The sequence below is a fragment of the Micromonospora sp. NPDC050200 genome (assembly GCF_040656135.1).
Lineage (GTDB): Bacteria > Actinomycetota > Actinomycetes > Mycobacteriales > Micromonosporaceae > Micromonospora.
In genome coordinates, this window is sequence record NZ_JBFALG010000001.1 from 214,580 (window position 1) to 272,250 (window position 57,671).

Genomic DNA, 57,671 nt, shown 5'->3' on the forward strand with positions numbered 1-57,671 from the left:
CCCTGGTCATCCCGGCGGACGCAGCGCGACGGCGACCGCCTCCTCCGGCGTGTCGGCGTGCCGTAGGCCGGGCACCGCGTTGCCGGCCGGGTCGAGGCTTTGCCAGCCTGTCACCTGCGGAGGTTGCGCGAGCGCGGTCGTACCATCCTGCCGGCGGGGTGGTGCCCGGGTTCCCGGCAGCCTGCCGTAACGTCGTTTCGTCGCCTCCACGAGGAAACGGAGCTTGCCGCGTGCGCAGCCTCATTACCCACCTGGCGGGTATGGCGCCTGAGAAGTTGGGTGACCTGATCGCCAGACGGCCGGAGGTGTTGCTGCCGCCGGAGCCCGCGACGATGACCGAGTTGGCCGATCGACTGAGCGCTGCGCCGCTCATCGGCGTCGCGCTGCTCGGACTGAGCCGACCGGAGTTGCAGATCGCCGAGGCGTTGGCGGCACTGGGCGATGGATGCGACCGCGCAGAGCTGGCAGCGGCCCTCGGCGTGGCCACCGACGACGCCGACCTGGACGCCACGCTCGTCCGGCTGGGGGAGGTCGCCATCGCCTGGCCGGACGGTGACCGACTGCGTACCGTACCGCTGGGGCATGTCTGGCCGTGCCCACTGGGTCTCGGGGCGCCGCTGTCCGCGCTGCTCGCCGAGCAGCGCGCCGATGACCTGCGCCGGATCGCCCGGACGCTCGGCGTGCCCGCGGGCACGCAGAAAGCCGTCATGGTACGGAACCTGTCCGCCTGGCTGGCCGATGGTGCGAACGTCCGGAAGATCAGCGCCACAGCCCCCGCGGACACTCAGGAGCTGCTCCACCAACTCGCCTGGGAGGGCCCATACCTCGACGAGCCGACCTACCGCTACGGCCGACGGACGGGGCCGGCGCAGTGGGCGGTGGAGCACGCACTGATCCACGTGGGCACCCACTGGGGCGCGCCCCTGCAGATGCCCTGCGAGGTCGCGCTGGCGTTGCGTGGTCCCGACTACCGGCTCCCGTTCGACCCGGCGCCGCCGTCCGCACCGACCAGGCTGGTTGACGGGGAGTCCGTCGAGCGGGAATCCGCCTCGGCGGCGGCGACCGCGCTCGCCCGGATGGTGAACCTGCTGGAGGAGTGCGGCCGGACACCCGTGGCACCCCTCAAGACCGGCGGGGTCGGCGTACGCGAGCTGCGCCGGCTCGCCAAGGCCATCGGCGACAGCGCGGACCACGTCCGGCTGTGGCTGGAGCTCGCGATGAGCACCGGACTGCTGGCACCCACCGAGGCGGGCCTGCTGCCGACGGAGCAGTACGACGCCTGGTGCGACCAGCAACCCGCGGAGCAGCTGACCGGACTGCTGGTGGGCTGGCTGTCCAGCGAGGGCGCGCCCCTTCACCAACCGGCCGGCGCGGGACAGCCGGCGCCCGCCCTGGTCCAACCGGCGGACAGCGCGGCGATCCCCCTGGTGCGAGCCACAGTGCTCAATGTGAGCGCGGAGCTACCGCCCGGTGTCGCGGCTGCCGACGTGCAGGCCGTCATCACGCTCACCCGGTGGCGCAACCCGCTGCTGCTGGACCATCTCGACGACACCACCGGTCTGGTCGACGGCGTGTGGCGGGAGGCCCAACTGCTGGGAGCGGTTGCCCACGGAGCAGTCACCGATCTCGGCCGGGCGCTCGCTGCGGACCAGCCTGAGCAATTGGCGACCGTGCTGGGTCGGCTGCTACCGCCGGCGGAAGAGACCGTCCTGCTGCAGGCCGACCTGACCGCCGTGGTCGTGGGAACCCCGTCGCGGACGCTCACGGCGCTGCTGGACGCGGCAGCCGACCGGGAAACCCGCGGTGGCGCGTCGACGTGGCGCTTCACCCCCGCCTCGGTACGCCGAGCACTGGACGCGGGCAGCAGCGAGACCGAGCTGCTCACCGCCCTACGGGACCGGGCCGCCGGCGCCCGGGTGCCGCAACCACTCGCATACCTCATCAGCGACACGGCACGGCGGCACGGCGCGATCCGGGTCCGGCCGGTCGCCTGCTGCCTGCGCAGCGACGATCCGGTGCTACTGAAGGAGATCCTGCACGCCCGCTCACTGAGCACACTGGGCCTGACGCTGCTCGCACCGACCGTGCTGGCCAGCACTGCCCCCATCGCGGAAACCCTGGCCGCGCTCCGCAACGCCGGCTACGCACCCGTCGGAGAACGCCCCGACGGCACCGTGGCGGTGGAACGCCCCACCCGGCAACGAGCCGTACCGCTACCAGGGGCCCCCGATGTGGTCACGACGCTCCTGTCGCGCCCTGGATCACCGCATCCAGGTGCGCTGGACGAGCTGTTCGCGGACCTGTTCGACAACGTCGACGAAACCGACCCACTCGGCATGGACCTGATCCCCGCACAGCCGGGCCCGCTGACCACCAGCGAGCCTGCGGACCTCGCCCGTCGCCTGCTGAGCAACGTCGTTGCCCGCGACGCTCTTCGAGGCGGTGAATTCATCGCGAACTGACCCTGGCAGGAGGCCAGTGCGGCGGGCTGGCTGCGCGCCGGAACCTCGATCATCTCCGGGCAGTCGTCCGCAAACGCCGCAAGCGCCTCCATGTTGCCGCCAGCCCACGCCCGTATCTGCGGGGTCTTGTTCGCCGACAGGTTGTCCAGGATCACGTAGATCGGGGCGCCGTCCGGGCGGGCGGCGCGGATCGACCTGAGCGCGGCCAGGCTGTGGGCACCGCGTTTGCGGCGGCGCATCACGCCCCGGAGTGCCCGGCGACACGGAAAGTGTTTGGTTACTTACCCGGGACTTTCCGCTGTGGCCGGGCGGCGGCAAGATGAGATCGTGATCAATCGACAGCAACATTTTGCCGCCCTCGTCGTCAGTGCCGCGCGCAGTGCGGTTGCCCAGTACGCCCCGGAGGAACTCGAGGTGTTCGACGGGGTGGCCGCCGGCTGGCAGGAGCGGACGGCGAAGGCCGTCCGGCAACCGGCGGGCCCGGGCAGCGCGGTCGGTTTCGGCATCGACTCCACGCTTGTCAGCGAGTTGTTCCTGCAGGCGGTCGCCGCCGCCGCCAGCGAGGTGCTCGTTCTCGGCGTGACCGGGATTGGTGCCGAGATCCGCGCCGGCTGGCGGCGGCGCCGCGCCCCGGATCGGGCGCCGACCGGGTCGACCGAGTCGGCGGGTGTCATGGCATCACCAGATGCCGTGGAGGTGGCCGACGCGCTGAGGCCGGCAATCGGGGCGGGTGACCGGCCTTCGACTGTGAGCCGGCTCGGGTTGACCGAGCCGCAGGCGGCGAAGCTCCACCAAGCGTGTCGCCGGCACGCTCTCGCGCTGGGCCTCCCTTCGGAGGCGGCGGAGTTGCTGGCCGATGCCACGGTCGGTGCGATGGTCGTCCCAGGCGAACGGTGACCCGCCCGGCAGGCGCGACGGAGGCGTACCGCGACGGGTCGCCGTACCGGCTGGCCTGGTTGTATCTGCTGGTGGTCGCGGCGCTGGTCGGGGTCGGGATCAGCGCGGGAGATCTCTTCTTCCTGGCCGACCGGTCGTTGAGCATGCCCTGGGCGCTCGCTCTCAACGCCTGCGACCGGGCATTCGCGGTGACCACCGCGAATCCGGCCCCACCCGGGTTCACCGACTGCATGGCCGACCCGGCCCGACACCGTGGGTTTGTCATGCTCGGTGCGGTGTGCGTCGTGCTGGCTGGCGCGGCCGCGTTGCTGCTGTTGGTGCCGTCGGTCGACCTGTGGCGACTGCGCCGGCACCGGGGCAGGTTCACCGTCCCGGGAGCGGCGGCCCGATTCGCCACGTTCTGCGACGACAACGAGTTGTTCGGCCGGAACCGGCCGCGCCTGCTCATCGCCGGTCCGCCGGTCCGGCAGGCGTTCACCATCGGTGTCATCGGCCGGCGGCCCATCGTCGTACTCCCGGCGGCGGTCGCCGTGGCATACCGCGACCCGGTCCGGTTCGACCCGGTCGTCCAGCACGAACTCGCCCACGTGCGGGCCCGCGACGTGACCTGGGTGGCGGCGGTACGTGGACTGGTCTGGCTGCCCGTGCCCGCCGTCGCCGTCGGTGTTCTGCTGGAGGTCGGCTCCATCGGACCGAACGCGATCATCGGCGGTGCGCTGCTGCGGGCCCTCCTGCTGGCTGGTCTGGTCGCGGTGCTCGCGGCCGCACTGCTGCGGGTACGCGAGCGCGAGGCGGACCTGCACGCGGCGCGGACCGGCCAGGCTGAGGCCCTGACCGCGCTGCTGCGCGACGCGAGCGTTCGACAGGCACCGGCCGGCAACCGGGGGACGGCCGCGCTGCGCCGCCTGTTCGCCCGCCATCCGTCGCCGCCGGAACGGGTCAGGTCGTTACGACATCCGGACGGCCAGCGCAACGGTGATCTGGCGCAGGGGATCGCTCTCGGCGCGGTGACCGTGGCGACGATGGTCGCCGTCCACGACCTCACCCGTGAGCTGCATTTCTCCGCACAGGGCTGGCTGCCCGCGCTGGTCGATGTCTGGGTCGGTGCCGGGCTGCTCGCCGGTGGACTCATGCCGTCGCTGATCCGGCGGGCGGAATCGGCCCGTCGAACCGGGGTTCCGGTCAGATGGTGGCGACCGATCACCGGTACGGCGATCGGCCTCTTCGCGGTCGCGTTCGGCACGGCGTGGTTCCAACTGCCTGGTGGGCTGGGGTTCTACCTGCACCCGGGGACGGCCGGGAGTCTGCTGCGGGGCGTCGCGACCGCCGCGCTGGGGGTGGGCGCGGTCGGTCTCTGCGTGATCCTCGCGATGGCGCTGGTCGACGTGGAGCCGTCGGCGGGCCCCATGGATATCCGATGGCGGTACGCCGGTTACGCGACGGCGATCAGCGCCACAGCCGCCGTGCTGTGGCCGCTGCCGGTGCTCGCCTCGGTATTGACCGATCCGGTCGCTCTCCGGGCCTGGCTGGTCTACGTGCTGCCCCGTACCGCCTGGCTACTGCCCGCGCTCGCGCTGCCGGTGCTGATCGCGCTGCGGTCCCGTCCGGCCGGACCCGGCACCCTGCGGCGGGTGGCCCGGTCGGTAGAGGCGAGAGTGGTCGCGCTCGTCGTGCTCGTCTGTGGTGGTGGCGCGGTCCTGCACACCCAGCTCAATCCGCCAGCCACGCTGGATGAGGCGGTGCGCGCGGCACAGGCCCGCTGGCTGCTCTGCGCCCTCGCCGGGATGGTCGTCCTGCTCGTGACCGCGACCAAGCCGGGTCCGCGGAGCCTCGCCCGGTCGGTGCTCGCCGCCGGTGCGGCGACCGGCTTGACCGCCGGTCTCCAGTACACGCACGCGGCCGCGGCCGGGCTTTCCGCCGATGCGCTGGCGTTCCGACTGTCCGTTGGGACACCGCTGGTCTGGCTGCTGTACCTGGCCGCACTCAGTTCGCCCGTCCTCCTGCTCCGTCCGGTGCACGACGTACGGCCAACCCGAATGGCGCTGCCGGCGATGGTGCCGACGGCGGCGGTGTTGACCGTGGTGGTGCTGGGGCCGGGAGTGCCCGGCAGCTACGCGCCCCTGCCGGGAACGGCCGGAAGCGCCGCCGTTCCGTCGGCTCCGACCCGACTCGGCGCGGACCGGCCGGCCCCCGGCGGACAAGCGGTGACCGCCGGCCCGGCGACCACGAGCCCGCCGGCCGTCGGTGCCATCCCCGCCGGCGGTCGCCGGCTTACCACCGCCGAGGCTCGCGGTGCCGCGCAGGCAGCCCGGCCGGCGCTGCCGAAGTCCTGGGTGCCCCGGGAGATCGTTGCCGGTGGCGAGGCCCGGATCGAGCCGGCCACCTGCCGGCCGCTGGCCCGGGACGCCTACCTCGATGTGCTCAAACCCGGAATTCGGGCCAGGGCCGAAGCCGGGTACGGCACGCCGCGCAGCCAGGTCGGCATCGTGTCGACCACCATGGACGTGACCGTCACCTCGTACGCCGAACCGGTGCCCGACGCGATGTTCGCGGCCGCGGACGCGGCGCGCGGCGCCTGCCGGCAGTTCACCGGCGGCAGCGGGCCGGTCGTGCGGTTCACGGTCGGCGCCAAGCCGGCACCGCTGCTCGGTGAGCAGTCCTGGCGCGTCGACTACGCACTCTCGTCAGGCAGCGGCCGGAACAGGATCACCGGTACGACGGCTTTCGTCCTCGTCCGGGTGGGCCACAACCTTGTCACGGTCGCCGTGACCGCGGTGATGGAGCCGCTGGACGAACGGACCGTCACCGGCGCGCTGACCGCCGTCGTACGCGCCCTCGATCAGCCCTGAGCTGCCCGAACGGGCGACCTGACCGCGTACACCGACGAGCAGTTGGCCGAGCTGGACCGGCGGGTTTCCGAGGAGGTCATCCGCCGTCTGGGCAGGCCGAGGAATCCAACCAGATGTGCGCGTTCTGGGCCGGGAGGCGCCCCGACACGACACGCCGGATCGCGACCGGTTTTCGTACTGGCGTGGCCGTGGCACCATACCGGTGTCGTCCGTCGCATTGGCGCGGCTCGTCAAAGATTCGGTGAGGTCACAATGGCCGGGCTGACAGGGGGCAGCGATGCCAGGTACCACGCCGCTGAGATCGCATGACCCACGCACGGCGGGGCACTACGAGCTGATCGGGCGGACGCGGCCCCACAGCAGGGCAACGAGGCAGCCACCGCGCCGATGCCGTCGCACCCGGCGCCCGGTCCCCCTCCCCTGGGGTATGCGGCCAGGCCAACCCTGCCCGGCATCCCCGAGCACGCGGTGGTCACGCGCGTGGCCGGCCGCCCGACGCGGCTCACGAACAGCGAGCCCGCAGTCCCGGTCCGGCGGGACCGCTGGTCGCATCGGCTCCGCCGGGAGTACGGGGACCCCCGGGGCGCCTCGATCGCAGCCTTTCTCGGTGCCGTCGGCATGGCGTCCGGCTACATCGCGTCGACCGCGGTCGGCGCCGCGGCACTCACTGGCGTGGTGACCTTCGTCGTGGCGTACGTCGTCCGCCTGCTGGTCGCCACCGCGCTGGCCCCAAGCGCCGAGACGAACCCCGGGGAGACATCGACGGCCGGCCAGGCCACGACCGCGCTCCGGTCCGGTTCCTGATCACGAACACGATCCGGTCGGTCCGCACCGCGGTCGGCCGGGCATGGCTGATGTCGACACCGTCAGCCGACACCCTGGAGGACCAATGGTTTCAGGTCGACCGACTGCCCGGCCGTGGTTGCCGTACGCCGCAGCCATCGTGGCCGGAGTCGCGGTCGTCGCGGCGTCCTACCTGATCGTCCGGCCGGCGGCGGACGTCGGGTGCACGCCGCTGGAGGTCAGCTCGTCGATTGAGAAGGACGTACTGCTCGGCGAGCTGGCCGAGCGATACAACAAGGGCAATCGGCGGTTTGGTGGCCGCTGCGCCGCCGTGACCGTGCATGGCCTCGCCTCCGGTGCGGCGACGGACGCGCTGGCCGGCGATTGGGCCGTCAAGCAGCCCAACCTCCCACGACCGCAGGTGTGGATGCCGACGTCGACTCTGTGGACCGGGCAGTTGAAGTTGCTGGACAAGGCCGCCGGGCGCCCAGCGCAGACCTCCGGCCCGTACCCGTCGGTCGCGAACAGCCCGCTGGTCATCGCCATGCCGCGGCCGAAGGGAGAGCTGCTCCAACGGCAGGGTCAGCTCGGCTGGGGCGAGATCCTGGGCTCGTCCGGGCGGGCGGGCTGGGCCACCTTCGGTCGCCCCGAGTGGGGACGGTTCGCGTTCGGCAAGGTCAACCCGAACCTGTCCACCTCCGGGCTGGCGGCCATCATCGCGACGTACTACGCGGCCATCAACCGGGCCAGCGACCTCACCGAGAGCGACCTGGCGAATCCGAGGGTGACCCAGTTCGTCCGCCGCATCGAAGCCAACGTGTCCCACTACAGCGACGACGTGGTGGACCTGCTGAAGAACCTCGCCGAGGCGGACCTGTCCGGCGCCGGCACGCGGGCCCCGACCGACATGAGCGCGATCGTGACGCAGGAGGAGTTGGTCTACCAGTACAACGAGGGGGAGCTGAGTCCGACCCGGGGCGAGAAGCCCAAGGTCCCGCTGGTCGCGGTGTATCCGAAGGAGGGAACGTTCAACCTCGACCACCCGTACGTGGTCCTCCCCTCGGCCAGCCCGGAGCAGCGTGACGCCGCTGCCGACTTTCTGGCGTTCCTCCAGGAGCCGCCACAACAGCGGAGCTTCAGCCTGCTCGGGTTCCGCGACCACGAGCGGAACGCGTCCGGCCCGCTGGTCGCCTCCGTCGGCGGGCGCGGGGCAGCCCCGGACCTCACCTACTTCGACCCGCCAGACCCGACCGTGGTCAAGGCGATCCTCACCGGCTGGGGCACGCTGCGCAAGAAGGCGAACATCCTCGTCGCCGTTGACACGTCCGGTTCCATGAAACGCCAAGTCGGTGACCGGAGCAGGTTCCAGGTAGCGACCACGGCCGCCGCCAAAGGCTTCGGCCTGTTGAACTCCGAGGACCAGGTCGCGCTCTGGTCGTTCTCCTCCGAGACCCCACAGCGGCCGAATTCGCCCTACAGCGAAGAGGTCCGACTGGCGGCGTTCGACCAGAAGGCCCTCACCAATAAGATCAACAATCTCCATGTCGAAGGCGGCACCGCTTTGTACGCCACCGTACGGGCGGCACACCGTCACATGCTCGACCACTATGACCAGTCCCGGATCAACGCGGTGGTCGTACTGACAGACGGCAAGAACGAGTACAACAAGGACAACAAGCTCGCCCGGCTACTTCAGGATGTCGCGCTGGATCCGGAGCGGCCGGTCAAGATTTTCTGCATCGCCTTCGACGAGCAGTCCGATTTTATGACCCTGGACCGGATCGCCAAAGCGTCCGCGGGCAAAGCGTTCGACGCCCGCGACCCGGCGAAGATCGACGACGCGTTCGTCAAGCTGGTCAGTAGTTTTTAGTGCCTCGTCATGCAGCCTTGAACGGGTAATCCGGGTGCCGGATCTTAACCCGTGGATGCGGCCGCGGATGTCGCGACCGAGGGTTGCGGACGCCTTTGGCGGGATCCTGGGCGCCGTCGAGGAAGTGCCGGCGGTGGATGAAGCGGTCCCAGTGCAGACGGGTGTCTCCCGTGGTCTTGGACATGGCAACGCCAGGGGTGGCGGCAGCGGGACGGTGACGGTCGCTTCGACGGCGGGTATCGGCCTCACCCTGCCATCGCGAGCATGTCGAGAGCTGCGAAGAACGCCATCGACCGGCCGGGGCGGATGACCTGTTCGAGGAGCACGACGCCGATCCGGTCAGCGACGTCGCACTCTGCTTCGATCGTCGTGCGGACGGGGCCGTACCGGCGGGAGGAGGAGCGCGCTGAGGCGAGGACCACCTGGTCTCGGCGGAGCTTGGCCTGACGTGAGCTTGTGTGGACGACCTCGTACGTGCGTCCCTGAAGCGTCCATGTGGTGCCGGCATTGCGTCGGCGGCAGGGCGCTTTCCTGCCGTTCACGAACTCGAACCGTTCACCGCTGGTCAGCGTGACCGTGACGGTGTCGGCCTGGAAGGCCAGAACCCGTGATCGGGGCGGCCACGCCGCTTTCTCTGCGCCACGGCGAGGTTCCACGATCGCGAGCCCAGCACCCCGCTCATCGAGCAACCGCGGCCGGCGCGCGTCCTCCGCGTCGAACGAGTATCCAAAGCTCAGGGGTCCCACCACACGCGAATCAGTCACGCACTCATTCAAGCAAACGGGTGGCAGGGCGCCATGGGCAGCGGCCTCCATCGGCTGCACCCATCGGTTCACTACACAGCCGAGACAGTCACGAGGATGACCTGGAAGGTGTCGCCGGGTCGCAGACGCAGCTCGTAGTTGACGCGCAGACCGGTGGAGGTGCCGTCGATGTTGAACCCTGCATCGCCCGTTTCCACGTTCGTGTGCGCTGCTTCGCGACGTACGCCGACTGCACGGGCACTCATCCGCCGCAGCGGAGATCGAAGCGCTGCTGACCCATCTCGGCCGGCTGAGCGAGGCAACGAGCTGACGCGGTACGCGTGGTGCCCCGTGATGGCCAGGTAGGAGCGTACTCCGTTCGGCTCGGCATCACGCAGCGTGGAGGAGGCGGCGATGATGAGTGATGGTTCGCAGGTCGTCGACCTGACGCTGTGGGCAGTCGGGCCGGACCTGTGCTACAGCGCAGTCGGCTTGTCCCACCAACGGTGAGACAAGCCGACCTGCCTACCTGGATATCGGTCAGAAGTTGAGCGTGTAGAGCAGGCGGTTGGGGGAACCGCTGCCCGGCGAGGACACCACACCAGTGGTGGCGTTGCTGTTGATGGCCGCCGCCACCGTCGCCGGCGACGCCGACGGGTTGTTGGCCAGATAGAGCGCGGCCGCGCCCGCCACATGCGGCGTCGCCATCGACGTGCCGCTGATTGTGTTGTTACTGGTGTCGTTGGAGTTCCAGGCCGACGTGATGCTCACGCCCGGAGCGAACAGGTCAACGCAGGTACCGTAGTTCCCCCACGACGCCTTTTTGTCGGTGTTATCGGTCGCCGAGACCGTGATCGCCTCGAGCACCCGCGCCGGCGACGACTTGCACGCGTCCTGCGCCAGGCCAATGATGTTGCCGTTGCCCGCTGCGATCGCGTAGGTCACGCCCGCCGCGATCGACCTTTTTACCGCATTGTCCAGCGTGGTGTCCGCACCACCGCCGAGTGACATGTTCGCCACCATCGGCTGGCTCGGGTTGCTGTTCTTCTGGGCGGTCACCCAGTCGACGCCGGCCACGACGCCGGAGGTGGTGCCGCTGCCACTGCAGGTGAGCACCTTGACGGCGATGAGCTGCACGTTCTTGGCCACACCATAGGATGCGCCACCGATGGTGCCAGCCACATGCGTGCCGTGCCCGTTGCAGTCGGTGTTGTTACCGTCTCCGGCCGTGTTCGTACCCCAGGCCGCCCGGCCACCGAAGTCGCTGTGCGTGACCTGGATGCCGGTGTCGATGATGTACGCCTTGACGTTGCCCGCCGCTGTGTTGTAGGTGTAGGAGTTGCTCAGCGGCCGGTTCCGTTGGTCGATACGGTCCAGACCCCACGACGGCGGATTGGTCTGGGTCGCGGTGATGGTGAACATGCCGTCCTGCTGCACGTATGCCACTCGCGGGTCCGCGGCGAGCCTGCGTGCCTGCTGCTCCGACATGCGGCTGGCAAAGCCCTTCAGCGCGCTGCGGTACTGGTGGGTCACCGACGCGCCGTGCTCCCGGGCCACGGCGGCCACCTGGTCGCCCGCCCCTTCCTTGAGCACGACGATGTAGCTGCCGGCTACCGATGCCCCGGTAGCGGCCCTGACCGTTCCCTCGGCTGGAGCGGCGTTCGCCGCCGCGCCAACGCCGACCGCGGCGGCCGAAACCACCGCGACGAACCCGACTGCCAGGAACCTCCTGGCACGTACGGAAGTAGACATGCACTTCCTCCTCCCCGCGCCCTTGTGGGGCACCGGTTTCCGATCGCCCGTTCGGCTGAGCGTTGGGAGCAAGTTAGCTGATGGACGTGTGGAGCGAAAGACCAACTTCACTGGGCTTTCGTCTACCGTCGCACGTGGATTCACGATGTGAAGAGTCGGCCCTGGCCCGGTGATGTCCGTTGTGGAGTCGGCGCGAGTTCGATGCTGTCGAGGATAATAATCTTTGCGATCAGCCCAGGAGTGCTGCCCCGGAGCTGATGCTCAAGTCTGATTTGACCCGTAACGCCCACCCCGGCCGAACTCGCCGCGCGGGCGCATCACACCCACGCCGGGACCGCCGGGCGGGCCGTCCACCGCCCGGCGGTCTCAGCCGGCGACGTGGTGCTGGTACGCCCAGATGACCAGGTGGACCCGGTCCCGCAGGCCCAGCTTCCCGAGGATCCGGGCGACGTGCACCTTGACCGTCCCGGGCGAGAGGAACAGCTCGTCGGCGGCCTCGGCGTTGGTCAGACCCCGGACGACGGCGCGCAGCACGTCGCGCTCGCGCGCGGTCAGCGGGCCGAGCGGGTCGCCGCCGCCGTCGACGGGCAGCCCGGCGGCCACGTGGTCCAGCAGCCGCCGGGTGGTGGTCGGCGCGATGACGGCGTCGCCCCGGTACACGGTGCGGATCGCGGCGAGCAGCTCGTCCGCCGGGGCGTCCTTCAGCAGGAACCCGCTGGCGCCGGCCCGCAGCGCGGCGAACGCGTACTCGTCGAGGTCGAACGTGGTCAACACCAGCACCCGGGGCACCGGCGCGGGCCGCTCGAGCAGGGCGCGGGTGGCGGCGACGCCGTCGAGCCGGGGCATCCGCACGTCCATCAGCACCACGTCGGCCGGCGTACGGGCGAGCGCGTCCAGGGCCTGCGCGCCGTCGTCGGCCTCGCCCACCACGGTGAGGTCGGGCTGGGCGTCGATGAGCATCACGCAGCCCTGCCGGACGAGCCGCTGGTCGTCGACGACGAACACTCGGATGGTCACGCGGTGGCCGCCTGGTCCGGGTACGGCAGTTCGGCCTCGACCGCGAACCCGCCCGCGGGCCGGGCGCCGGCCGTGACCGCCCCACCGGCTGCGGCGAACCGCTCCCGCATGCCGAGCAGCCCGGCGCCCTCCCCCGCGGTACCGCCGCGGCCGTCGTCGCGCACCGACAGCCGCACCCGGTCGGGGTCCCAGCGCAGCTCCACGGTCGCGCGGGTCGGCCGGTCGGCGTGCCGGAGGGTGTTCGTGAGCCCCTCCTGTACTGCCCGGACCAGCGCCAGCTCGCCGAGCGCCCCGACCGCGCGCGGCTCGCCCGAGGTTTGGTAAGTGACGTCGAGCCCGGCGGCGCGCACCGTGTCCAGCACCCGCGGCAGGTCCGCGAGGGCGGGCGCGGGCGTCGGGTCCTCGGCGCCGGGGGCGCGCAGCACCCCGAGCAGCGCCCGGAGGTCGGTCAGCGCCGAGCGTCCCGCGTCCTCGATGGTGCCGAGCACCCCGGTGGCGCGGTCCGGCTCGGCCACGACCAGGTACCGGCCGCCCCGCGCCTGGCTGACGATCACCGCGAGGGAGTGCGCGACCACGTCGTGCATCTCCCGGGCGATCCGGGTCCGCTCGGCGGTCGCCGCCGCCCGCCGCCGGGACCGGTCCCGGGCGTCGGCGAGCGCGCGCTCGGCCCGACGGTACCGGCCGAGGCTGGCGGCGGCCAGCACCACGGCGACCAGCAGCCCGGCGACCAGCGGCAGGCTCGGTCGCCAGCCGGCGGCGGTGACGCTCGGGTCGGTGGCGAACCGCGTCGCGGCGATCCCGGCGCCCAGCACGCCGGCCGCGACGCCCGCGACCGCCGCCCGCCGGGGCGCGTACCCGACGAGCGAGTACACCGCGAGCGGGAACGCGGCCACCGACGGCAGCACCAGCAGCAGCCCGGTCGCGGCCAGCTGGGCGACAAAACCGGCGGACACCACCGCGAACGACAACACCGGGCGGGTACACCGCCACAGCAGCCCGCCATGCGCCGCGAGCACCCCGCCGGCGAGCAGGGCGGCGGCCGGCCCGGGCAGCGACAGCACCGCCATCGCCACCGAGGCCGCGGCGACCGGTACCCCGGCCGCGGCCAGCCACGTCTCGCCCCGGGACACCCGCACCGCCCGACCCTAAGTTAGTCCAGCCTCAGGGGCCGCGATCTTCGTGCGCGGCTGCGGTACCTGGTGGTCGGTTAGGCCGACCCGTGGGCAGGCAGGTCGAGTAGGTCACGGGCGCCCTGCCGGAGCAGGGCCGCGGCGACGGAGGTCCCGAGGGTGATCGGATCCGCCGCCCACTCGTGCACGTCGAGCACGGTCTTGCCGTCGAGGCTGATCACCCGTGCCCGCAGGCCGAGGCGTCCGTCAGGCTCGGTGCGTGCGAGCGCAGCGATTGGGGAATGGCAGCTGCCCTGCAGGATATGCAGCATGGTCCGTTCGGCCATGGTCTCCTGCTGGGCCCGCGGGTCGCTGAGGCTGGCGGCCAGGTCACGGGTGCTGGTGTCGTCTTCCCGGCATTGCAGGACCAGGGTGCCGGAGCCGACGGCAGGGACCATCGTGTCGACGTCGATCGGATGGGTGATCCGGGCGGCCTGCCCGATCCGCTGCAGCCCGGAGACCGCGAGCAGCAGCGCGTCGTACTTGTCGCCGGTGTCGAGCTTGGCCAGCCGGCTGTTCGCGTTGCCGCGGATGGCCACTGGCGCCAGGTGCGGCCAGTGCAGGGCCAGCTGCGCGACCCGTCGCACTGCGGAGGTGCCGATCCGGGTACCGGCGGGCAGTTGCTCGATCCGCAGGCCGGCCGGGTGCACGAGGCAGTCCCGGACGTCGTCGCGGGCCAGGTAGGCGGCCATCACCGTCCCGGCTGGTGCCGGCCGGTCCCCGGGGACGTCCTTGACGCAGTGCACGACCAGGTCGACGTCCCCGGCGAGCAGGGCGGCGTCCACCTCCTTGGTGAACGCTCCCTTGCCGCCCAGCGCGGCCATGTCGCCTTGCCAGCGGTCCCCGCTGGTGGACATCGACATCACTTCCACGGTGACGTCGGGGTGCCGGTCGGCGAGCATCGCGCGGACCCGCTCGACTTGGGCCAGCGCCATCGGGGAGTTGCGGGTACCGATGCGCAGCAGGCGGGAGTCGGACATACCGGCGAGGGTAGTCCGCTAGATACGGGCGCCGACGAGCAGCCCGGATGCCCAGTCCATAACCACCGGCCGGATCCCTCGTTCGAACTTGTCCCGGCCAGCGGTCGTGGCGCGTGCTCTTGGAGGCGCGAGATCGCATAACGCACTGACATCGACACGTCCGGACGCCTTGCCCGGTCGCCGCTAGCTACGCCCCGTGACGCGCGGTCGGCGGCATGAGCGGTGCGCGGCGCGTTGTCACAAACCGATGGTCGGTAGCTCAATGCCGCGCCGACGATGGCCTGGGGTGATGTGTTGACCAGCTCCGGCCTCGATCCGACAGAGGGTTCTAATCCCTGCCCGTCCGTTTCGGCTTGACCATTTTGTCCCTCGCTGGTGGGGGTGGGTTGGTCGCGTGTCGCTGCGAGCGCGCCGGGTCTCCGGAGTGGTCTTTCTGCTGTTAGGGGCCCGGGGGTGAGGGTCAGGTGGTCATCAGGGTTGACGCGGCGAAGGCGAGCACGTGCACCTGCTGGTCAACTTCCCGCCCAAGGTGGCCGTGTCGAAGCTGGTCAACAGCCTCAAGGGCGTGTCATCGCGGCGGATGCGGCAGGAGTTCCCCGACCTTGTACGCCACTACCACCGGGCCAACAGGCTGTGGTCGGCCTCGTACTTCGCCGGCTCCGTCGACGGCACACCCTTGACCGCCCCGCGCCAGTACATCGAGCAGCAGAACCACCCGGTTCAAGGCACTGCTCGGGCCTTGGCGGCCCTCCCAGCGCGGGCATTCACCCCCACCCTGAAGGGCGGAGCACTGGCCCGCAACCGGGTAGCACGTCGAGCCATTGCGGGTGGTGCGAGCCGGGCACGCCACGGATCCGGTTGATGTTGGTGGCGACGATCGCGTACCGCCAGCCGGTGCGTTCTTCCAGGTCGGTGAGCTTGTTACGGTGCCGGGCAGCCGGTCTGGTGCGTCGGACGATCAGCCGTTCGTTGTTGGTGACGCGGATTTTTCGTTGCTCCTGGCCGGACCACCTTCGGCGCAGTAGGTACACGAAGCCGGGCAGGATGATCTTGTACCCCGAGATGGAGCAGGTCGGGCCGTTGCGGTAGCCGTGAGTACGGTTCGAGACGGTCGTCCGCACGTGGTTCCCAGGACGAACTGCTCAGCGGCTTCACCCCGGCCGAACGCGACGAGTTCGCCGCCCTGCTACGCCGCCTGGTCGACGTACCGCCGCCGTCTGCCTGACCCGCGCCGACCGCCTCCCGAACGGACACCGCAGGGAACCCTCATCCGGCACTAAGACCCCGCTCATGGCCCCTTCCTACCGTGCAGCCGACGGCGACAGCACCGCCCGTCGCCCTCCCACGAGCAGGAACGGGGTGCTCATGCAGCCGCCACCGCCGGCCACCACCGACGCCTGGCTGGCCTGCGCCGTACCCCGGCCGGCCGCCTGGCTACGCCTGGTCTGCCTGCCGCACGCCGGCGCCGGGGCCGGCACCTTCCGGCCGTGGGCCGCGCTGCTCGGCGAGCAGGTGGAGGTGTGGAGCGCGCAGCTTCCCGGCCGGGAGCGGCGGCTCGCCGAGCCCCCGCTGACCACCATGGCCGAGCTGGCGCCCCCGCTGCTGGACGCCGTCACCGCGCGGGTCCGCCCGCCGTTCGCCATCTTCGGGCACAGCATGGGTGGCCTGATCGGGTACGAACTGGCCCGCCGGCTGGTCGCCCGGGGCGGCCCCGTGCCGCAGCGGCTGGTGGTCTCCGCGGCCCGGCCGCCGCACCGCGCCGCCCGTACCGGCGAGGCGCACGCGCTCGACGACGCCGCGCTCGACGACTGGCTGGGCGGGCTCGGCGGGGTGCCCGAGGAGGTGCTCGCCGACGCGGCGCTGCTGGAACTGATCCTGCCGACGGTCCGCGCCGACCTGTCGGTGGTCGCCTCCTACCGGCCGGTGGCGCCGGAGCCGCTGCCCTGCCCGGTCGACGCGGTCGCCGCCGCCGACGACCCGCTGGTCGACCCGGACGAGGTGGCCGGCTGGGCCGCCTGCACCACCGCCGACTTCTCGCTGACCGTCGTCCCCGGCGGCCACCTCTACCTGCACGACTCGCCACCCCCGCTGACCCGCCTGCTGGGCGGCGGTCCGGCGGTCCCGGCCGGGCCGGGCGCCGTCGACCGCACGTACGCCGAAGGGGCCACCCGATGACCCAGAACCTGCACCCGGACCTCGCCGACCTCACTCCCGAGCAGCAGGAGCTGCTCGCCCTGCGGCTACGTCGGGCCCGCACCCAGCGCCCCGATCCCGGCCCGCTGCCGCCCTCCTTCACCCAGGAACAGCTGTGGTTCCTCGACCGGCTGGAACCGGGCACCCCGGTCTACAACGTGCCGTTCGCGGAACGGATCACCGGCCCGCTCGACGTGCCGGCCCTGCACCGGGCGGTCAACGCGGTCGTCGCCCGGCACGACGCGCTGCGGGTGGTGTTCACCGAGACCGGCGACGGGGTGGCCCAGCGGGTGCGCGACACCCTGGAGCTCCCGCTGCCCGTGGTCGACCTGCGGGAGCTGCCCGACGCCGAGCGGGCGGCGGCACAGCAGCGGGAGGTCACCGCGCACGGGGCCGTCTCCTTCGACCTGACCACCGGCCCGCTGCTCGCGGTGCGCGTGCTCGCCCTCGCCGACACCGAACACCTGCTGCTGGTCACCGCGCACCACATCGTCTTCGACGCCTGGTCGGCCGGGGTTTTCACCGACGAGGTGGTCCGCTGGTACGGCGAGTTCGCCGGGGGCGTACCGGCGGAACTGCCGGGGCTGCCCACCCGTTTCGTTGACCACGTGGCGGCGCGGCGGCGACCGGACGCGGTGCGCGCCGTCAACGGCCACCTCGCGTACTGGCGGGAACGGCTGGCCGGGGCGCCGCCCCGCTCCACCCTGCCGCCGGACCACCCGCGCCCGCCGGTGCAGACGCACCGCGGCGCGCGGAGGGCCTTCACCGTGGACGCCGACACCACCGCCGCCCTCGGCGCGCTCGCCCGGTCCGCCGGCGCCACCGTCAACGCGGTGACGCTGGCCGCGCTGGCCGCCCTGCTGCGCCAGGCCACCGGGCAGGACGACGTACTGCTCGGCATGCCCGCCGCCGGCCGGGCGAGCACCGACCTGGAGCCGCTGATCGGCTGCTTCGCCAACATGCTGGTGCTCCGGGTGGACGTCTCCGGCGACCCCACCGTCCGCGACCTGGTGCGGCGCACCCACCGCACGGTCAGCGAGGCTTACGCGCACCAGGAGGCGCCGTACGCGCGAGTGGTGGAGGAGGTTCGCCCGCCCCGCGACCCGAGCGTCAACCCGCTGTTCCAGGTGATGGCGACCGTGACCGACGGCGGCGAGGAGCGGCGGGTCGCGGGCGGCGCCACGTTCACCCCGGTCGCGACGGAGAACGGGCTCACCGACTTCGACCTGTTCCTCAGCCTGACCCGGCGCGGCGGGCGGATCGAGGGGGCCGTCGACTACAACGCCGACCTCTACCTGGACGAGACGATCGCCCGGACCGTCGGCCGGCTGCCGGAGCTGCTGGCGGCGATGGCCGCGGCGCCCGACCGGCCCCTCTCCGCGGCCGCCGGGCTGCGCCGGCACCGGCTCGCCCTGGCCGCCACGTTCACCGTCGACCCGCTGCGCGACCCGGTGCGGTTCTGGCTGGACTTCCTGCGGGTGCCGGCCGCCGTCGAGCTGGTCGGCTACGGCCAGCTCGTCGCACACCTGCTGGCCGGCGCGGACGCCGACGCCACGGTTTGCCTGCTGCGCTGGGAGGACTGGCTGCGCCGGCAGGACCCGGCGGACGCCGAGGCGCTGCTCGACGCCGCGATGACCGACCTGGAGACGACGGTCGGGGCGTACCGGGGGCGGACGGCGGCACCGCTGCTGCTGGTCGTCTGCCCCGGTACGCCCGGCGGCCCGGCCGCCGCGCTGACCGGGCGGCTCGACGACCGGCTCGCCGTGCTCGCCGCCCGCACCCCCGGCGTGTACGTCGTCTGGGCGGCCGACCACGCAACGACCTACCCGGTCGGCGGGCTACTCGACGGGCGCGCCGACGAGCTGGGCCATGTCCCGTACACCGCCGAGTACTTCGCCGCCCTGGGCACGGTGATCGTCCGGGAGCTGCACCGGCTGGCCGGGCAGCCCCGGCGGACCGTGCTGGTCGACGCCGAGCGGCTGCCGATGGACCTGGTGGCCGCGGCGCTGCCCGGGCACCAGGTGCGCGGCTGCCCGCCCGGGAAGCTGTCGGCCGCCGCCGCGACGGCCGGCGACCCGGCGACGGTGGTGCTGCTCGACCCCGACCCGGCGGCGGTGGCGGCGCTGCGCCGGGAACACCCGCAAACGCTCGCGCTGGCCGTCCCCGAGGGCGGGGCGGAGCTGCGCGAACTGCTCGCCCACCTGTGGCCGCTGGACCCGCCGGCCGACGGGCCGGCCCGGGTGCCGGCGCTGGCCGCGCCGATCGGGTCGGAGCGGGCGGCGTACCTGGCCGAGCGGCTGAGCACGGCGGCGGCGGTGGCCGAGCGGAGCCGCCCCGTCCCGGTCCCGGGCGCCGGGGACGGCCCGGACGACGAACCGGTCCCGCCGCGCACCCCCACCGAGGATCGGCTCAGCCGCCTCTGGGCCACCGCGCTCGGCGTCGAGACGGTCGGCGTCACCAGCGACTTCTTCGGCCTCGGTGGACACTCGCTGCTCGCCACCCACCTGCTGTCCCAGGTGCAGGCGGAGTTCGGCCGGGAGGTGTCGCTCTACACGCTGTTCACCCATCCCACGGTGGCCGGCCTGGCCACCGTGCTGGACGCCGAACCGGAGGCCGGCAACCCGGCCCCGCTCGCCCCCGCGCCGCCCGGTACCCCCGCCGTCGCCTCGTCGGCGCAGGCCCGGCTCTGGGCGCTGGACCAGCTCGGCGACAACGTGGTGCGGCACAACACCACCGCCGCCGTGGAGTTGCGCGGCGACCTCGTCGAGGACGCGCTGCGGGCGGCGCTGCGGGACGTGGTCACCCGGCACGAGGTGCTGCGCACCACCTTCCGGGACCGGCGCGGCGAGCCGGAGCCGGTGGTCCACGACCACCTCGACCCCTGGCTGGAACCACTGGACCTGGCAAACGTGCCGGCGGCGAAGCAGGCCCGGACGCTGCGCCGGGCGGTCACCGGGCTCGCCGCGCACCGCTACGACCTGGCCACCGGGCCACTCCTGGTGGCCCGCCTGGTCCGGCTCCCCGACCGGCGCCACCAACTGCTGCTGGGCATGCACCACATCGTCTGCGACAACACCTCGTGGAGCGTGCTGCTGACCGAACTGGCCGCCGGGTACGCCCGCCGGGTCACCGGGGTCGGCGACCCGCTGCCGCCGCTGCCCGTACAGTTCACCGACTACGCCCGCCACCAGCGCGACTGGCTGGCCTCCCCGGCGGTGGAGCCGCACCTGGCCTACTGGCGGGAGCGGCTGGCCGACGCGCCGCCGCTGCTGGAGCTGCCCACCGACCACCCCCGCCCGGAGGAACGCTCCGACGTGGCCGGCTACCAGTCCCGCCGGCTGCCGGCCGGGCTCGGCACGGCGGTCCGCGAGCTGGCCCGCGCCGACGGGGTCACCCCGTTCGCCGTGCTGCTGGCCGGGTTCGCCGCCCTGCTGCACCGGGAGAGCGGGCAGGCCGACCTGGTGCTCGGGGTGCCCACCGCCGGGCGGGAGCGGGCCGAGCTGGCCCCGCTGGTGGGCTGCTTCGCCGACCTGCTGCCGCTGCGGGTGGAGGTGGCCGGCCGGCCCACCTTCCGGCAGCTCGTCGCCCGGGCCTACCGGGTCGCCCGGGACGCCTACCAGCATCAGGGGCTGCCGTTCGGGACCATCGTGGAGGCGCTGCGGCTGCCCCGGCAGGCCGCGTACCACCCGCTGTTCCAGTGCGTGCTGAACGTCATCGACCTGCCGGACGACCTGCCGGAGTTCCCTGGCCTGGACGCCAGCCCGGTGGAGGTGCCCAGCGTCGGGGTCGACTTCGACCTCTTCCTCAGCCTCACCTGGCAGGACGAGGAGCTGCACGCCGACCTGGCGTACAGCGCGGACCTGTTCACCCCGGAACGGATGACAACGCTGCTGACCGGGCTCGGTCAGGTGCTCGACGAGGGGTTGCGCCGCCCGGACGCCCCGCTCGGCGGGGAACGCCGGGACGCCCCGGTGACCGCCCGTCGGACGCCCGAACGGACGGCCCCCCGGCTGGTGGTCGGCGGCACCCTCGACGTCGCCGGGCTGCCCGCCGTGGTGCGGTTCTGGACCGAGCTGCTCGGCCTGCCGCACCGCTGCGCGGCGCTGCCCGCCGGTCCGCTGCTGCGGCTGCTGCGCGACCCGGCCACGGCCGGGCTGGCCACCTCGGCACGGGACCACAACACCCTCCTGCTGCGCTGGGAGGACCGGCTCCCCGCCGGCCCGCTCGGCACGGCGACGGTGAGGTTGCGCGACTACCTCGCCGAACTGGAGGTCGCGCTGGACCGCTACCGCCGGCGCAGCGCCGCCCCGCTGACCCTGCTCGTCGCGCCCGCCTCGGCCGGGTTCCGGAGCCGACCCTGGGCGGGGATCTTCACCGAGCTGACCGGCCGGCTGCGCGACGGCCAGGCCGGCCGGTCCGGGGTGGAGGTGCTGTCGCTCGACGCCTGGGCCCGGCGCTACCAGGTGCCCCCGTCCGGCGACGACGGCGACGAGCTGACCGTGGTCACCGGCACGGTGCTGCTGCGGCGGGCGCTGCGGCACCGGGCGGTCGGCCGGCTGGTCGTACCGCCCGGGCCGGCGGAGCGGCAGGCGGAGCTGGCGCGGCTGCTCGCGGCGCAGGCCCACGCCGGGCGCCGGGTGCTGCTCACCGCGGCGCCCGCCGGCCCGGAACTCGCCGCGCTGGTCACCGCCGGCCTGATCGGGTACGACGAGGAGCCGGCCGCCCCGGACGAGCGCACCCTGCTGGTGCACCCGGACCCGGCGGGCGCGGCCGAACTGGCCGCCCGGCACCCCGCCGCGGTGGTGCTCGGCTGCGACCCGGAGCGCGGGCCGGTCGACCTGCTGCGCGGCCTGTGGCTGCTGGACGGCCCGGCGACCGACCCGGGCGGCCCGGCCGATCCGCTGTCGGCCGACCTGCTCGCCGAGGTCGCCACCGAACTGGCCGACGCGACCGCCGTACGGGCCGCCGTCACGGGCGGCTACCGGCGCCGGGCCGACCGGGCCGCCGCCCAGCCCCGCACCGAGCGGGAACGGCAACTCCTCGCCATCTGGTCCGACCTGCTGCGCGCCGGTCAGCTCGGCATCCACGACGACTTCTTCGCTGCCGGCGGGGACTCGCTGCTGGCCATGCAACTCGTCGCCCGGTGTGCCGAGGCGGGCATCGAGGTGACCCCCCGGCAACTGGTCCGCCACCCCACCGTCGCCGAACTCGCCGGCAGCCTCGGCGCGGCCGTCCGGGTCGACACCGAGCAGGGCGTCGTCACCGGCGACGCGCCCCTGACCGGGGCGCAGCGCTGGTTCACCGACATCGTCGGCGCCAGCATGGCCCGGCCGTCGCTGTTCAACCACCCGTACTACCTCCAGCTCGCCCGGCAGCTCCCGGCCGACCTGCTCGGCGAGGCGGTCCGGCTGCTGGTCGCCCAGCACGACGCGCTGCGGCTGCGGTTCACCCGGCTGCCGGACGGGGGCTGGCGGCAGCACCACGCCGACCCGGCCGACGCGGTGCCCTTCACCAGCCACGACCTCACCGGCACCCCGGTTGTCGAGCGGGAGGCGGCGGCCGAGTCGCTGGCCGCGGCCACCCAGACCGGCCTGGACCTCACCGCCGGCCCGCTGGTCCGGGTGGCGCACCTGCGGCTCGGCCCGGAACTGCCCGACCGGCTGCTCATCGTCGCCCACCACCTGGTCGTCGACGCGGTCTCCCGGGGTCTCCTCCTGGCCGACCTGGAAACCCTCTGCGGGCAGCTCGACCGGGGCGAACCGCCGGCGCTGGCGACGAAGAGCACCTCCTACCGGGCCTGGGCACACCGGCTCGCCGCCCACGCCGGCTCGGACGAGCTGCGCGCCGAGCTGCCGTACTGGCTGGCGCAGGCCGACGACGGCACGCTGGCCCGGCTGGCCGACGTGCCGGGCACCGGGCCGACCCGCCTCGGCGACCTGGGGCTGGCCTCCACCGTCCTGGACGAGCCGGCCACCCGGGGGCTGCACGCCGCCGCCCGCCGGCTGCGCACCAGCGTGCGGGACCTGCTGGTCTGGGCGGTGGCGGCCACCGTCGGCGAACGCACCGGCGGCGCGGTCACCGTGGCCACCACCGGGCACGGCCGGGAACCGCTCTTCGACGACGTCGACACCTCCCGGACCAGCGGCTGGTTCCAGGTGCTCTACCCGGTGCGGCTGGAACTGCCGAAGACCGCCGACCCGGCCCGGGCGGTCCGCTCGGTGATCCGGCAACTCGGCCGGGTGCCGCACAACGGCATCGGCTACGGGCTGCTGCGCCACCTCTGCCCCGACGGGGAGGTCCGCGACCGGCTCGCCGGGGTGCCGGCGCCGGCCGTCGCCGTCAACTACATGGGCGGCTTCGGCTTCGACGACGTCTCCCCCGCCAACCAGCTCTTCGAGGTCTGCCCGGCCCCCTTCGGCCCGACGGAGGACCCCACCGGGCACTGGCCCTTCCCGTTCGACGTGACCGGCTCGCTGACCGGCGCCGCGCTCCGCGTCGATCTCAGCTACGCCACCCCGGCCTTCCGGCCGGAAACCGCTGATCACCTGCTCGACGGCATCCGGACCAGGCTGCTGCGCCTGGCCGGGGACCACGGGCAACCGCCACGGCAGTAGGAGGATCCCCCATGGCGTTCCGCCGCCCGTCCCGGTTCGCCGGGTTCACCACGATCTGGTTCGGCCAGCTGCTGTCGGCGCTGGGCACCCGGATGACGAACTTCGCCCTGAGCATCTGGGTGTGGGACGCCACCGGCCGGGCCACCGACCTGACCATGCTGATGGCGTTCGCCTTCGGCGCCACCGTCATCTTCAGCCCGATCGCCGGGGCGCTGGTCGACCGGTGGAGCCGCCGGCTGACCATCGTGCTCAGCGACATCGGCTCCGCCGTCACCACCGGCGTGCTGCTGCTGCTCTTCCTCACCGGCTCGGTCGAGGTGTGGCATCTCTACCTGGTCAACCTGGTCACCGGCGCCTTCCTGGCGTTCCAGCTCCCCGCCTACCAGGCGACCATCACGGTGATGATGGAGAAGGGCCAGTACCCGCGGGCCAACGCGATGATGTTCGCGGTCCGGACCATCCCGGTGATCTTCGCGCCCGGCCTGGCCGCCACGCTGCTCGGGGTGCTCGACATCAAGGTCATCCTGCTGGTCGACGCGCTGTCCTACCTGGTCGCCATCGGCGCGGTGCTGCTGGTGAAGCTGCCGCCGGTACCCCGGGAGGCGCACGACGACGGCGGGTTCTGGTCGGACACCGTGCACGGCTTCCGCTTCATCCTCGCCAGCCGGGCGTTCACCGGCCTGGAGGCGATCCTCTTCGCCATCAACGTCCTCGCCGCGGTCGGCTTCGCCCTGCTGGTGCCGCAGATCCTGGCCCGCACCGACAGCAGCACCAACGCCCTCGGCCTGGTGCAGACCATCGGCGCGATCGGCGGCGTAGCCGGCGCCGGCCTGCTGGCCGTGCTGCCGAACACGCGGCACAAGATCCGCCGGATGCTCATCGCCATCCTGGTCTTCAGCATCCTCGGCCGGATCATCTACGGCGTCGCCGACTCGGTGCTGATCTGGTCGATCGCCCTGCTCTTCCTGCACCTGTCCATCCCGTTCATCGACGGCTACGCCCAGTCGGTCTGGCAGGAGAAGGTGGCGCCGGCCGCCCAGGGCCGGGTCTTCGCCGCCCGGCAGTTCATCGAGGACCTGGCCTACCCCGGCGGCACGGCGCTGGCCGGCATCGCCGCCGACCGCTGGTTCGAGCCGATGATGCGCGAGGACGGATCGGGCGCCTCGGCCTTCGGCTGGCTGGTCGGCACCGGACCGGGCGCCGGCATGGGGCTGATCTTCGTGATCGTCGGCATCCTCGGCATCGGCGTCGCCGTCGCCGGGTTCGCCTCCCCGAGCATCCGCCGGATGGAGACCGACCTGCCCGACTACGACGAGCCGACCGCCGGGCCGGCGCCGCTGCCCGCGCCCACCGGCACCGACGAGCTGACCGACGACCGTCAGGTGGTGGCCAAGTGACGCTCACCGAGGTGGTGGCCGGGGTGCTGGAGGTCGACCCGGCGGAGGTGACCGACGAGTCCGGGCCGGACACCATCGGCACCTGGACCAGCCTGCGGCACCTGCAACTGGTGGTCACGCTGGAGGAGGTCTACGGCATCTCCTTCGCCTTCGAGGAGATCCGCGACGTGCGCAGCGTCCGTACGCTGCGCGACGTGCTGCGGGCCAAGGGGACGGAGGCGTGATGCCGCCGACCGCCGAACTGTTCACGCTGCGCGACCGCTGGCAGCGCGTCGAACGGGAGGGGCACCGGCCGCTGCTGCGGGTCGCCCTGCTGGCCAGCTACACGGTGGACCCGCTGGTGCCGTACCTGGGGCTGGCGCTGCACGACGCGGGGCTGCCGGCGACGCTGCGGGTCGGGCCGTTCAACCAGGTGGTCCAGCAGTGCCTGGCCACCGACGGCTTCCTCGCCACCGCCCGCCCCGACGTGCTGGTGGTGGCGGCCCGGCCGGAGGAGGCCGGCGACCCCGGGCCGGCCGGCGCCGGCTGGGCCGAGGAACTACTCGCCGGGGCGGAGGCGGCCCTCGCCGCCGCCCGCCGGCACGGCGCCCTGCTGGTGTACGTCCTGCCGGCCGTCCCGGCCGCCCGGCCGTACGGCGCCGGTGACGCGGCGTACGCCGGTGGGGTGGCCGCCGCCGCCACCGCCGCCCGGGAACGGCTGCGGGAGCGGCTGGCCGGCGACCCGTGGGTGCTGCTGGTCGACGCGGAGGAGGCGGTCCGCGCGGTCGGCGGGCGGCGGGCGTACCACCCGGCGCTGTTCCGGTTCGCCAAGGTGCCGTACACCGAGGAGGTCTTCGCCCGGCTCGGCGCCGACACCGGCAGGCTGCTGCGCAGCTGGTACGGCGCAGGCTGCCGGGTGCTGGTGCTCGACGGCGACGGGCTGGCCGACACCGGCCGGGCCGGCTGGACGGAGCTGCTGCCGGTGCTGCGGGAGCTGCGCGACACCGGGCTGCGGGTGGCGCTGCACGCCGGCGGGCCCCGGTGCTGGGCGACCGTGGCGGCCGACTGCCCGGAGCTGCTGGGCCTGCTGGACGGTTGGGTGACCGACGACCGGCCGCTCGCCGCGCAGCTCACCGAGATCGCCGCCGACCTGGACGCCGTCCCGGCGCAGCTCGCCGTGGTCGGCACCGGCCCGGTCGAGGCCGACGGGACGGGCCGCTGGCGGACGGTGGCGCTCGGCGCCGACCCGCGCGCCTGGGCGGGCGAGCTGGCGACGGCCGGGCTGACCGACCGGGCCCCCACCCGGCGTTGGAGCGGGGCGCCCGGCCGGCGCGGCCCGGACGGCGCGGAGCCCGCCGGGCTCTCCCTGGACGACTTCGTGGCCAGCCTGGACGTGCGGGTGGAGTACCGGCCGGTCGAACCCGCCGAGGTGGCCGAGCTGGCCGAGCTGGTGGCCCGGGCGCACGACTTCGCGCTGGGTCCCGCGCCGGGCGCCGACGCGCTGGCCACCCGGGCGGCCGGGCTGCTGGCGGTGCGGGTCCGCGACCGGCTCGGCGACTACGGCACCGCCGGCCTGCTCGGCGTGGACCGCGCCGGGGACCGGTGGACGGTCGACGTCTTCTCCCTCTCCTGCCCGGTGCTCGGCAAGGACGTCGAGACGCGGGCGCTGCGCGAGGTGACCCGGCGGGCTGCCGAGGCCGGCGTCGGCGAGGTGCTGGTCCGCTGGGCCGACACCGGACGCAACGGCGCGGCGGTCCGGTTCCTCGCCACCCTGGACGCGGCGACGCCCGACCCGGCGGTCCGGTTCCGGGCGGTCCGGGCCGGCTCACCCGACGACCCGGTGCCGTCCACCCCGGGCCGGTCGACCGTGGGAGCGTCCCGGTGACCGCGCCGCCGGTCGCCGTCGGGGTGGCCGCGCTGGCCCACGTCCTGGGCGAGCCGGTCGACGTGGCGACCGTCGCGCCGGCGTACACCGGGGAGCTGGACCGGGTCCGCTCCTGGGAGTACCGCACCTTCCACCGGTCCGGCGACGGCGTCGGCGTCACCGACCTGGCGGTGGTGGCCGGCGGCACCGCGCTGGACCGGGCGGGACTGTCCGCCGCCGACGTGGACCTGGTGGTGCTGGCCGTCCCCGACCTGACCGAGTACCTGTACTGGGACGCGGCGGCGCACACCCAGGCCCGGCTGGGCGCGCACCGGGCCGAGGCGGTGCTGCTCAACCAGGCGTGCGGGGGCGGGGTGGCCGCGTTCGACACGGTCGCCGGCCGGTTCGCCACCCATCCGGCGTACCGGACCGCGCTGGTGATCGGCGCCAACCGGGTCTGCGAGCCGTACTGGAACCGGATGGAGATCAACACCAGCATCTTCTCCGACGGGGCCGCGGCGGCCGTGCTGGTCCGCGACCACGACCGGTGCCGCTGGCTGGCCACCGAAACCATCTCCGACGGCCGGTACGCCGGCTTCATGCGGATGCCGGTGGGCGGCGCCGCCGAGCCGTTCACCACCGCCGGCGGCACCCCCCGGGTCGGCGACCCGGCCGAGCGGCTCAACGAGTTCTTCGCCGGCGACGTGCGGCAGATGTTCCGCTTCGTCGCCACCATCCGGGAACGCAACCGGGGGGTGGTCGAGGCGGCCTGCGTGCGGGCCGGGGTCGACCTGGCCGAGGTACGCCGGTTCGTGCACTTCCACGACAACGCCCGGCAGTTCGCCGAACTGGCCAAGGACCTCGGCGTCGACCTGGACCGGACCAACGTCGAGCTGGCCCTGGACCACGGCCACGTCGGCTGCGCCGACCAGCTCATCGGGCTGGAGCACCACCTGGACCACGGAGAGCTGACCGACGGCGACCTGGTCGCCCTGACCAGCACCGGCAGCGGCATGCACTGGGTCTGCACCCTGCTGCGGGTCTGAGCACCGGCGCGAGCCCGGCCGGGAACCCGGGCGGGCGGCGCGCCCGGGCCGGCCCGAGCGACGACGACCCGCCCGACGGGAGAAGGAAGGAAACCTGATGAGAGTCGAGGAGCTGCTGTTCCGGATCCGCGGGCTACGCGGCCCGGACACGGCGCCGGACCCGACCGTGGCGCCCGCGCTGGTGCACCTGGACGGCGCCCCGCCCGCCACCGTCGCCACGGCCGGCCGGCTGCTCGCCGGGGTGCCCGCGGACCGCCTGGCCTCCGAGGAGTTCCCGCTGCGCCCGCTGCGGGTGGCGGTCACCGGCACGTTCACCCCCGGCACCGTGGAGCCGCTGCTGCGGGTGGCGCTGCTGCGCGCCGGCATCACCCCGGAGATCCACGTCTCCGGCTTCGACCAACTGGTGCTCGACCTCAGCGATCCCCGCTCCGAGCTGGCCGAGTTCCGCCCCGACGTGACGCTCTGCCTGCTGCACGACGGCTGGTTCCTGCCGGCCGAGTGGGACCCGGGCGACCTGCCCGGCCTCGGCCGCGTCCTCACCGACCGGGCCGAGGTGCTGGCCGCGGCGGTCCGCGGCTTCACCGCCCAGCAGGACGGCGCCGTGCTGCTGCACACCGTGCCGCTCTCCCCGCTGGAACACCGCACCGTGATCAGCTTCCGGGGCCGGGCCGAGCTGGGCCGCGCCTGGCGGAAGCTGAACGGCCGGCTGCTGGAGCTGGGCGGGCGGGACGGGGCGTACACGATGGACCTGGAGGCGCTACTGGTCGACCACGACGGGCCGGTCCGCGACGAACGCCTCTACCGCTTCGCCAGCATGGCCTGGACGCCCACCGTGGAGCGCCGGTACGCCGCCGAGGCGGCCACCTTCTGCCGGGCGGTGCTCGGGCGCACCGCGAAGGTGTTGGCGCTGGACCTGGACAACACGCTATGGGCGGGAGTGCTCGGCGACGACGGGCTGGCCGGCATCCAGCTCGGCACCGACTACCCGGGCAACTGCCACCGGGACGTGCAACGGCGGGCCCTCGCCCTGCGCCGGCAGGGCGTCCTGCTCACCGTGTGCAGCAAGAACGACCCGGACGTGGTCGCCGAGGCGTTCGACCGGCACCCGGACCTGCTGCTGCGCGCGGACGACTTCGTCGCGCAGGCGGTCAACTGGGGACGTAAGGACGACAACCTGCGCCAGCTCGCCGAGACGCTCAACCTCGGGCTGGACGCGGTGGTCTTCGCCGACGACAGCGCCTTCGAATGCGAGCTGGTCCGCCGGGAACTGCCCGCCGTCCGGGTGGTGGAGCTGGCCGGTGACCCGGCGGGCTTCGCCGGCCGGCTGCTCACCGAGGGGCACTTCACGGTGCTGGCCACCGGGGCCACCGACCGGGACCGCACCGAGCTGTACCGGGCCCGGGCCGGCCGGGAAGACTTCGCCGCCACCTTCCGCTCCGCCGAGGACTACCTGCACGAGCTGAAGCTGCGGGTCGGCGTCCGGCCGGTGGACGAGCTGAGCCTGCCCCGGCTGGCCCAACTCGGGCTGCGCACCAACCAGTTCACCATGACCGACCGGGCGCACACCGAGGCGCAGACCCGGCAGCGCGCCGCCTCTCCCGATCACCTGGTGCTCACCGTCGAGGTGGCGGACCGGTTCGGCACCGAGGGGCTGGTCGGCGGCGTCTGGCTGGACCGGGCCGCCCCGGACCACTGGGTGGTGGAGAACTTCGTGCTGAGCTGCCGGGTCTTCTCCCGGGGCATCGAACAGGCGGTGCTGCACCGGGTCATCGAGCTGGCCCGGGCGGCGGGAGCGCACCGGCTGGAGGCGTTGTTCCGGCCCACCGCCCGCAACAAGCCCGGCGGAGCCTGCTGGCCGGCCGCCGGTTTCACCGTCGGGTCCACGCACGAGGGCACCACCCGCCACGTGCTGCCGCTCGACCCGCCGCCCCGGCTGCTGCCGGCGTGGATCGTCCTGGAGGAGGAGGGAGGCGTCCGTGCCTGAGGTGTTCACCACCGTCGCGGACCTCATCGAGCAGGTCGCGGACGTCCCGGCGGCGCGGATCGCGCCGGACGTCCGGTTCGAGACGCTGGCCAACTGGACCAGCCTGGAGGCGTTGCGGCTGCTGGCCGCGCTGGAGGACGACCTCGGCGTCCGGCTGGACCTGCGCGCGTACCTGGCGGTCGGCCAGGTGGGCGAGCTGGTCGACCTGGTCGCCGCGGAGCTGGCCCGGGAGGCGTCGTGACCGCCACCCGGACCGAGGCGCCGCCGACCGGCCCGACCCGGCTCACCGACGCCGACCTGGACCTGCTGCTGCTGATCCGGCACTTCGAACTGGCCCTGCTGGACATGTTCGGCCGGGGCGAGCTGCACGGCACCACGCACACCTGCCTCGGGCAGGAGTACGTGCCGGTGGCGCTGCGCCCGCTGCTCGACGACGGCGACCACGTGTTCAGCAACCACCGCGGGCACGGGCACTACCTGGCCCGGTTCGCCGACCCGCACGGACTGCTCGCGGAGGTGATGGGGCGGCAGGGCGCGGTCTGCCACGGCGTCGGCGGCAGCCAGCACATCCTGCGTGACCGCTACCTCTCCACCGGGGTGCAGGGCGAGAGCGCGCCGGTGGCCGCCGGGGTGGCGCTGCACCTGAAGCGGGCCGAGCCGGGCCGGCTGGCGCTGGTCTACGTCGGCGACGGCACCTGGGGCGAGGGTGCGGTCTACGAGGCGCTGAACATGGCGGCGCTCTGGGAGCTGCCGCTGGTGCTGGTGGTGGAGAACAACGGCATCGCCCAGTCCACCCCGACGGGGGTCCAGCTCGCCGGCAGCATCGGCGGCCGGGCCCGGGCATTCGGGGTGGATCACCTGCTGGTCACCTCCACCGACACCAACACCGTCCGGGCCGAGCTGGCGCCGGTGCTGCGCCGGGTCCGGGATCGCGCCGCGCCGCAGGTGGTGGAGTTGCTGACCCACCGGGTCGGCCCGCACAGCAAGGGCGACGACAGCCGCCGCCCGGAGGAGATCGGGCAGGCCCGGGCGCACGACTGGTACGCCCGCTACGCGGCGGCCTTCCCGGAGCAGTTCAGCGAGCACGACGAGCGGCAGCGCCGGTACGTGGCGGACGTGGTCCGGGAGGTTTCCGGCCGGCCGGCGAGCCGCTGGGAGGGGATTGACCGTGGCTGAGCGGGTGGTGGAGAACCTCAACCAGGCGCTGCACGCGCTGATGGCCGACGACCCGGGGCTGCACCTGCTCGGCGAGGACCTGGTCGACCCGTACGGTGGGGCGTTCAAGGCGACCCGGGGGCTCTCCGGGCGCTGGCCGGACCGGGTGCTGTCCACGCCGCTGAGCGAGGGCGGCATCGTCGGGGTGGCCGGCGGGCTGGCCCTGGCCGGGCAGAGCGCCATAGTCGAGATCATGTTCAGCGACTTCGTGGCGCTGGCCTTCGACCAGATCCTCAACTTCGCCAGCAAGTCCACCGCCATGTACGGCCGGCCGGTGCCGATGCGGCTGGTGGTCCGCTGCCCGACGGGCGGCAACCGGGGGTACGGCCCGACGCACAGCCAGAGCCCGCAGAAGCACTTCGTCGGCATCCCCGGCCTGACCCTGCACGAGGTGTCGCCGTTCCACGACAACCACGCGGTGCTGGCCCGGATGCTCGCCTCCGGCCGGCCCGGGCTGCTCTTCGAGGACAAGGTCCTCTACACCAACCGGATGTACGCCGACGGCGTGGTGGACGAATTGTTCCGCTACGACTACCTGGGCCCGGACGCCGGCACCGCCCGGATCTGGGTGGACGACCCGGAGCAGTGCGACTGTGTGCTGGTCGTCCCGGGCGGGCTGGCCGGCCGGGCCGTCCGGGTGGCCCGGGAGCTGCTGCTGCGCGACGACATCGTCTGCCAGGTGCTGGTGCCGTCCCGGCTCTGGCCGCTCGACGTGGACGCGCTGCTGCCGAGCCTGGCCCGCGCCGGCCGGGTGGTGGTGGCCGAGGAGAGCACCGCCGGCGGCACCTGGGGGGCGGAACTGGCCCAGGCCGTGCACGGCCGGCTCTGGGGAACCCTGCGGGCGCCGGTGCGGCTGGTGCACTCCGCCGACAGCGTGATCCCCACCGCCGCCCACCTCGAACGCACCGTGCTGGTGCAGGACACCGACATCCACCGGGCCGTGAAGGAGGTCGTCAGCGGTGATTGACCTGGTCGTTCCCAAACTCAACAACAACGACACGTCGTACGTGCTCACCGACTGGCTGGCCGAGGACGGCGAGCAGGTCGGCTCCGGCGACCCGATCGCCGTGGTGGAGACCTCCAAGGCGGCCGAGGAGCTGCTCAGCGAGGGCACCGGCGTGCTGCACCGGCTCACCACGGTCAACCAGGAGTGCCGGTGTGGGGACGTGATCGGCTACGTATTCGCCAGCGAGGACGCCCGGCAGCGGTTCCTCACCGAGCGCGCCCGGGCCAACGGCGGCCCGGCCGGCGGCGGCCGGGCGGACGGAGCCGGCGACGGCGTCGGGCCGGTGCTGACCGACTCGGCCCGGGAGCTGGCCGACGCGCACGGGATCAGCGACGCCGAGCTGCGTGACCTCGGGCGGGCGGTGGTGCGTCGTACCGACGTGGAACGCCTGCTGGCGAACCGGCCGGCGGCCCTGGCGACCAGCCCGGCCCCGACGGAGCCGGTGGTGGTGGCCGCCGCCGCCAGCGACGGCGGCGCCGCGCCCGACGACGCCCGGCCGGTGCACCCGCTCTCCCGGGCGCAGCGGGCGGTGGCCGCGGTGGTCACCGAGTCGCACCGCGAGGTGCCGGCGGCGCTGGCCGTGGTGAAGGTCCGCGCGGACGCCGCCCTGACCGTGGCCCGGCAGCTCACCCGCGCCACCCGCACCCTGGTCGGCCTGCCCGAACTGCTGGTCAAGGCGATCGGCGGGTTGCGCGCCGAGCACCCGTTGCTCTTCGCCACCCCCGGCGACGGCACCAGCGTACGGCTGGCCGAGGCGGCGCACGTCGGAGTCACCATCGACGTCGGCACCGGCCTGTTCGTCCCGGTGGTCCGCGACGTCGAGGAGCTGACCTGCGCGGAGATCGCCGAGACGCTGATGGACTTCCGCACCCGGGCCGGCGGCGACGGCTTCCGCGCCGGTGAGCTGGCCGGCGGCACCATCGTCGTCTCGCTGCACACCGACCCGGACGTGGTGCTCGCCGGCCCGATCGTCTTCCCCGGCCAGACCTGCGTGGTGGCGATCGGCGGCACCCAGGACGAGCTGGCCCTGGACGGCACGGGCTCGGTGGTGGTGCGACGGTTCGTGAACATCAGCGCCGTCTACGACCACCGGGTGGTCAACGGGCGGGACGCGGTCGCCTTCCTCCAAGCGGTGAAGTCGGCCCTGGAAGCGCCGGACCGGCTCGCCGAGGAGTGAGGTGGTGGGGCGCCGACGGTCCGCCGCCGGCGCCCGGGCAGCGGATGGACGCTCATGGCGTCCATTCGGCCAGATGTCACCGCAGTGGTCTGTCGAGCGGGTGGCAGCGAAATCGCCGCCGGTCGGTCTGTTGAGACGCCGGGCCCGCGACGTCCGCAGATGTGGTGGGCGGACATCGCGGGCCCGGCGTGACGGGATGCCACGCCTGACGCTGCCGGAATCGGCGGTCAGCCCACCCGGGCCGCCTCAGCCGCCAGGTGTGCGCGGACGCTGCGCGGGCGCATGTCGGTCCAGGTGCGCTCGACGAACTCCAGGCACTCCTGCCGACCACCGGCGCAGCCGGCGTCCCGCCACCCGGCCGGGAGCTCCTTGTCCCGGGGCCAGAGCGCGTACTGCTCCTCGTCGTTGACCAGGACGCGGTGCTCGCCGTCGTACTCGTCAGCCATCGCCGTTCCTCTCCTCGTGTCGGGCCAGCGCAAGCTCGCGGGCCAGGCTCTCCGCGGACATCCCCCGGATCTCCGCGAGCAGGTCGGGCAGCAGATCGTCCGGGGCCGGGCTGGCGGCCGGGGGTACGTCGTCGGCCGGCTGCCGGGGCGCCGGGACCGGCCGGTCCAGCGCGGCCACGGCACGGGCCAGCGCGGCGAGCGTCGGCGACTCGAAGATCGCCCCCGGGGACAGGTCGACGCCGATCGCGTCCCGGATCCGGGCGACCACCCGGGTGCCGAGCAGCGAATGCCCGCCCAGCTCGAAGAAGTCGTCCTGCGGGCCGATGTCGTCCACCCCCAGCAGCTCCACCCAGATCCGCCGCACCACCTCGTACGGTCCGTCCGGGGTGGTCGGCCCCGTTCGGGGCGCGGCGGCGACCGGTTCGGCCGGCGGGTCGACGTCGTCGACGGCGGGCAGTGGGTCGCGCCGGAACGGCGCCACCCAGTGCCGGCGCCGGTCGAACGGGTAGGTGGGCAGCGGCACCCGCCGGCGCGGGCCGTCCCGCCACGGCAGCGGCACCCCGGCGAGCCAGAGCCGGCCGAGCGCCTCGGTGACCGCGACGTTCTCCCCGGCCGGGGAGCGGTCGGCGGGCAGCGTGGTCACCACGGCGACCTGGCGGGCCGCCTCGTGCTGGCGGGCCAGGGTGGCCAGGGTCCGGCCGGGGCCGACCTCCAGCAGGGCGTGCCGCTGCCGCAGCAGCAGTTCCGCGCCGGCGCTGAACCGCACCGGTCGGCTGAGCTGCCGCACCCAGTACTGCGGGTCGGTGGCCTCGTCGTCGGTGAGCCAGCCACCGGTCACGTTGGAGACCACCGGCAGGGTCGGCGGGCGCAGCGGCACGTCCCGCAGGTGGGCGGCGAAGCCGGGCAGCGCCGGGTCCATCATCACCGAGTGGAAGGCGTGCGAGGTGCGCAGCTCCCGGCAGGCCACCCCGCGCCCGCGCAGCGCTTCGGCGAGCGCGGCGACCGCGGCGTACTCCCCGGAGACGGTGGTCAGCCGGGGAGCGTTGCTGGCCGCCACCGACACCCCGGCCGGCAGCAGCGGCTCCACCTCGTCGGTCGGCAGGTCCACCGAGAGCATCGCGCCGGGCGGCTGCGCCTGCATCAGCCGGCCGCGTACGGCGACCGTGGCGAGCGCGTCCGGCAGGGTGAAGACCCCGGCCAGGCAGGCCGCGACGTACTCGCCCAGGCTGTGCCCGGCCAGCGCGGCCGGCCGGACGCCGCGGTGGCGCAGCAGTTCGGCGAGGGCGTACTCGACGGCGAAGAGCGCCGGCTGGGTCAGCCAGGTCTCATCCAGCGCGGGCGCCGGGGCGACCGCGTCGCCGGCCGGGTAGAGCAGCGCGCGCAGGTCCAGGTCCAGGTGCGGGCGGAGCAGGTCGGCGCAGCGGTCGAAGACCTCCCGGTAGACCGGCTCGCTCCGGTACAGGGCGCGTCCCATGCCAGGGTACTGGGCGCCCTGGCCGGGGAAGAGCAACGCGACGCCGGCCGGGCCGGCGACGACCCCGGTGCGGACCAGCCGCGAGTCCGGGTCGGAGAGTTGGGCGGCGGCGTCCTTGGCGCTGGTGGCGACCGCGACCAGCCGGTGCGGGAACTCCCGCCGGGCCGCCCGCAGGGTGTACGCCACGTCGGCGAGCGGCAGGTCCGGCCGTTCGGCCAGGTGCGCGGCGAGCCGGTCCCGGGCCCGGCCGAGCGCGTCGGCGTCCCGGGCGGAGAGGACCAGCAGCCGGGGTCGCTCGTCGGCGCCCTCACCCGGCGCCGGGGACTCGGTGTCCTCCACGGTGGCCGAGGCGGCGTCCCTCGGGGCGGCCTCCAGGACGACGTGGGCGTTGGTGCCGCCGATGCCGAAGGAGCTGACCGCCGCCCGGGGCGGGGTGTCCCGCTCCGGCCACGGCAGCGGGATGGTGTTGACGTGGAACGGGCCGTCCGCCAGCCCGGGGTGCGGCTCGGTGCAGTACGGGCTGGGCGGCAGCACCCGGTGGTGCAGCGCCAGCGCCGCCTTGATCAGCCCGGTCACCCCGGCGGCCACGTCCAGGTGACCCAGAATCGACTTGATCGAGCCGATCGCGCACCGCCCGTCCCCGCCGGCGCCGCGGAACGCCTCGCCGAGCGCCCGCAGTTCGATCTGGTCGCCCAGTTCGGTGCCGGTGCCGTGCGCCTCCACGTAGCCGATGCTGGCCGGGTCCACCTCGGCCAGTTCCTGCGCGGCCCGGATCACCGCGACCTGGCCGTCCACCCCGGGGGCGGTGAAGCCAACCTTCACCCGGCCGTCGTTGTTGATCGCCGAGCCGCGGATCACCGCGTACACGGTGTCGCCGTCGCGGCGGGCGTCGGCCAGCCGGCGGAGCACCACCAGCGCCGCGCCGTCGCCGCCGACGGTGCCGGTGGCGCGGGCGTCGAAGGGCCGGCAGTGCCCGTCCCGGGACATGATGCCCCCGACCTCGTGCCGGTAGCCGGTGCCGCCGGGCAGCCGCACGTGCGCCCCGCCGGCCAGCGCCACGTCGCACTCCCGGGCCAGCAGCGCCTGCGCCGCCAGGTGCACCGCGACCAGCGACGACGAGCAGGCGGTCTGCACCGCGACGGCCGGCCCGCGCAGGTCCAGGTGGTACGCCACCCGGGTGGGCAGCGAGTCCTTGTCGTTGGCGAGCATCAGCTCGTACTCGGAGACCGAGCCGAGCCGCGGGTTGCCGAACAGGTGGTGCAGCAGGTACCCGCTGGCCGCGCAGGAGGCGTAGACGCCGACCAGCCGGTCCGGGTCGCCGTCGAGGTGGCCGGCGCGTTCCAGCGCCTCCCACGCGCACTCGAGGAAGAGCCGTTGCTGCGGGTCGATCAGGCGGGCGTCACGCGGAGAGTAGCCGAAGAAGGTGGCGTCGAAGCGGTCCACGTCCGGCAGCGTCCCGTGCGCGGGCACCAGGTCGGGGTGTCGCCGGTCCGCCTCGGTCAGCCCGGCGGCGGCCAACTCCTCGTCGGAGAAGCGGGTGATGGTCTCCTGCCCGGCCAGCACCCGCCGCCACAGCTCGTCGACGTCGGCGGCCCCGGGGAAGTGGCCGGCCAGCCCGACGACGGCGATCTCCAGCCCGGTCTCCTGCGTGGTCACGGCCGTCCCTCCCCCACCGGCACCGGGCGGGCCCGGCGGGCCCGGTCGGCCAGTGCCTGTTTGCGTTCGTCCCGCCGCCGGCCGGCGGCGGTGTCCCCGGCCGGCGGCGGCTCGTCCGCCCCGGCCAGGAAGCGGGCCAGCAGGGCGACCGTCGGGTGCCGGAACAGTTCGACCGCCGGCACCGGCCGGTCGAGCCGGTCCACCAGCCGCTTCTGCACCTTGGCCAGCAGCAGCGAGGTGCCGCCCAGGTCGAAGAAGTTGTCGTGCGCGCCCACCTCGGTCAGCCCGAGCACCTCCCGCCAGGTGTCCGCGACGGCGCGTTCCAGCTCACCGTCCGGCGCCACGTACGCGCCGTCGAGGTCCGGCCGGGTGACGGCGGGGGCGGGCAGCCGGGCCTGGTCGAGCTTGCCGCTGGCGGTCAACGGCAGGTCCGGCACCACCACGAACGCCGCCGGCACCAGGTAGCGGGGCACCTGCCGGAGCAGTTCGCGGCGCAGCTCGTCCACCTTCAGCCCGTCGCCGACCAGGTAGCCGACCAGCCGCCGCCCACCCGGCGAGTCGGTGCGGACCACGGCGGCGGCCCGGCGTACCCCGGGGCACTCCCGCAGCCGGGCCTCCACCTCGCCCAGCTCGATCCGGTAGCCGTTGATCTTCACCTGGTCGTCGCCCCGGCCGAGGAAGACGAGCTGCCCGTCGGCCCGGTACCGGACCAGGTCCCCGGTCCGGTACATCCGCTCCCCCGGGGTGGCGGCGAACGGGTCGGGCAGGAACCGCGCGGCGGTCAGCGCCGGGTCGCCCAGGTAGCCGCGGGCCACCCCGGAGCCGGCGACGAACAGCTCGCCGGGTACGCCGCGCGGCACCGGCCACAACGCGGAGTCCAGCACGTAGGCGCGCACCCCCGACAGCGGCCGGCCGATCGGCAGCTCCCCGTCGTCGGCGGCCGGGACGGCGGCGGTGGCGGTGACCGTGGCCTCGGTCGGGCCGTACCCGTTGACCAGGACCCGGCCGCCCGACCAGGCGGCGGCGACGTCCGGGGCGCAGGGCTCCCCGCCGACGGTGAGCACCCGCAGCCGCGGCACGGCCGCCGGGTCGAGCGCGTCGAGCACCACCGGCGGCAGGTCGGCGACGGTGATCCGGTGCCGGGTCAGCGCGGCGGCGAGGTCGGGGCCGGGGGTGCGCTCGTCCGGGCCGAGCAGGCGCAGCTCCGCTCCCGCGGTGAGCGCGGTGACCAGGTCGGACAGCGAGACGTCGAAGCTGACCGAGTGGTACTGGAGCACCCGGTCGTCGGGGCGGACGCCGATCAGCCGGCGCTGCGCCTCGGCCAGGTTGCGCAGCCCCCGATGGGTGCCGACGACTCCCTTCGGGCGGCCGGTCGAGCCGGAGGTGTAGATCAGGTAGGCGGCGGCGTCCGGATGGCAGTCGGCCGGTGGCTCGTCGGTGCCGGTCTCGTCCGGGTCGTCCAGCCGCAGCCGGGGCACGTCGGTCGCCGGCAGCGCCAGCTCGGTGCCGGCCCGGGTGACCACCAGGCCGGCGGCGGCGTCGGTCAGCAGGTGGGCCAGCCGCGCCGCCGGCAACTGCGGGTCCAGCGGCAGGTAGACCCCGCCGGCCCGGAGCACGGCGAGGACGGCGACCGGCCAGTCCGGCCCGGTCGGCAGGCAGACCCCCACGGTGGTCTCGGCCCGCACCCCGCGCGCGCGCAGCCGCCGGGCCAACCGGTCCGCCCGGGCGTCCAGCTCCCGGTAGGTCAGCCGCTGGTCCAGGTACGCCACGGCGACCGCGTCCGGGGTCTCGGCCGCCCAGCGGGCCACCAGCTCGGGCAGGGTGTGCCGGTCGGCCACCGGGGGTGCGGTGGAGCCCCACCGGTCCACCACCTCCCGGCCGTCGGCCGGGGAGAGCAGCGGCAGCCGGTCGACCGGGGTGTCCGGGGCGGCCAGCGCGGCGGTGAGCAGGGTGTCAAGCTGGTCGGCCAGCGCCCGGGCGGTCGCCGCGTCGAAGAGCCGGCTGCGGTACTCGATCCGCCCGTCGATCCGCCCGTCCCGGGGGATGACGGTCAGCGTCAGGTCGAACATGGACGTGCTGGTGTGGGTCTCCCCGCTGGCCAGCACGGTGAGGCCGGGCAGGGTGAGGCGGTCCTCCCAGCCGTCCTCCACCGCGAACATCACCTGGGCGAGCGGGTGCCGGGCCGGGTCGCGCTCCGGCCGCAGCTCCTGCACCAGTGCGTCGAACGGCACCGGGTCGGTGAGCGCGGTCAGCGCACCGTCGCGGAGCTGGTCGAGCAGTTGGCCGAAGGTGCGGCCGGCCTCGATCCGGCTGCGCAGCACCAGCGTGTTGACGAAAAACCCGACGGCGGTCTCGCTGTCGATGGTCTGCCGGTTCGCCACCGGGGTGGCGACCAGCAGGTCCGGCTGCCGGCTGCGGCGGTGCAGCAGCGCCGCCCAACCCGCCGCGAAGATCATGTACGGGGTGGCGCCGGTGCGCCGGCCCGCCTCGGCCACCCGGTCGGCCAGCGCCGGCGGCCAGGAGAACTCGATCTCGTGGCCGGCGTCCTCCAGCTCCGCCGGGCGGGGCCGGTCGGTGGGCAGGTCCAGCCCGGGCGGTGCGCCGGCCAGCGCGTCCCGCCACCAGCCCAGCCGGCGGGCCAGCTCGGCCGGGTCGAGCAGCCGGTCCTGGGCCAGCGCCGCCGGGACGTCCCGGGGCACCGGCGGCAGGGCCGGCTCGCGTCCCGCCCGGTACGCGGCGTACGCCGTCGACAGCTCGTCGAAGAGCAGCCCCATGCTCCAGCCGTCGCAGACCACGTGGTGCAGGGAGAGCAGCAACGACCAGTCGGCCGGCCCGGTGCGGCACAGGGTGGCCCGGACCAGCGGACCCCGGGCCAGGTCGAACGGGCGGCGGGCCTCGTCGGCGGCGTACCCGTCGATCCGCTCCGGCGGGACGTCCACCACGGTCAGCGGCAGCCCGGTCGGCGGCAGCAGCAGCTGGTGCGGTTCGCCGTCCAGCGGCACGAAGACCGTACGCAGCGCCTCGTGCCGGGCCACCACCAGGTCCAGCGCGGCGCGCAGCGCCCGCAGGTCCAGCTCGCCGCGCAGGTCCACCCGGTACGGCACGTGGTAGGCCGGGCTCTCCTCACGGAGCTGGGCCAGCAGCAGCATCCACTGCTGGGCGGTGGTCAGCGGGTACACCCCGTACCGGTCGCCGTCGGCGCGGACGGCCGCCAGGAACGCCGCCCGCCGCTGCGGCGGCAGGGCGTCGACCCGGCGCAGCAGTTCGGCCGGGTCCAGGGCCGCCCCGGCGGTCACCGGGCCCCCGCCCCGCGCTCGAGGTGGTCCAGCAGCCCGGCGAGGTCTGCCGGGGCCGGCCCGTCCAGCGGGTCGGCCGGCGCCACCGGCTGCTCCGCCGCCGGCACCGGCCGGCCGCTCGCGGCGGCGATCTGGTCGGCGGCGGCGGCCAGCGCGGCCACCGTGGGATGGTCGAAGACCAGCCGCAGCGGCACCTCCACGCCGACGGCGGCGGAGAGCCGGGAGCGGACCCGGGTGGCCTTCAGCGACCGGCCGCCGAGGTCGAAGAAGTCGTCGTCGCGGCCGTGCACCGGCACGCCGAGCACGTCCTGCCAGATCCCGGCGACCACCCGCTCGGTCGGGGTGCGCGGGGCGGTGTCCGGAACGTCCGGCTCCGCCGCGGTGTCCGGCGGCGGCAGGGCGGTCAGGTCCACCTTGCCGTTGCGGTTGAGCGGCAGCTTCGGCAGCGGTACGAAGACCGCCGGCACCAGGTGGTCGGGGAGCAGTTCCCGGGCCCGGGCCCGAACCGCCTCGACGTCCACCCCCTCGTCGGGGACCACGTACGCCACCAGCCGGGCGTCGCCGGCGGCGTCCCGGTCGGCGCGTACCAGGGCGTCGCGCAGCAGCCCGCCGCCGCGCAGCACCTCGGTCACCTCGCCGGGCTCCACCCGGTAACCCCGGATCTTGACCTGCTGGTCGGCCCGGCCGACGAACTCGATCCGCCCGTCGGCGCGCTGCCGGACCAGGTCCCCGCTGCGGTAGAGGCGGCCACCGGGGCGCGAGCCGAACGGGTCCGGCACGAACCGCTCCGCGGTCGCCCCGGCCCGGCCGAGGTAGCCGCGGGCCACCCCGTCCCCGCCGATGAACAGCTCCCCGAGCACCCCGGGCGGCACCGGCTGGAGGAGGTGGTCGAGCACGTAGACCCGGGTGTTGGCGACCGGGCCGCCGATCGGCACCACCGGGTCGTCGGCGGTCAGCTCCGCGCAGTCGTACGTGGTGGTGTAGGTGGTGCCCTCGGTCGGGCCGTACCCGTTGACCAGCCGGGTGTCCGGGCAGGCGGCCCGCAGCCGCTCCACCGCCACCCGGTCGGCCTGCTCGCCGCCGAAGGTCAGGTAGCGCAGCCCGGCCAGCGCGTCGGGGGCGTCCATGGCGAGCTGCCGGGCGACCGAGGTGGCCAGGAACATCATGGTCACGCCGTCGTCGCGCAGCCGGCCGCGCAGCCGCTCCGGCACGATCACCTCGTTGATGTCCAGGTCGGCGAGGCAGGCCCCGTTGAGCAGCGCGCCCCACACCTCGATGGTGGCGGCGTCGAAGGACATCGTCGCCGCCTGCCCCATCACGTCGCCGGGCCGGACGTCGATGAAGTCGGTTTCCCGGACCAGCCGGACGATGTTGCGGTGGCTCACCCCGGTGCCCTTGGGCCGGCCGGTGGAGCCGGAGGTGTACATCACGTAGGCGAGCTGGTCGGGGTGGACGGCCGCCGGCGCGGACGGCGCGGCCGACTGCTCCTGCGCCGGCAGCCGGTCGACGGCGACCCGGGTGGCCGGCCCGTCGGGGAGCCGGTCGGCCAGCGCGGCGGTATGCAGGACGACCTGCGGGGCGGCGTCGGCGCACATCAGCGCGAGCCGCTCCCGGGGGTACCCCGGGTCCAGCGGCAGGTACGCCGCACCGACCCGGAGCGTGGCCAGGGCGGCCACCGTCCAGGTCTCGGTGTCGGTCAGGCAGAGGCCGACCAGGCTCTCCCCGCCCACCCCGAGCCCGCGCAGGTGGCGGGCCAGGCAGTCGGCCCGCCGGTCCAGTTCCCGGTAGGAGACGATGTGCCCGCCGTGCCGCAGCGCCGGGGCGTCCGGGGTCCGCTCGACCCACTGCGCGAACAGCTCCGGCACCGACCGGTCGCGCGGGTACCCGGTGTCGGTGGCGTTCCACTCGGCGAGCACCCGGCGGTGGGTGGCGTCGTCCAGCACGGGCAGGTCGGACAGTCGGCTGTCGGGGCGTTCCCCGGCGCGGGCCAGCAGCACGGCCAGGCCGCCGGCGGTGAGCGGGTCGGGTGCGGTCGCCGTAACGCCGTCTTCGGCGAGCCGGACGACGAGGGCGGCGCGGGCGCCGGCCGGGTCCGGGCCGACGGCGACGACCGGTCGCGGGCCGGGTACGGGCACCGGCAGCTCGGCGGCGTGCCGACGGGACGCGAGGATCGCGGTGGCAACCATTTCGCGCAGTTCCGTCCACGTGGGATTCTCGGGCAGCCGCACCGGGACAGGCAGCCAACCGACCGGCGCGTGCGGGCCGGCGGGGATCTCGGCGAGCAGGTCCCGCCGCCCGGTCCAGCGGTGCGCCAGAGCGAGCAGACCGGCCAGGACGCCGGTCAACGGGTCGACCGGACCGGCCGGCACGGCCACCGCGGCGGGCGGGTCACCGTCCGGGGCCGGCGGGCCGGGCAGCTCGGGCGGCTCCGGCAGCGCGGCGAGCTGCCGCTGCCAGTGAGTGCCGAGGTGAGGGTCGACCGGTCGTTCGGTCATCGGGTCTCATCTCCGATCGGCGGGTGAGGAGGCGATGACCGGGATTCTGGAACCGGGGGGTGCCGGTAGCTTGTACGACCGCTGCGGGTGGCGTGCCGACTGTCTGAGGGAATCCTGAGCGCAGTCATATGCCAATAGCGCATAGCCGTCAGTAAGTTCAACGTCTCTTTTGGTTATGGCGATGTCGCTCGATGGGAGCAATGATTCGAGCGGGGGGAAGTGCACCACGCGACGACTCAGCGTCGCTCGACTACCCCCGCCTGCCTGATCCTCCACGAGAGACCCCAGGAGCGGTGGATGTCCGCACACCATGCCCACGAAGCCTGGCGTCCGTCGACGCGGGCGCCGAACGGAAGGAGCGTCGACCCGTCGTCCGACGGGACGTCGGCGGCTGATCTCGGGCCGGCGCTGCGCCGGCTCGCCGACACCGGCGACCGGAAGGCCGGCCACCTGTGGCTGGTGGCACAGCCCGACCTGTTCGCCGCCCCCGGCGGCGACCCGGCCGCCGAGGCGTGGCGCGACGCACTCCGCCACCACCTGGCCGGGGAGTACGCGGCGGCCCTGGCCCGGCTCGTGCCGGTCCCGGCCGACACCGCCGGCCCGCACGCGGTCCAGCTGCACTGCTTCGCCGCCGTCCACCACCTGCTCGACGGCGACCTGGAGCAGGCGGCGGCCAGCGCCGAGGAGGCGGTCCGGCTCGCCGGCGACTGCCGGAGCGCCACCGCCGCGCAGGCCACCGTGCGATTCTCCGCGCTGCTGGCCGCCGCGCGTGGGGACGAGGCGGTCGGCCGGGTCCGCCCCGAACTCACCGGCGACCTGGACCAGGCCGACGCCGGGCTGTTCCGCCTGATGATCCACCTCGACCTCGCCGGCCACGCGCTGACCTTCGGCGGCAACGGCGACGCGCTGCGGCACGCCGAAGCGGCGATCCGGCTGACCGAGGTCGCCGGGCTCACCGGCTACGAGCCGTACGCGCTGAGCCTGGGTGCCGCGACGAAGTGCCAGCTCGGCCGGCTGGAGGAGGCGCTCGCCGACGGGGCCGCCGCGCGGCGGCTGCGGGAGCTGGCCGGGATCGGCCACGACGAGGCGTACTGCCTGGCCACCCTGGGCATGGTGCACCGCCGGCGGCGGGAGGCGCGCCAGGCCCGGCAGTCGCTGGAGGCGGCACTCGCCGCGCTCGACGCCGACTCCGGCCCGCTCCCGCTGCGGGTCTGGATCCTCGCCGAACTGGCCCGGGTACGCGCCGCCGACGACCTGACCGCCGCCGAGGCGTACGCCGAACGCGCGGTGGCCGTCGCCGGCGACCCGCACCGGCCGTACGCGCTGCTGGCCCGCGGCTGGGTGGCGTTGCTGCGCGGCGACACCACCCGGGCCCACCACGACGCCGCCGAGGCCCGCACCGGCGCGACCGTCGGCCGGCGGCGCGCCACCCTGATCCAGGCGCTCCAGCTGATCGTGCTGGCCGCGCCGGACCCACGGGCCGCGGCCGGGCTGCTCGACGACGCCGCCGCGCTGTCCCGCGAGACCGGCGACCGGGCCGAGGAGGCCGCCGTCCGGCTGATCGCCGCTCGGCTGCGCGGCCGGCCGGCCCGGCGCGGCGCGGAGGGCGCCGAGCAGCAGCTGCGCCGCTGCGGGGTACGCCTCGACGTCGGCGTCGCCGACGGGCTCACCGCGATGACCCTGCGGGTCCCGGCGGTCGTCATCCACACCCTCGGCGACTTCCGGGTGTTCCGCGCCGGCGCCCTCGTCCCGTACGGCGAGTGGCAGTCCAAGAAGGCCCGTGACCTGCTGAAGATCCTGGTGGCACAGCGCGGGCGGGCGGTTCCTCGGATCCGGCTGATGGAGCTGCTCTGGCCCGACGAGTCCCCCTCGCGCACCGCCAACCGGCTCTCCGTGCTGCTCTCCACCCTGCGCCGGGTGCTCGGCACCGGGCGGCACGGGGAGGCCGGCGCGGTGCTCGCCGACCGGGGCTCGGTGGCGATCGACCTGGACGTGGTCGACGTGGACGTGGAGGCGTTCCTCACCGCCGCCGAGGAGGCCCAGGCGGCGCAGCGGGCCGGGCAGCCGGACGCGGCCCGACTGCTGGCCCGGGCGGACGAACTCTACGGCGGCGACTTCCTCGCCGACGACCCGTACGAGGACTGGGCGCAGCCGCTGCGCGACGAGGCGCAGGCGGCGCACACCAGCGTGCTGCGCGCTCTGGTCCAGCACGCCCCGGACACCGACCAGAAGCTGGTCTACCTGATGCGGCTGGTGCACCACGACCCGTACGACGAGGACACCCACCTGGAACTGGTCCAGGTGCTCCAGGCGGCCGGCCGGCACGGGGAGGCGCAGCGCCGCTACCGCGCCTACGTCGACCGGATGCGGGAACTGGGCATCCGGCCCAGCGGGGGGCTGCTGCCGGGCAACTCCGGCGGCGAGCGGGCCCCCACCGCCGACCGGCAGGGCCGGCCGGGCGGGCGGGACCGGACGGTGGGCGCCCAGCCGGGTGCCACCGCGCTGCCCCGCTACTGGTCGGCCGAGGTCGCCGCGAACCGCTGGCCGACCGGGATCCCGTCGCCCCGGGCGGCGGCGGACCGACGCTCCCTCATCGGCCGCCCCGCCTGAGCAGGCCGGGCACCGCCCTCAGGCATCCCGCCCGCCGCCCACGTTGCTGGTCGGCGGGGCGGCCGGGTAGGCCCGGGTCGCCGCGGCCCGCACCGCCGCCCAGACCCTCCGGCCCGGGACGAGATCCAGGCGGACGGCGGACGGCGGCGGCACGTCAGGGGCCACGGTGACCGGTCCGCCCAGCTGGACCCGGAGGTTGTCGCCGTGGCGCTGGACCGTGGAGACCACCGAGGAGGCGGTGAAGGCGGTCCCACGCGCGCGAACAGGTCGGTCCCGCCGTTGAACAGTCCCGGCCTGAACAGCCACCTCAGCCCCACTCGGGGCCAGTTGCCTCGACTACGCCCGATGCCCTTGGGGGGTAGGGGTAAGACACAAACATGACCCCGTAGGGGTATCAGGATCCGAGTAGCAGAAGGCCGGGACCTCGTCCTCCGGCCAACGTCTCAGCCTCTTGATTCATATACCCCGGGCGGGTATGTTCCAGCTAGTTAAGCCATCCCGACGAAGGCAGCCCCGGACGGGCAGCGGTCCACGATCGCCGCCCACACCATCCCGTCACACCCGCCAAGGAGGGTTCCATGTGCACCAGCGCGACCAGTTGCGGCTGCGCCACTGCCACCGACGACAACACCCCCGCTGCCGTCGGCAACGCCGACGGCTTGCAGAGCACCTACACCATCTCGGGAATGACCTGCACCGGCTGCGCGAGGAAAGTGGCAAGCCACCTCGGCGCAGTCCCAGGCGTGACGGACGTTCAGGTCGACGTCGCCAACGGCACGGCCACCGTCACCAGCGAGGTTTCGCTGGACAGGGCTGACGTCCACGCCGCGGTCGAACGGGCCGGCTACCGCCTCGTCAGCTGATCACCGATGCCGCCGTGTCCGCCGTCACCACAACGGCGGGCGCGGCGCCGCACTGTCACCGCCCTGGAGGAGACGGCATGAGCCGCGAGGATCCCTGCCACGAGGTCGTGACCGGGACCGATCTGGTGGTCTACGGCACCGGGTGGTGCCCCGACGTCCGGCGTTGTCGGGCCCTGCTGGACGCCGCCCAGGTCACGTACCGCTACGTCGACCTCGACGAAGACCCAGCCGCGGTAGCGCTCGTACGGATGCTGCAACACGGACCCCGTCGCGTTCCCACCCTGGTCTGGCCCGACGGCCGCCTGCTGGTCGAGCCGACCGACGACGTGCTGCGTGCCCATCTCGCCGAGCGAGGGACCGCGGGTAACTCCACCAGCTGATCCCGGCCACGTCAGCAGGTCATCGAGCCACTGCGGTCGCCTGCCATTGCCGGGCGACCGCAGCGGCTCGTTGGATCTCCCGCCGTCACCGTTTGCCGGCGGGCCTCATGCCGTGACGAGCGCTACGCGCTGGCGAGTTCGCGAACACCTGACGTCGATCACCACCGAACGCCGTCGCACACCTCCTCCGCCGTGGACGGTTCCACCTGCAGGGTGCAATGGTCGATGCCGAACCCGTCGTGCAACCGGGCCCGCGCCGCCGCCAGAACCGGCCCCAGCTCGGCACCGGCACGCAGGCTCAGGTGTGCCGAGGCCACGTCCATGCCCGAGGTCAGCGTCCACACGTGCAGGTCGTGCACGTCGGCCACCCCGGGCAGGTCGATCAGGCTCGCCCGGACCGCCGCCACCTCGATGTGCGGCGGGGCGGCCTGCACCAACACACGCAGCGCGGCGCGGGCGAGTTGCCAGGTACGCGGGAGGATGAACACGCCGACCGCCACCGCGACGACGAGGTCCGCGTAGAGCCAGCCTGTCGTGGCGATCACGACAGCGGCGGCGATCACCCCGACCGAGCCGAGGAGATCGCTCAGCACCTCGAGGTACGCGCCGCGTACGTTGAGGCTCTCCTTCGCGCCGGCCCGGAGCAGCAGAAACGCCACCACGTTGGCGATCAGCCCAGCGATGGCGACGAGAAACATCGGGAGAACCAGCACCTGCGGCGGGTCACCGAACCGGCGTACCGCCTCGACGAGCACGAACACCCCCACCCCGAACAGCAGGACGGCGTTTGCCAGCGCCGCGAGGACCTCCAGCCGGTACAGACCGAACGTGCGGTGACCGCCGTCGGACGACCGACCGGCTGCGGTGATGGCCGCGACGGCCAGCGCGATCCCGAGGACATCGGTGAACATGTGCGCCGCGTCCGACAGCAGCGCCAGGGAGCCGGTGAGCCAGGCTGCGACCGCCTCGACAACCATGAACGTGGCCAGGACGGCCAGCGCCGCCCAGAGCGGTTTCCGGTGCCGCGCACCCGCCCGCATCGCTTCGCCCCCATGATTGTGGCCTGCTCCCATGTCCGCATCCCTCCGACCTTGGCGATGCCACCAACATATGCTCGTATTGCAATGTATGCAATAGTGAAACGGGTTCCGTTCCCAGTTGCGCCAGCAGCGAGCCATTTCATCGCGATCACGGGACGCCTGAACAGGTGCGCGCCGGCATGTCGTTCCGCCAGACAGGACGAAGCGCCCCCGCCGGCCCGCGCACCCCCGGCCGGCCTCCGGGAACAGCACGACGTCGGCCAGCTTGTAGAACAGGTCCAGCCGGCCGCCCCGGCCGGGTGATCTGCTCACACCGTCGCGGAGCGGCCCGGTGCGAATTGCCGGATACTGGCCTCGGTGGCACCGTCAGCAAGGAGGTCGCCCAGGGCCTCGCCGACAGCCGGTGCGTACTTGAATCCTCCGCCGGAGAATCCGACGGCGACCGCGACGTGCGCGGCGTCCGGAAGCAGCCCGACGACTGGCCGGCCGTCCTCCGTGTACGACTCCACGTGCACCGAGGTCTGCACGGGACGCGGGTTGAGTCCGGGCAACCGGCGCGCGACGACCTCGCGGACCTCCGCGATGTGCTCGGCGGTGAGGTGGGGATCCGGTCGCGCCGGATCGGCCACCTCTGGGTGCGGGCGGGTCTTCACGCCGATCTTCACCGTGGCACCGTCCTGGCTGGGAAAGCCGTAGACGGAGGCACCGCCCGGCAGGCCGACCCGTTCGAAGACGGGAAAGCGTTCCGCGCCGTACAGCGACGGGTCGTCCGGTACGAACCAGGTCTGCGCCAACCGACGGGCGGTCAGTCCGGCCGCCCCGATCGCCGCCCGCAGTCCGTCCGGCAGCAGCGTGGCCGCCCAGGCGCCAGGGGCGAGGACCACCGCGTCGAACGTCTCGCTGTGCGGTCGGTCCGCGCTTCGTCCCGTACGTCGGTAGGTCAGCCCGACGGTGTCGGATCTTACGTCGATGTCGAGGATCTCGGTGTCATGGTGCACCGTCGTCCCGAGCGTCTCAGCCCGTTCGATCGCGGCGAGGATCGCCAGCTCGGGCCGGAGGAAGCCGGTCACCCAGTCATGGACAGCGATGTCCTCGTCGTCGACGGCGTGCTGGGGGAAGCGCCGCCGCAGCTCCTGTGCGTCGAGGACGCGGTGCGCCAGCCCCCAGTTCTCGCAGCTGGTCACGGCCTGCCGGACGGAGGTGCTGCCGGCGGGTCCGAGGATCAGTCCGCCGGTCTGCTCAAGCAGACGTCGTCCGGTTGCTTCCTCCAGCCGGCGCCACAGCCGCTCGGCCCGGAGAACCAGCGGCGGCAGGTCCGGGTCGGCCATGCTGATGACCGCGAACCGGCGGGTCTGCCCGCCGGATGCCCCGCGGTGGTGCGGGACACCCCAGCGGTCGAAAGCGTGCACCTCCAGGCCGCGCTCGGCCAGCTGCCAGGCAGCCATGCTCCCCACCGCTCCGGCCCCGATGACCGCGGTCCTCCGGCGAGCGGTTCCGACGAGGTTCATGAGGCCAGCGCCGGGGCGGCGAGGTACTTGAGGTTCTGGTACTCGGCGAGCCCTTCGGCACCGCCTTCCCGACCGAGACCGGACTCCTTGATCCCGCCGAACGGTGCGGCCACGTGGGACAGCAGTCCCCGATTGATGCCGACCATGCCGCTGTCCAACCGGCCGGCGACCCGGGCGATCCGGTCGCTGTCGCGCGCCACCAGGTAGGCCGCGAGCCCGAACGGGGTGTCGTTGGCCAACGCCACCCCCTCGTCCTCCGTCCGGAACCGGCGGATGCCCGCGACCGGGGCGAACACCTCCTCCTGCAGCAGGAGAGCGTCGGCGCTGAGGTGGTCCAGCACCACCGGGGCGAACCAACTGCCCGGGCCGTCGGGCACGCCGGCACGCCCCAGCAGCGTCGCCCCTTTCGCGATGGCGTCGTCGACCAGCCGGTCGGCCTTGGCCACCGCGCGGTCGTCGACGAGCGGGCCGAGGTCGGCGTCCGTGGTTCCCAGCCCGACTCTGATCGCGGTGAGGGCCTCGGTGAGACGGGCGGCGAACTCGTCGGCCACCGGTTCCTGGACGAGGAACCGGTTGGCCGCCACGCACGACTGGCCCCCGAGGCGCATCTTGGCGATGACTGCCTCACGGACCGCGAGGTCGAGGTCGGCGTCGTCGAAGACCAGGAACGGGGCGTTGCCGCCGAGTTCCATCGACGCGCGCAGGACGTGCGCACCAGCCTGCCGCAGCAGGAGTTTCCCGACGGGAGTGGACCCGGTGAAGGACACCTTCCGCAGTCGCGGGTCGGCGATGAGGGTGCTGCACACGGCCGCCGGATCCGTGGTGGTGACCACGGTGAGGACTCCTGCCGGGACCCCCGCGTCCTGGGCAAGCTGCGCGAAGGCCAGCGCGGTCAGCGGGGTGAGCTCCGCCGGTTTCAGGACAACCGTGCAGCCGGCGGCCAGCGCCGGCGCGACCTTGCGGGTGGCCATCGCCAGCGGCACGTTCCACGGGGTGATGAGCAGGCAGGGGCCGACCGGGCGCGGGACGGTGAGGATGTGCCAGCTGCCGTCGGGGGTGGGGGTGCTACGGCCGGAGCTGCGGACCGCCTCCTCGGCGTACCAGCGGACGTACTCGGCGGCGTAGCGGACCTCGCCGCGGGCCTCGGCGAGGGTCTTGCCGACCTCGAGGGTGATGAGGGCCGCCAGGCGCTCCTCATCGGCGAGCATCGCCTGATAGAGCCGGTGCAGGATGTCCGCTCGCCGGCGGGTCGGGGTGGCCGCCCAGGCGGGGAACGCGTCACTCGCCGCGGTGAGCGCGAGCAGGGCGTCGTCCGGTTCGCAGTCGGCGACGGCGACGACCGGCTGGCCGAACGCGGGATCGGCGACGGCGAAGGTCCGCCCGGAGCGCGGCGCCGACCACTCGGTGGTCAGGAAGCCACCGGGCAGCGACGCGGCTGCGGTCTCTGTGAGGTCGCGGTGCCGGGTGATGTCGGCCGGATGCAGCGCCGACGCCCGCGCGGGCTCAGGCGGATTCGAGGGTACGGGCTCGGTCGAGAGCGCGCTTGAGGACGTCAGCGGCACGGGAGATCTCCTCGGCGGTGATGACGAACGGGGGACTGACGTGCAGAGAGTTGTCGGCCAGCAGCCGGGTCAGGACGCCCTGCTCCCGCGCGGCGCGCAGTACGGGACGTGCGTCGACGTCGGGGGCGAGCTGGACGGCCGCGAGCAGGCCGACCCCGGCCCGGACGTCGACGACGGCTTCGTGGTCGCGCAGCGGGGTGACGGCCTGGGCCAGGACGGGCTCAAGGTCCAGGACGCGGTCCAACAGACCTTCCTCCTCGAGGATGCTCAGGTTCACCTCGGCGGCGACGCAGGCCGCGGCGTGGCCCGAGTACGTCAGGCCGTGACGGAAGACCGGGGCGTCGGGGGTTTCGGCGAAGAACGGCTCCCAGATGCGCCGGGACACCAGCACGCCGCCCAGCGGCAGGTAGCCGGAGGTGAGGCCTTTGGCCATGGTGAGCAGGTCCGGCTCGATGCCGAAGCGCTGGCAGGCGAACCAATGCCCGGTACGCCCGAAGCCGGTGATGACCTCGTCGGCGATGAGCAGAATGTCCAGGCGCCGGCACAGCTCAGCCAGCCCGGTGAGGTAGCCGGGCGGGGGCAGCAGCACTCCCCCGGTGCCGATGACCGGTTCGGCGATGACAGCGGCGACGTTGTCGGGCCCGAGCCGGAGGATCTCGGCCTCGGTGGCGGCCAGGTCGTCCCATGGCACGCGGGCGGTCTCGGGGATCAGCGAGTCACTGCCGTACCCGTCGCGGTTGCTCTGGATGCCGGTGATGCTCGTACCGAACCCGTGCAGGCCGTGGTAGGCGTGCTGGCGGGAAACGATGATGCGCTTGCCGGGCCGCCCGGCCACCTGCCAGTGCCGGCGTGCGAGCTTGCAGGCGGTGTCGACGGAGTCGGAGCCCCCGCTGGTGAGGAAGACCTTCGCGTCAGGGATGGGACCCAGCCCGGCGAGGCGCTCGGCGAGTTGGATGGCGGGGCGGTTGGCCATGCCCTGGAACAGGTGGTACGTCTCCAGGACGGTCATCTGCTGACGAACGGCGTCGGCGATGCGGGTGCGACCGTGTCCGACATTGGCGTGCCACAGGCCGGCCGGCAGGTCGAGCAGCTCCTGGCCGTCCTCGGTACGCACCGAGGCCCCCCGCCCCGACGCGATGACCGTGAGGGTTTCCTCAATGGTGGACATCGCGGTCTGCGGATGCCACAGGCTGTTGCTGGTCACGAAAGGCTCCTCGTCACGTCGGGGAAGGGGGCGGTAGCTGGTGGCAGGAACGGTGCGGGTCAGGCGGCGGCCACGACGTCCTCGACGACCTCGGCGTGGATGTGCAGCATCCGGGCCACCAGGCCGTTACCGCGGGTGAACTTCAGGTCCTCCGGCGCTACGGCATCGTCCGCGCCGGTGAAGAACGCGGCACCCTGGTCCATGGACTTGTCGGACTTGTCGTCGGGGTAGAGCGGGTTGATCGAGTTTTCGATCTTCGGCCACAGGGCCCGGGCGGCCTCGGTGCTCTCGAACTCCAGCGTCATCACCAGCGTGTTCGGGATGAGCTCCCCGGCGCACTCGCGCAGCACGGAGCCCCCGAGGTAGCCGGGGTGGCCCTCAAGGCTGCGCAACCAGTCGATGAGGCTGGTACGGGCCTGCTCGACCTTGGTGGGCTCGGCAACGAAGATGAAGACGTCACGGCGCTTGGACACGGTGTTCTCCTGTCTCGACGGTGCGGTCGGGATGGGCATGGGGATCATCGGGCAGCGGCACGATGTTGGGGCACTGCACAGAAGTCACTGCGGGGAGCACGGCAGGTCGTAGAAGACCGCACCGGTGGCTCCCTGCGTGTCGTCATGGATGAGCAGGGCGCCGAGGGACTCCCAGAAGGCGACGGCGCCCGGTGAGTGGCGGTAGGTGTGCAGGGCGACGGCCTGGTAGTGCCCCTCCTGGTCCGCGCGGTCGAGAACCGCGCGGACCAGGGCCTTGGCGATGCCGCGGCGGCGGGCCTCCTTGCGGACGTAGATGCGGACGAGCTGGCCGTGCCGACCGTCCTCGTACCGGTCGACGACGTGTTGCGGGGTGAGGCCCGGCTTCAGCCGTCCGTCGCGGATCCCGCCCGTGGCCAGGACCTCACCGGTGCTGTCGTCGGTCACCACCAGGAGGAAGGGGCCGGTCCCTGGGGCGTAGTGGGTCAACGGGTCGTCGACGTCGGCGTGGATCTGCGGGTCGTAGGCGTCGCCGAAGTCCTCGGCGATGCTGCGCCGCATCACCGACTGCGCGCCGGGCAGGGTGCGCTCACTCAGCAGGTGGATCGACCATGTCGGGGAGCCGGCCATGGCTGTCACCGCGCGCCCGGGCGTTGCGCGGCGAGCCTGGCCCGGTATGCCTCCCGGGCTTCCTTCGTGGCGTGGTGGCCGGACAACTCGTGGAGGCCGTCGGGCATCACGCCGTTGACGGTGGGGTGGATGTGGACGGTGACCCGGTCGAGGTTGCCGACGGTGTGCATCAGGGAGTGCTGCACGTCCTCGGCCACGTCGTGGGCCTCGGTCACGCTCAGCCGGGAGTCGACGCCGATCTCCGCGTCGCCCTCCATGCGGTGGCCGGACCAGCGGGCACGGACCTCCCCGACGGTCTCGACGCCGGCGACGCCGGTGATGGTGGTGCGCATCCGGTCGATCGTCGCCGGTTCCACGCCGTCCATGAGGCGGCGGATGATGATGACCAGGGAGTTGATCAGGATGCCGGTGATCGCCACGGCGATGAGCAGGCCGACGATGGCGTCGGCACGGGCGAACCCGAGCCACACGCCGAGCACGCCGGCGACGACGGCGATCGAGGTGTACCCGTCGGCACGGGCGTGCTGGCCCTCGGCGATCAGCGCCGCGGATCCGATGCGACGGCCGGTCCGGATGCGGTACACGGCCACCGCCTCGTTTCCGAGGAAGCCGACGACCCCGGCGGCGAAGACCCACCAGAGGTTGGCCAGCGGGTGCGGGTTGACCAGCGCGTCGATCGACTCCCAGATGATCAGCACGATCGAGGCGACGATGACCAGGGAGATGAACAACCCGACCAGGTCCTCGGCGCGCCGGTAACCGTAGGAGAACTTCTTCGACGCCGCGCGACGGCCCAGCCGGAAGGCGATGATCAGCGGGATCGTGGTCGCCGCGTGCCCCAGATTGTGGATGGTGTCGGCCAGCAGGGCGATCGACCCGGACACCGCGACGATGACCATCTGCGCGATCGCGGTGGCCATCATGCCGGCCAGCCCGATCCAGGCCGTGCGGATCCCGTCCTTGGACGATTCCTCGGCGGTCTGGATCGCGTCGTTGGCGTCGTGGGCATGCGGAGTGACCGTGTGCTTGATCCGCGCCCACAGGCCGGTCCCGTGGTCGTGATCGTGCCCATGCCCGTGATCGTGGCCGTGATCGTGCCCATGCCCGTGATCGTGGCCGTGATCGTGATCGTGGCCGTGATCGTGGCCGTGATCGGTGGCGGCGGCCGGCGCCTCGGTCGAGTGGTGATCGTGATCGGAGTGGTCGTGGCCATGCTCATGGCCGTGCTCGTGGCCGTTCATTGCGGCGGGAGCGTCGTCGTGCGGGTGGCTGTGGTCATGCCCGTGGCCATGATCGCCTGTACTGGTCGAGGCTCGCATCGAGAGTCCGTTCGTGCCGGCGGAGAAGGAATCGCGGGGCCTGCAGAGAGCCGGTCGGCTGCCGAGAGGCACCTGCCGCGTCATCACATCTTGTCCACATCGCCAGCACCAGTCAACGGTTGTCAACAATCTTCTTGAGACTCCCCGATGGATCCCCGGGCGGCGAAGCTGACCGCGAACCCGGCGCCGACGTGCGGCTGTCCCCGCAAGTAGCCCATTTGAAGATCGACGCAGCTTGGCGACACGGACTCGTTACCGGCGCGTAACTGTTAATTGTTGACAGGACGTTCGCAGGTCCTTAGCGTTCCACACACCACTCCGGCCAGTGCCGCCTCGGCGGCTCGCAACCGGGTGTGCTATACCGCCGCTCGCCGAGGGCCCGGTCGCACCGACGGGCTCCGGCCCTCACCGGACCGACCACCGACGCTCCCACTCCCACAGGACCGACCGCCACCGGAGGAACTGCTCGTGGACCTGACCAGCGTGCGCCCCAAATACATCACTTTCGACTGCTACGGAACGCTGACCAGCTTTGACCTCAACCTCACCGTCAAGCCGCTGGTCGCCGACCGGATCTCCGAAGCGGACATGCCGGTCTTCCTCAAGGACTACCGCGCCTACCGGATGGACGAGGTGCTCGGCGAGTTCAAGCTCTACCCCGACGTGCTCAAGGACTCCTTCAAGCGCACCTGCGAACGCTGGAACATCGGCTACCGCCCCTCCGACGGGGAGGCCATCGTGGCCTGCGTGCCGACCTGGGGTCCCCATGCGGACGTTCCCGCGGCCCTGGCCAAGCTCGCCGACGCCTACCCGCTGGTGATCCTCTCCAACGCCGTCGACGACCAGCTGCAGCACAACGTCGAGAAGCTCGGTGCCCCCTTCCACAAGGTGTTCACCGCCGAGCAGGCCAGGGCGTACAAGCCCCGCTACCAGGCCTTCGAGTACCTGCTCGACCAGCTGGGCTGCGAACGCGACGAGATCGTCCACGTCGCCTCGCACATCTGGTACGACCTGATCCCCGCCCACGAACTGCGGATCCCGCACAAGATCTACGTCAACCGCGGCTACGACCCCTCCACGCCCTTCTACCAGTACGCCGAAACCACCGACCTGTCCGGCGTCCCCGCCGTGCTGGGTCTCTGAGCTCCGCGAGGAGGACGTCGTGAAGCTGACCAGCTACTGGCTCGACACCGCCGAACCGGCCGGCGACTTCCGCCGCACCGAGATCCCCCGGCACGTCGACGTCGCGGTCATCGGCGCCGGGTTGACCGGGCTGTCCGCCGCGCTGCATCTGGCACGCCGCGGCGCCAGTGTCGCGGTGCTGGAGTCCCACACCGTGGGCTGGGGGGCCTCCGGCCGCAACGGCGGCATGGCCACGACCGGCCTGGCCATCTCCTTCCCGGCCGCGGTCAAGCGGTACGGCCCGGAGCGGGCGGCAACGATGTTCACCGCCTACGACGACGCGATCGACACCATCGAAAAGATCGTCACCGACGAGAAGATCGACTGCGACTTCGAACGCTCCGGCAAGCTCACCCTGGCCGCCAAGCTGGCGCACTACGCCGCTCTGGAGCGTTCGGCGCAGATGATCGAGGAGCTCGTCGGACGCTCGGTCCAGTTGGTCCCCCGCAGCCGCATCCGGGACGAGCTCGGCAGCGACCGCTATCACGGTGCGCAGGTCGATCCGAACGGGGCGGGCGCCCACGTCGGCAAGCTGGTCATGGGGCTGGCCCGCGCCGCGGTCGGTCACGGCGCCCTGGCGGCGGAGAACGCCGCGGTAACCGGCGTCCGCCGCATCGGCCCGGGCCGCGGGCACGAGGTACAGACCACCCGCGGCGCGCTGACCGCCTCCGACGTGCTCGTCGCCACCAGCGGGTACACGGGGTCACTGACCCCATGGCTGCGCCGCCGCATCGTGCCGGTGGGCAGTTTCATCGTCGTCACCGAACCCCTGCCGGACGACCTCGTCGCCCAGCTCATGCCGCACCGGCGAATGGCGTCGGACACCAAGAACCTGCTGTACTACTTCCGTCCCACGCCGGACAACCGGCTGCTGTTCGGCGGGCGCGCCCGGTTCGCTCTGTCCGACGCCCAGTCGGACCTCAAGAGCGGACAGATCCTCCGCAAGGCCATCACCGAGGTGTTCCCGCAGCTGCGTGACGTCCGGCTGGACTACTGCTGGGGCGGGCTGGTCGACATGACGATGGATCAGATGGTCCACGCCGGCGTACGGGACGGGATGCACTACTCCGTCGGCTACAGCGGCCACGGGGTCCAGATGGCCACCCACATGGGCAAGGTCATGGCCGACGTCATCGGCGGCGATCCCACGGCCAATCCGTGGCAGGGTCTGGCGTTCCCGCCGGTGCCCGGTCACTTCGGGCCGCCGTGGTTCCTGCCAGCCGCCGGGGCGTTCTTCCGCGCACTCGACACCGTGCGCTGACCGATCCGAGAACGCGCGATGACCCGGAGGTTCCCCGAGTGTTGTACGTGCTGAGACGGTTCGCCGTCCTCGTGACGACCCTGCTGGTCGCCTCGTTCCTGGTGTTCCTCATTCCCTATGTCACGCCCGGGGATCCAGCCGCACGGATCCTGCGGGCTCGGGTGGGCGACCTGGTCCAGGACCCGGAGACGCTGACCCGCCTCCGAACCGAGTACGGGCTGGACCGGCCATTGCTCCAGCAGTACCTGTCCTGGCTGGGCGCGGCGCTGCAGGGTGATCTCGGTCGGTCGTTCACCAACGGCACGGAGGTCCTTCCCCAGCTGATGCGGGCGTTGTCGGTCACCGCCACGATCGCCGTTCTCGCCCTTCTGTTCGCCCTGTTGGTAGCGGTTCCGTTGGGAGCCGTCTGCGCGGTGCGGCGCGGAACCACGCTCGACGGGGCGATCACCGGCATCACGCAGGCCTTCGTGGCCGTCCCGGAGTACTGGCTCGCCCCGGTCCTGGTGCTGGTGTTCGCCCTGCAGCTCGGCGCACTGCCATCCTCCGGCTGGAACGGGCCGTCGTCGATGGTGTTGCCCTGCCTGACCCTGGCGCTGCGGCCGATGAGCTACTTCACCCAGGTCGCCCGCTCGTCGATGATCGAGGTCCTCGAGGCGCCCTACATCACCGCCGCCCGCAGCCGCGGGTTGAGCTTCGCCCAGGCCATGCTGCGTCACGGCCTGCGCAATTCCATCCTGCCGGTCCTGACCCTGTTCGCGGTCTGGCTGGCCGGCCTGCTCGGCGGGTCCGTCGTCGTCGAGGTGATCTTCGCGGTGCCCGGCGTGGGGCGGCTGATGTACGACGCGGTCATCAACAACGACGTCCCGCTCATCCAGGGCGGCGTCGTGGCGGTCGTCGGCCTGGCCGTGATCATCACCACCCTCACCGATGTCCTCTACACCGTCATCAACCCGACTGCGAGGACTGGCCGTGTCCGTGCTTGACGTCTTCGGCGACGGCGCCCGTCGCCACGAATCCGGCGCTGCGCATCCGCCTCCACCGCCCGAAATCACCATCGCCGGCCCGGCCCGCCACGGGCGTGGAAGGTGGCCACTTGCGTTGCTGGCCGGGGCCATCCTGTTCGGGGTGATCGCCATGCTCCTGCTGCTGGCACCGTGGCTGGCGCCCTACCCGCCGGCCCAGCAGGACCTCGTCAGCCGGCTGGAAGGTCCCTCCGCGGCCCACCTGCTGGGCACCGACCACCTGGGCCGTGACGTGCTCAGCAGGCTGCTGAGCGGG

41 protein-coding genes and 3 pseudogenes (1 of these 44 cut by a window edge) are annotated in these 57,671 nt (G+C 73.4%); 25 read left to right on the forward strand and 19 right to left on the reverse strand.

The window, feature by feature from the left end; translation table 11 throughout:
* The first annotated feature begins 230 nt into the window (after nt 1–230).
* A complete protein-coding gene (locus tag AB0I41_RS00925) occupies nt 231–2,462 on the forward strand; it encodes a helicase-associated domain-containing protein (protein WP_357100195.1) in 2,232 nt (743 codons plus the stop codon).
* A gap of 101 nt (nt 2,463–2,563) precedes the next feature.
* On the opposite strand, the pseudogene AB0I41_RS00930 reads toward AB0I41_RS00925, so the two are convergent.
* A pseudogene (locus AB0I41_RS00930) lies at nt 2,564–2,713 on the reverse strand (IS630 family transposase); the annotation flags it as partial.
* A gap of 49 nt (nt 2,714–2,762) precedes the next feature.
* Here AB0I41_RS00930 and AB0I41_RS00935 point away from each other — a divergent pair.
* From AB0I41_RS00935 to AB0I41_RS00950, 4 genes are all read left to right on the forward strand, one after another.
* Nucleotides 2,763–3,359, forward strand: a complete 597-nt coding sequence (locus AB0I41_RS00935; protein ID WP_357100198.1) for a hypothetical protein — start codon at nt 2,763–2,765, stop codon at nt 3,357–3,359.
* Nucleotides 3,356–6,208 (forward strand): M48 family metalloprotease, encoded by a 2,853-nt coding sequence (locus AB0I41_RS00940; protein ID WP_357100201.1) that lies wholly within the window; start codon nt 3,356–3,358, stop codon nt 6,206–6,208. The genes AB0I41_RS00935 and AB0I41_RS00940 overlap by 4 nt, the downstream gene beginning before the upstream one ends.
* 468 nt (nt 6,209–6,676) lie before the next feature.
* Complete coding sequence (locus AB0I41_RS00945) at nt 6,677–7,012, forward strand: hypothetical protein (protein ID WP_357100204.1); 336 nt, start codon at nt 6,677–6,679, stop codon at nt 7,010–7,012.
* 139 nt (nt 7,013–7,151) lie between these two features.
* Entirely contained in the window at nt 7,152–8,861 is a 1,710-nt protein-coding gene (locus tag AB0I41_RS00950) for an extracellular solute-binding protein (protein WP_357100207.1), read from the forward strand.
* 245 nt (nt 8,862–9,106) lie between these two features.
* Here AB0I41_RS00950 and AB0I41_RS00955 read toward each other — a convergent pair whose 3' ends face one another.
* The 6 genes from AB0I41_RS00955 to hemC all read right to left on the reverse strand — a co-directional run bounded on the left by AB0I41_RS00955 (nt 9,107) and on the right by hemC (nt 14,522).
* Complete coding sequence (locus AB0I41_RS00955; protein WP_357100210.1) at nt 9,107–9,625, reverse strand: hypothetical protein; 519 nt, start codon at nt 9,623–9,625, stop codon at nt 9,107–9,109.
* A 71-nt stretch (nt 9,626–9,696) separates the two neighbouring features.
* On the reverse strand, nt 9,697–9,870 hold the full coding sequence (locus tag AB0I41_RS00960; RefSeq protein ID WP_357100213.1) for a hypothetical protein: 174 nt from the start codon (nt 9,868–9,870) through the stop codon (nt 9,697–9,699).
* A gap of 274 nt (nt 9,871–10,144) precedes the next feature.
* A complete protein-coding gene (locus AB0I41_RS00965) occupies nt 10,145–11,356 on the reverse strand; it encodes a S8 family peptidase (protein WP_357100215.1) in 1,212 nt (403 codons plus the stop codon).
* Nucleotides 11,357–11,722: 366 nt separating this feature from the next.
* A complete protein-coding gene (locus AB0I41_RS00970) occupies nt 11,723–12,373 on the reverse strand; it encodes a response regulator transcription factor (protein WP_357100218.1) in 651 nt (216 codons plus the stop codon).
* Nucleotides 12,370–13,509 carry a histidine kinase gene (locus tag AB0I41_RS00975; protein ID WP_357100221.1) on the reverse strand — a complete coding sequence of 380 codons (1,140 nt, stop codon included), beginning with the start codon at nt 13,507–13,509 and terminating at the stop codon, nt 12,370–12,372. Before AB0I41_RS00975 ends, AB0I41_RS00970 begins: the two co-directional genes overlap by 4 nt.
* A gap of 71 nt (nt 13,510–13,580) precedes the next feature.
* On the reverse strand, nt 13,581–14,522 hold the full coding sequence (hemC, locus tag AB0I41_RS00980; protein ID WP_357100224.1) for a hydroxymethylbilane synthase: 942 nt from the start codon (nt 14,520–14,522) through the stop codon (nt 13,581–13,583).
* Between the two features lie 484 nt (nt 14,523–15,006).
* Between hemC and tnpA the strand changes: the two are divergent.
* The 12 genes and pseudogenes from tnpA to AB0I41_RS01040 all read left to right on the forward strand — a co-directional run.
* Nucleotides 15,007–15,231: pseudogene (tnpA, locus tag AB0I41_RS00985) on the forward strand (IS200/IS605 family transposase); the annotation flags it as partial.
* Nucleotides 15,232–15,887: 656 nt separating this feature from the next.
* The gene (locus tag AB0I41_RS00990) at nt 15,888–16,697 is read left to right on the forward strand and encodes an alpha/beta fold hydrolase (protein ID WP_357100523.1); all 810 of its coding nucleotides are present in this window, start codon (nt 15,888–15,890) and stop codon (nt 16,695–16,697) included.
* Nucleotides 16,694–23,329, forward strand: a complete 6,636-nt coding sequence (locus tag AB0I41_RS00995; protein WP_357100227.1) for a condensation domain-containing protein — start codon at nt 16,694–16,696, stop codon at nt 23,327–23,329. Before AB0I41_RS00990 ends, AB0I41_RS00995 begins: the two co-directional genes overlap by 4 nt.
* Before the next feature lie 11 nt (nt 23,330–23,340).
* On the forward strand, nt 23,341–24,726 hold the full coding sequence (locus AB0I41_RS01000) for an MFS transporter (RefSeq protein ID WP_357100230.1): 1,386 nt from the start codon (nt 23,341–23,343) through the stop codon (nt 24,724–24,726).
* The gene (locus tag AB0I41_RS01005; protein ID WP_357100233.1) at nt 24,723–24,950 is read left to right on the forward strand and encodes an acyl carrier protein; all 228 of its coding nucleotides are present in this window, start codon (nt 24,723–24,725) and stop codon (nt 24,948–24,950) included. The genes AB0I41_RS01000 and AB0I41_RS01005 overlap by 4 nt, the downstream gene beginning before the upstream one ends.
* Nucleotides 24,950–26,590: a hypothetical protein gene (locus AB0I41_RS01010; protein ID WP_357100236.1), complete on the forward strand. Its 1,641-nt coding sequence runs from the start codon at nt 24,950–24,952 to the stop codon at nt 26,588–26,590. Before AB0I41_RS01005 ends, AB0I41_RS01010 begins: the two co-directional genes overlap by 1 nt.
* A complete protein-coding gene (locus AB0I41_RS01015) occupies nt 26,587–27,615 on the forward strand; it encodes a 3-oxoacyl-[acyl-carrier-protein] synthase III C-terminal domain-containing protein (RefSeq protein ID WP_357100239.1) in 1,029 nt (342 codons plus the stop codon). Before AB0I41_RS01010 ends, AB0I41_RS01015 begins: the two co-directional genes overlap by 4 nt.
* A gap of 97 nt (nt 27,616–27,712) precedes the next feature.
* Nucleotides 27,713–29,599: an HAD-IIIC family phosphatase gene (locus AB0I41_RS01020; protein ID WP_357100242.1), complete on the forward strand. Its 1,887-nt coding sequence runs from the start codon at nt 27,713–27,715 to the stop codon at nt 29,597–29,599.
* A complete protein-coding gene (locus tag AB0I41_RS01025) occupies nt 29,592–29,840 on the forward strand; it encodes a phosphopantetheine-binding protein (protein WP_357100245.1) in 249 nt (82 codons plus the stop codon). Before AB0I41_RS01020 ends, AB0I41_RS01025 begins: the two co-directional genes overlap by 8 nt.
* A complete protein-coding gene (locus tag AB0I41_RS01030; protein WP_357100248.1) occupies nt 29,837–30,775 on the forward strand; it encodes a thiamine pyrophosphate-dependent dehydrogenase E1 component subunit alpha in 939 nt (312 codons plus the stop codon). Before AB0I41_RS01025 ends, AB0I41_RS01030 begins: the two co-directional genes overlap by 4 nt.
* The gene (locus AB0I41_RS01035; RefSeq protein WP_357100251.1) at nt 30,768–31,781 is read left to right on the forward strand and encodes a transketolase C-terminal domain-containing protein; all 1,014 of its coding nucleotides are present in this window, start codon (nt 30,768–30,770) and stop codon (nt 31,779–31,781) included. Before AB0I41_RS01030 ends, AB0I41_RS01035 begins: the two co-directional genes overlap by 8 nt.
* Complete coding sequence (locus AB0I41_RS01040; protein WP_357100254.1) at nt 31,774–32,997, forward strand: 2-oxo acid dehydrogenase subunit E2; 1,224 nt, start codon at nt 31,774–31,776, stop codon at nt 32,995–32,997. Before AB0I41_RS01035 ends, AB0I41_RS01040 begins: the two co-directional genes overlap by 8 nt.
* A 227-nt stretch (nt 32,998–33,224) precedes the next feature.
* Here the strand turns inward: AB0I41_RS01040 and AB0I41_RS01045 are convergent, their stop codons facing one another.
* The 4 genes from AB0I41_RS01045 to AB0I41_RS01060 are packed head-to-tail and all read right to left on the reverse strand — an operon-like array spanning nt 33,225 to nt 42,364.
* A complete protein-coding gene (locus tag AB0I41_RS01045; protein WP_357100256.1) occupies nt 33,225–33,443 on the reverse strand; it encodes an MbtH family NRPS accessory protein in 219 nt (72 codons plus the stop codon).
* Entirely contained in the window at nt 33,436–36,573 is a 3,138-nt protein-coding gene (locus AB0I41_RS01050) for a beta-ketoacyl synthase N-terminal-like domain-containing protein (RefSeq protein WP_357100258.1), read from the reverse strand. Before AB0I41_RS01050 ends, AB0I41_RS01045 begins: the two co-directional genes overlap by 8 nt.
* Nucleotides 36,570–39,869 carry an amino acid adenylation domain-containing protein gene (locus tag AB0I41_RS01055; RefSeq protein ID WP_357100261.1) on the reverse strand — a complete coding sequence of 1,100 codons (3,300 nt, stop codon included), beginning with the start codon at nt 39,867–39,869 and terminating at the stop codon, nt 36,570–36,572. The genes AB0I41_RS01050 and AB0I41_RS01055 overlap by 4 nt, the downstream gene beginning before the upstream one ends.
* Nucleotides 39,866–42,364, reverse strand: coding sequence for a non-ribosomal peptide synthetase (locus AB0I41_RS01060; protein ID WP_357100264.1), 2,499 nt, complete (start codon nt 42,362–42,364; stop codon nt 39,866–39,868). Before AB0I41_RS01060 ends, AB0I41_RS01055 begins: the two co-directional genes overlap by 4 nt.
* Nucleotides 42,365–42,661: 297 nt before the next feature.
* On the opposite strand from AB0I41_RS01060, the gene AB0I41_RS01065 reads away from it, so the two are divergent.
* Nucleotides 42,662–44,974: a BTAD domain-containing putative transcriptional regulator gene (locus AB0I41_RS01065; RefSeq protein WP_357100267.1), complete on the forward strand. Its 2,313-nt coding sequence runs from the start codon at nt 42,662–42,664 to the stop codon at nt 44,972–44,974.
* An 18-nt stretch (nt 44,975–44,992) separates the two neighbouring features.
* Here AB0I41_RS01065 and AB0I41_RS01070 read toward each other — a convergent pair.
* Nucleotides 44,993–45,217, reverse strand: a pseudogene (locus tag AB0I41_RS01070) (hypothetical protein); the annotation flags it as partial.
* Between the two features lie 335 nt (nt 45,218–45,552).
* Here AB0I41_RS01070 and AB0I41_RS01075 point away from each other — a divergent pair.
* Nucleotides 45,553–45,837: a heavy metal-associated domain-containing protein gene (locus AB0I41_RS01075; protein ID WP_357100270.1), complete on the forward strand. Its 285-nt coding sequence runs from the start codon at nt 45,553–45,555 to the stop codon at nt 45,835–45,837.
* Nucleotides 45,838–45,914: 77 nt separating this feature from the next.
* A complete protein-coding gene (locus AB0I41_RS01080) occupies nt 45,915–46,217 on the forward strand; it encodes a glutaredoxin family protein (RefSeq protein ID WP_357100273.1) in 303 nt (100 codons plus the stop codon).
* Nucleotides 46,218–46,375: 158 nt separating this feature from the next.
* Here AB0I41_RS01080 and AB0I41_RS01085 read toward each other — a convergent pair whose 3' ends face one another.
* From AB0I41_RS01085 to AB0I41_RS01115, 7 genes are all read right to left on the reverse strand, one after another.
* A complete protein-coding gene (locus AB0I41_RS01085) occupies nt 46,376–47,290 on the reverse strand; it encodes a cation diffusion facilitator family transporter (protein WP_357100526.1) in 915 nt (304 codons plus the stop codon).
* 275 nt (nt 47,291–47,565) lie between these two features.
* A complete protein-coding gene (gene solA, locus AB0I41_RS01090; protein ID WP_357100275.1) occupies nt 47,566–48,765 on the reverse strand; it encodes an N-methyl-L-tryptophan oxidase in 1,200 nt (399 codons plus the stop codon).
* Nucleotides 48,762–50,327, reverse strand: coding sequence for an NAD-dependent succinate-semialdehyde dehydrogenase (locus tag AB0I41_RS01095; RefSeq protein ID WP_357100278.1), 1,566 nt, complete (start codon nt 50,325–50,327; stop codon nt 48,762–48,764). The genes solA and AB0I41_RS01095 overlap by 4 nt, the downstream gene beginning before the upstream one ends.
* Entirely contained in the window at nt 50,269–51,531 is a 1,263-nt protein-coding gene (locus AB0I41_RS01100; protein ID WP_357100281.1) for an aspartate aminotransferase family protein, read from the reverse strand. The genes AB0I41_RS01095 and AB0I41_RS01100 overlap by 59 nt, the downstream gene beginning before the upstream one ends.
* A 59-nt stretch (nt 51,532–51,590) precedes the next feature.
* Nucleotides 51,591–52,004 carry a hypothetical protein gene (locus AB0I41_RS01105; protein ID WP_357100284.1) on the reverse strand — a complete coding sequence of 138 codons (414 nt, stop codon included), beginning with the start codon at nt 52,002–52,004 and terminating at the stop codon, nt 51,591–51,593.
* An 84-nt stretch (nt 52,005–52,088) separates the two neighbouring features.
* Nucleotides 52,089–52,631, reverse strand: coding sequence for a GNAT family N-acetyltransferase (locus tag AB0I41_RS01110; RefSeq protein WP_357100287.1), 543 nt, complete (start codon nt 52,629–52,631; stop codon nt 52,089–52,091).
* A gap of 5 nt (nt 52,632–52,636) precedes the next feature.
* Nucleotides 52,637–53,674 carry a cation diffusion facilitator family transporter gene (locus tag AB0I41_RS01115; protein ID WP_357100529.1) on the reverse strand — a complete coding sequence of 346 codons (1,038 nt, stop codon included), beginning with the start codon at nt 53,672–53,674 and terminating at the stop codon, nt 52,637–52,639.
* A gap of 9 nt (nt 53,675–53,683) precedes the next feature.
* On the opposite strand from AB0I41_RS01115, the gene AB0I41_RS01120 reads away from it, so the two are divergent.
* The 5 genes from AB0I41_RS01120 to AB0I41_RS01140 all read left to right on the forward strand — a co-directional run.
* Nucleotides 53,684–54,088 carry a hypothetical protein gene (locus tag AB0I41_RS01120; RefSeq protein ID WP_357100537.1) on the forward strand — a complete coding sequence of 135 codons (405 nt, stop codon included), beginning with the start codon at nt 53,684–53,686 and terminating at the stop codon, nt 54,086–54,088.
* Between the two features lie 330 nt (nt 54,089–54,418).
* A complete protein-coding gene (locus AB0I41_RS01125) occupies nt 54,419–55,093 on the forward strand; it encodes a haloacid dehalogenase type II (protein ID WP_357100290.1) in 675 nt (224 codons plus the stop codon).
* A gap of 19 nt (nt 55,094–55,112) precedes the next feature.
* Nucleotides 55,113–56,393, forward strand: coding sequence for an FAD-binding oxidoreductase (locus tag AB0I41_RS01130; RefSeq protein WP_357100293.1), 1,281 nt, complete (start codon nt 55,113–55,115; stop codon nt 56,391–56,393).
* 38 nt (nt 56,394–56,431) lie between these two features.
* A complete protein-coding gene (locus tag AB0I41_RS01135) occupies nt 56,432–57,376 on the forward strand; it encodes an ABC transporter permease (protein WP_357100296.1) in 945 nt (314 codons plus the stop codon).
* Nucleotides 57,369–57,671, forward strand: partial view of an ABC transporter permease gene (locus AB0I41_RS01140; RefSeq protein ID WP_357100299.1) — the 5' end (the start) only. Its footprint extends 615 nt past the window's final position; 303 of the gene's 918 nt are visible here — the first part of the coding sequence; its start codon is at nt 57,369–57,371; the stop codon falls past the right edge of the window. The genes AB0I41_RS01135 and AB0I41_RS01140 overlap by 8 nt, the downstream gene beginning before the upstream one ends.

Coding starts and splice junctions, on each gene's coding strand:
- AB0I41_RS01110 (WP_357100287.1), bottom strand. CDS start 52,631: ATGGCCGGCTCCCCGACATGGTCGATCCACCTGCTGAGTGAGCGCACC.
- hemC (WP_357100224.1), bottom strand. CDS start 14,522: ATGTCCGACTCCCGCCTGCTGCGCATCGGTACCCGCAACTCCCCGATG.
- AB0I41_RS01000 (WP_357100230.1), top strand. CDS start 23,341: ATGGCGTTCCGCCGCCCGTCCCGGTTCGCCGGGTTCACCACGATCTGG.
- AB0I41_RS01010 (WP_357100236.1), top strand. CDS start 24,950: ATGCCGCCGACCGCCGAACTGTTCACGCTGCGCGACCGCTGGCAGCGC.
- AB0I41_RS01080 (WP_357100273.1), top strand. CDS start 45,915: ATGAGCCGCGAGGATCCCTGCCACGAGGTCGTGACCGGGACCGATCTG.
- solA (WP_357100275.1), bottom strand. CDS start 48,765: ATGAACCTCGTCGGAACCGCTCGCCGGAGGACCGCGGTCATCGGGGCC.
- AB0I41_RS01060 (WP_357100264.1), bottom strand. CDS start 42,364: ATGACCGAACGACCGGTCGACCCTCACCTCGGCACTCACTGGCAGCGG.
- AB0I41_RS00990 (WP_357100523.1), top strand. CDS start 15,888: ATGCAGCCGCCACCGCCGGCCACCACCGACGCCTGGCTGGCCTGCGCC.
- AB0I41_RS01085 (WP_357100526.1), bottom strand. CDS start 47,290: ATGGGAGCAGGCCACAATCATGGGGGCGAAGCGATGCGGGCGGGTGCG.
- AB0I41_RS01020 (WP_357100242.1), top strand. CDS start 27,713: ATGAGAGTCGAGGAGCTGCTGTTCCGGATCCGCGGGCTACGCGGCCCG.
- AB0I41_RS00995 (WP_357100227.1), top strand. CDS start 16,694: ATGACCCAGAACCTGCACCCGGACCTCGCCGACCTCACTCCCGAGCAG.
- AB0I41_RS00960 (WP_357100213.1), bottom strand. CDS start 9,870: ATGAGTGCCCGTGCAGTCGGCGTACGTCGCGAAGCAGCGCACACGAAC.
- AB0I41_RS01065 (WP_357100267.1), top strand. CDS start 42,662: ATGTCCGCACACCATGCCCACGAAGCCTGGCGTCCGTCGACGCGGGCG.
- AB0I41_RS00965 (WP_357100215.1), bottom strand. CDS start 11,356: ATGTCTACTTCCGTACGTGCCAGGAGGTTCCTGGCAGTCGGGTTCGTC.
- AB0I41_RS01045 (WP_357100256.1), bottom strand. CDS start 33,443: ATGGCTGACGAGTACGACGGCGAGCACCGCGTCCTGGTCAACGACGAG.
- AB0I41_RS01075 (WP_357100270.1), top strand. CDS start 45,553: ATGTGCACCAGCGCGACCAGTTGCGGCTGCGCCACTGCCACCGACGAC.